53 protein-coding genes, 1 pseudogene and 1 riboswitch (2 of these 55 running past the window's edge) are annotated in these 56,141 nt (G+C 72.0%); of the genes and pseudogenes, 38 read left to right on the top strand and 16 right to left on the bottom strand.

Features of this window, described 5'->3' with window-relative positions; translation table 11 throughout:
* Window positions 1-245, bottom strand: the beginning of a protein-coding gene (locus OC439_RS22055) for an SAM-dependent methyltransferase (RefSeq protein ID WP_262015094.1). Its footprint begins 544 nt before the window's first position; only the first 245 of its 789 coding nucleotides appear in the window; its start codon is at window positions 243-245; its stop codon lies off the left edge, out of view.
* Between the two features lie 281 nt (window positions 246-526).
* Here OC439_RS22055 and OC439_RS22050 point away from each other — a divergent pair, with 281 nt between their 5' ends.
* The 6 genes from OC439_RS22050 to OC439_RS22025 all read left to right on the top strand — a co-directional run bounded on the left by OC439_RS22050 (window position 527) and on the right by OC439_RS22025 (window position 6,530).
* Window positions 527-2,536 (top strand): hypothetical protein, encoded by a 2,010-nt coding sequence (locus OC439_RS22050; RefSeq protein WP_262015093.1) that lies wholly within the window; start codon window positions 527-529, stop codon window positions 2,534-2,536.
* A gap of 33 nt (window positions 2,537-2,569) precedes the next feature.
* Window positions 2,570-2,965 carry a hypothetical protein gene (locus OC439_RS22045; RefSeq protein ID WP_262015092.1) on the top strand — a complete coding sequence of 132 codons (396 nt, stop codon included), beginning with the start codon at window positions 2,570-2,572 and terminating at the stop codon, window positions 2,963-2,965.
* Window positions 2,966-3,220: 255 nt separating this feature from the next.
* Window positions 3,221-3,907, top strand: a complete 687-nt coding sequence (locus OC439_RS22040) for an ABC transporter ATP-binding protein (RefSeq protein ID WP_262015091.1) — start codon at window positions 3,221-3,223, stop codon at window positions 3,905-3,907.
* Window positions 3,904-4,599, top strand: a complete 696-nt coding sequence (gene urtE / locus OC439_RS22035) for an urea ABC transporter ATP-binding subunit UrtE (protein ID WP_262015090.1) — start codon at window positions 3,904-3,906, stop codon at window positions 4,597-4,599. Before OC439_RS22040 ends, urtE begins: the two co-directional genes overlap by 4 nt.
* A gap of 185 nt (window positions 4,600-4,784) precedes the next feature.
* A complete protein-coding gene (locus tag OC439_RS22030) occupies window positions 4,785-5,852 on the top strand; it encodes a lytic polysaccharide monooxygenase (RefSeq protein ID WP_262015089.1) in 1,068 nt (355 codons plus the stop codon).
* 93 nt (window positions 5,853-5,945) lie between these two features.
* The gene (locus OC439_RS22025) at window positions 5,946-6,530 is read left to right on the top strand and encodes a hypothetical protein (RefSeq protein WP_262015088.1); all 585 of its coding nucleotides are present in this window, start codon (window positions 5,946-5,948) and stop codon (window positions 6,528-6,530) included.
* A 156-nt stretch (window positions 6,531-6,686) separates the two neighbouring features.
* Here OC439_RS22025 and OC439_RS22020 read toward each other — a convergent pair whose 3' ends face one another.
* Window positions 6,687-7,184 carry a hypothetical protein gene (locus OC439_RS22020; protein WP_262015087.1) on the bottom strand — a complete coding sequence of 166 codons (498 nt, stop codon included), beginning with the start codon at window positions 7,182-7,184 and terminating at the stop codon, window positions 6,687-6,689.
* Entirely contained in the window at window positions 7,177-8,508 is a 1,332-nt protein-coding gene (locus OC439_RS22015; RefSeq protein WP_262015086.1) for a molybdopterin-dependent oxidoreductase, read from the bottom strand. The genes OC439_RS22020 and OC439_RS22015 overlap by 8 nt, the downstream gene beginning before the upstream one ends.
* 186 nt (window positions 8,509-8,694) lie before the next feature.
* Between OC439_RS22015 and OC439_RS22010 the strand changes: the two genes are divergently transcribed.
* Complete coding sequence (locus OC439_RS22010; protein ID WP_262015085.1) at window positions 8,695-9,756, top strand: NAD-dependent epimerase/dehydratase family protein; 1,062 nt, start codon at window positions 8,695-8,697, stop codon at window positions 9,754-9,756.
* Between the two features lie 37 nt (window positions 9,757-9,793).
* Here OC439_RS22010 and OC439_RS22005 read toward each other — a convergent pair whose 3' ends face one another.
* Window positions 9,794-11,275, bottom strand: coding sequence for a hypothetical protein (locus tag OC439_RS22005; protein ID WP_262015084.1), 1,482 nt, complete (start codon window positions 11,273-11,275; stop codon window positions 9,794-9,796).
* A 145-nt stretch (window positions 11,276-11,420) separates the two neighbouring features.
* Between OC439_RS22005 and OC439_RS22000 the strand changes: the two genes are divergently transcribed.
* The 6 genes from OC439_RS22000 (at window position 11,421) to OC439_RS21975 (ending at window position 15,809) form a co-directional block, all read left to right on the top strand.
* A complete protein-coding gene (locus OC439_RS22000; RefSeq protein ID WP_262015083.1) occupies window positions 11,421-12,095 on the top strand; it encodes a glycosyltransferase family 2 protein in 675 nt (224 codons plus the stop codon).
* Window positions 12,092-12,766 (top strand): DUF2064 domain-containing protein, encoded by a 675-nt coding sequence (locus OC439_RS21995; RefSeq protein WP_262015082.1) that lies wholly within the window; start codon window positions 12,092-12,094, stop codon window positions 12,764-12,766. The genes OC439_RS22000 and OC439_RS21995 overlap by 4 nt, the downstream gene beginning before the upstream one ends.
* Window positions 12,763-13,410, top strand: coding sequence for a class I SAM-dependent methyltransferase (locus OC439_RS21990; RefSeq protein WP_262015081.1), 648 nt, complete (start codon window positions 12,763-12,765; stop codon window positions 13,408-13,410). The genes OC439_RS21995 and OC439_RS21990 overlap by 4 nt, the downstream gene beginning before the upstream one ends.
* 427 nt (window positions 13,411-13,837) lie before the next feature.
* Window positions 13,838-14,683: a DUF6671 family protein gene (locus OC439_RS21985; RefSeq protein ID WP_262015080.1), complete on the top strand. Its 846-nt coding sequence runs from the start codon at window positions 13,838-13,840 to the stop codon at window positions 14,681-14,683.
* A 140-nt stretch (window positions 14,684-14,823) separates the two neighbouring features.
* Entirely contained in the window at window positions 14,824-15,462 is a 639-nt protein-coding gene (locus tag OC439_RS21980) for a DUF2309 domain-containing protein (protein ID WP_262015079.1), read from the top strand.
* A complete protein-coding gene (locus tag OC439_RS21975) occupies window positions 15,459-15,809 on the top strand; it encodes a DUF190 domain-containing protein (RefSeq protein WP_030268168.1) in 351 nt (116 codons plus the stop codon). The genes OC439_RS21980 and OC439_RS21975 overlap by 4 nt, the downstream gene beginning before the upstream one ends.
* Window positions 15,810-15,961: 152 nt before the next feature.
* Here the strand turns inward: OC439_RS21975 and OC439_RS21970 are convergent, their stop codons facing one another.
* Window positions 15,962-16,561, bottom strand: coding sequence for a TetR/AcrR family transcriptional regulator (locus OC439_RS21970; protein WP_262015078.1), 600 nt, complete (start codon window positions 16,559-16,561; stop codon window positions 15,962-15,964).
* Window positions 16,562-16,690: 129 nt separating this feature from the next.
* Between OC439_RS21970 and OC439_RS21965 the strand changes: the two genes are divergently transcribed.
* The 3 genes from OC439_RS21965 to OC439_RS21955 all read left to right on the top strand — a co-directional run bounded on the left by OC439_RS21965 (window position 16,691) and on the right by OC439_RS21955 (window position 21,322).
* Window positions 16,691-17,887 carry an alkane 1-monooxygenase gene (locus OC439_RS21965; protein WP_262015077.1) on the top strand — a complete coding sequence of 399 codons (1,197 nt, stop codon included), beginning with the start codon at window positions 16,691-16,693 and terminating at the stop codon, window positions 17,885-17,887.
* A 151-nt stretch (window positions 17,888-18,038) separates the two neighbouring features.
* A complete protein-coding gene (locus OC439_RS21960) occupies window positions 18,039-19,364 on the top strand; it encodes a polysaccharide pyruvyl transferase family protein (protein ID WP_262015076.1) in 1,326 nt (441 codons plus the stop codon).
* Between the two features lie 254 nt (window positions 19,365-19,618).
* The gene (locus OC439_RS21955) at window positions 19,619-21,322 is read left to right on the top strand and encodes a tetratricopeptide repeat protein (RefSeq protein ID WP_262015075.1); all 1,704 of its coding nucleotides are present in this window, start codon (window positions 19,619-19,621) and stop codon (window positions 21,320-21,322) included.
* A 65-nt stretch (window positions 21,323-21,387) separates the two neighbouring features.
* Here OC439_RS21955 and OC439_RS21950 read toward each other — a convergent pair whose 3' ends face one another.
* On the bottom strand, window positions 21,388-21,828 hold the full coding sequence (locus OC439_RS21950; RefSeq protein WP_262015074.1) for a hypothetical protein: 441 nt from the start codon (window positions 21,826-21,828) through the stop codon (window positions 21,388-21,390).
* Between the two features lie 166 nt (window positions 21,829-21,994).
* Between OC439_RS21950 and OC439_RS21945 the strand changes: the two genes are divergently transcribed.
* From OC439_RS21945 to OC439_RS21935, 3 genes are all read left to right on the top strand, one after another.
* Window positions 21,995-23,587, top strand: a complete 1,593-nt coding sequence (locus OC439_RS21945; protein WP_262015073.1) for a beta-1,3-glucanase family protein — start codon at window positions 21,995-21,997, stop codon at window positions 23,585-23,587.
* Window positions 23,588-23,791: 204 nt separating this feature from the next.
* A riboswitch (cobalamin riboswitch) is annotated at window positions 23,792-24,011 on the top strand.
* 115 nt (window positions 24,012-24,126) lie between these two features.
* Window positions 24,127-26,376 (top strand): 5-methyltetrahydropteroyltriglutamate--homocysteine S-methyltransferase, encoded by a 2,250-nt coding sequence (gene metE, locus OC439_RS21940; protein WP_262015072.1) that lies wholly within the window; start codon window positions 24,127-24,129, stop codon window positions 26,374-26,376.
* A 122-nt stretch (window positions 26,377-26,498) separates the two neighbouring features.
* Window positions 26,499-28,133, top strand: a complete 1,635-nt coding sequence (locus OC439_RS21935; protein ID WP_262015071.1) for a cellulose binding domain-containing protein — start codon at window positions 26,499-26,501, stop codon at window positions 28,131-28,133.
* A gap of 28 nt (window positions 28,134-28,161) precedes the next feature.
* Here the strand turns inward: OC439_RS21935 and OC439_RS21930 are convergent, their stop codons facing one another.
* Window positions 28,162-29,520 carry an RICIN domain-containing protein gene (locus tag OC439_RS21930; protein ID WP_262015070.1) on the bottom strand — a complete coding sequence of 453 codons (1,359 nt, stop codon included), beginning with the start codon at window positions 29,518-29,520 and terminating at the stop codon, window positions 28,162-28,164.
* On the opposite strand from OC439_RS21930, the gene OC439_RS21925 reads away from it, so the two are divergent.
* From OC439_RS21925 to OC439_RS21895, 7 genes and pseudogenes are all read left to right on the top strand, one after another.
* The gene (locus tag OC439_RS21925) at window positions 29,519-29,668 is read left to right on the top strand and encodes a hypothetical protein (RefSeq protein ID WP_262015069.1); all 150 of its coding nucleotides are present in this window, start codon (window positions 29,519-29,521) and stop codon (window positions 29,666-29,668) included. The two genes, OC439_RS21930 and OC439_RS21925, sit on opposite strands and share 2 nt — an antisense overlap.
* A gap of 358 nt (window positions 29,669-30,026) precedes the next feature.
* The gene (locus OC439_RS21920) at window positions 30,027-31,049 is read left to right on the top strand and encodes a sigma-70 family RNA polymerase sigma factor (RefSeq protein WP_410054945.1); all 1,023 of its coding nucleotides are present in this window, start codon (window positions 30,027-30,029) and stop codon (window positions 31,047-31,049) included.
* A gap of 39 nt (window positions 31,050-31,088) precedes the next feature.
* Window positions 31,089-31,940: a nuclear transport factor 2 family protein gene (locus tag OC439_RS21915; protein ID WP_262015068.1), complete on the top strand. Its 852-nt coding sequence runs from the start codon at window positions 31,089-31,091 to the stop codon at window positions 31,938-31,940.
* A gap of 109 nt (window positions 31,941-32,049) precedes the next feature.
* Complete coding sequence (locus tag OC439_RS21910) at window positions 32,050-33,210, top strand: PhoX family protein (RefSeq protein WP_262015067.1); 1,161 nt, start codon at window positions 32,050-32,052, stop codon at window positions 33,208-33,210.
* Between the two features lie 208 nt (window positions 33,211-33,418).
* Window positions 33,419-33,649: a hypothetical protein gene (locus tag OC439_RS21905; protein ID WP_262015066.1), complete on the top strand. Its 231-nt coding sequence runs from the start codon at window positions 33,419-33,421 to the stop codon at window positions 33,647-33,649.
* Between the two features lie 65 nt (window positions 33,650-33,714).
* On the top strand, window positions 33,715-33,885 hold the full coding sequence (locus OC439_RS21900) for a hypothetical protein (protein WP_184686617.1): 171 nt from the start codon (window positions 33,715-33,717) through the stop codon (window positions 33,883-33,885).
* 97 nt (window positions 33,886-33,982) lie between these two features.
* Window positions 33,983-34,407: pseudogene (locus tag OC439_RS21895) on the top strand (hypothetical protein); the annotation flags it as partial.
* 12 nt (window positions 34,408-34,419) lie between these two features.
* Here OC439_RS21895 and OC439_RS21890 read toward each other — a convergent pair.
* Genes OC439_RS21890 through OC439_RS21865 form a run of 6 tightly spaced genes read right to left on the bottom strand, consistent with a single transcriptional unit; the run spans window position 34,420 to window position 42,290 of the window.
* Window positions 34,420-36,531, bottom strand: a complete 2,112-nt coding sequence (locus OC439_RS21890) for an alpha-glucuronidase (protein WP_262015065.1) — start codon at window positions 36,529-36,531, stop codon at window positions 34,420-34,422.
* Window positions 36,528-37,217, bottom strand: a complete 690-nt coding sequence (locus tag OC439_RS21885; protein WP_262015064.1) for a hypothetical protein — start codon at window positions 37,215-37,217, stop codon at window positions 36,528-36,530. Before OC439_RS21885 ends, OC439_RS21890 begins: the two co-directional genes overlap by 4 nt.
* Window positions 37,214-38,737, bottom strand: a complete 1,524-nt coding sequence (locus OC439_RS21880) for a GH39 family glycosyl hydrolase (RefSeq protein ID WP_262015063.1) — start codon at window positions 38,735-38,737, stop codon at window positions 37,214-37,216. The genes OC439_RS21885 and OC439_RS21880 overlap by 4 nt, the downstream gene beginning before the upstream one ends.
* Before the next feature lie 6 nt (window positions 38,738-38,743).
* Window positions 38,744-40,387 (bottom strand): extracellular solute-binding protein, encoded by a 1,644-nt coding sequence (locus OC439_RS21875; RefSeq protein ID WP_262015062.1) that lies wholly within the window; start codon window positions 40,385-40,387, stop codon window positions 38,744-38,746.
* Between the two features lie 38 nt (window positions 40,388-40,425).
* On the bottom strand, window positions 40,426-41,367 hold the full coding sequence (locus OC439_RS21870) for a carbohydrate ABC transporter permease (RefSeq protein ID WP_262015061.1): 942 nt from the start codon (window positions 41,365-41,367) through the stop codon (window positions 40,426-40,428).
* On the bottom strand, window positions 41,361-42,290 hold the full coding sequence (locus OC439_RS21865) for an ABC transporter permease (RefSeq protein ID WP_262015060.1): 930 nt from the start codon (window positions 42,288-42,290) through the stop codon (window positions 41,361-41,363). Before OC439_RS21865 ends, OC439_RS21870 begins: the two co-directional genes overlap by 7 nt.
* A 67-nt stretch (window positions 42,291-42,357) precedes the next feature.
* Between OC439_RS21865 and OC439_RS21860 the strand changes: the two genes are divergently transcribed.
* Window positions 42,358-43,386, top strand: a complete 1,029-nt coding sequence (locus tag OC439_RS21860) for an acetylxylan esterase (RefSeq protein ID WP_262015059.1) — start codon at window positions 42,358-42,360, stop codon at window positions 43,384-43,386.
* Window positions 43,387-43,506: 120 nt separating this feature from the next.
* Entirely contained in the window at window positions 43,507-44,037 is a 531-nt protein-coding gene (locus OC439_RS21855; RefSeq protein ID WP_262015058.1) for a hypothetical protein, read from the top strand.
* Between the two features lie 13 nt (window positions 44,038-44,050).
* On the opposite strand, the gene OC439_RS21850 is transcribed toward OC439_RS21855, so the two are convergent.
* On the bottom strand, window positions 44,051-44,407 hold the full coding sequence (locus OC439_RS21850) for a nuclear transport factor 2 family protein (protein WP_262015057.1): 357 nt from the start codon (window positions 44,405-44,407) through the stop codon (window positions 44,051-44,053).
* 108 nt (window positions 44,408-44,515) lie between these two features.
* Between OC439_RS21850 and OC439_RS21845 the strand changes: the two genes are divergently transcribed.
* The gene (locus tag OC439_RS21845) at window positions 44,516-45,556 is read left to right on the top strand and encodes a DUF4034 domain-containing protein (RefSeq protein ID WP_262015056.1); all 1,041 of its coding nucleotides are present in this window, start codon (window positions 44,516-44,518) and stop codon (window positions 45,554-45,556) included.
* Between the two features lie 147 nt (window positions 45,557-45,703).
* Window positions 45,704-46,840 (top strand): hypothetical protein, encoded by a 1,137-nt coding sequence (locus tag OC439_RS21840; RefSeq protein WP_262015055.1) that lies wholly within the window; start codon window positions 45,704-45,706, stop codon window positions 46,838-46,840.
* Between the two features lie 62 nt (window positions 46,841-46,902).
* On the opposite strand, the gene OC439_RS21835 is transcribed toward OC439_RS21840, so the two are convergent.
* Complete coding sequence (locus tag OC439_RS21835) at window positions 46,903-47,451, bottom strand: TetR/AcrR family transcriptional regulator (RefSeq protein ID WP_262015054.1); 549 nt, start codon at window positions 47,449-47,451, stop codon at window positions 46,903-46,905.
* Window positions 47,452-47,558: 107 nt separating this feature from the next.
* Here OC439_RS21835 and OC439_RS21830 point away from each other — a divergent pair, with 107 nt between their 5' ends.
* The 5 genes from OC439_RS21830 to OC439_RS21810 all read left to right on the top strand — a co-directional run bounded on the left by OC439_RS21830 (window position 47,559) and on the right by OC439_RS21810 (window position 50,845).
* Window positions 47,559-47,972: a nuclear transport factor 2 family protein gene (locus OC439_RS21830; protein ID WP_262015053.1), complete on the top strand. Its 414-nt coding sequence runs from the start codon at window positions 47,559-47,561 to the stop codon at window positions 47,970-47,972.
* Window positions 47,969-48,808, top strand: a complete 840-nt coding sequence (locus tag OC439_RS21825) for an ergot alkaloid biosynthesis protein (RefSeq protein WP_262015052.1) — start codon at window positions 47,969-47,971, stop codon at window positions 48,806-48,808. Before OC439_RS21830 ends, OC439_RS21825 begins: the two co-directional genes overlap by 4 nt.
* A 206-nt stretch (window positions 48,809-49,014) precedes the next feature.
* Complete coding sequence (locus OC439_RS21820; protein ID WP_262015051.1) at window positions 49,015-49,962, top strand: hypothetical protein; 948 nt, start codon at window positions 49,015-49,017, stop codon at window positions 49,960-49,962.
* Window positions 49,963-50,009: 47 nt separating this feature from the next.
* Window positions 50,010-50,159: a hypothetical protein gene (locus OC439_RS21815; protein ID WP_262015050.1), complete on the top strand. Its 150-nt coding sequence runs from the start codon at window positions 50,010-50,012 to the stop codon at window positions 50,157-50,159.
* Between the two features lie 59 nt (window positions 50,160-50,218).
* Entirely contained in the window at window positions 50,219-50,845 is a 627-nt protein-coding gene (locus OC439_RS21810) for a M23 family metallopeptidase (RefSeq protein ID WP_262015049.1), read from the top strand.
* A gap of 9 nt (window positions 50,846-50,854) precedes the next feature.
* Here OC439_RS21810 and OC439_RS21805 read toward each other — a convergent pair whose 3' ends face one another.
* Window positions 50,855-51,268, bottom strand: coding sequence for a DUF4260 domain-containing protein (locus tag OC439_RS21805; RefSeq protein ID WP_262015048.1), 414 nt, complete (start codon window positions 51,266-51,268; stop codon window positions 50,855-50,857).
* Between the two features lie 152 nt (window positions 51,269-51,420).
* Here OC439_RS21805 and OC439_RS21800 point away from each other — a divergent pair, with 152 nt between their 5' ends.
* The 3 genes from OC439_RS21800 to OC439_RS21790 form a co-directional block, all read left to right on the top strand.
* A complete protein-coding gene (locus OC439_RS21800) occupies window positions 51,421-51,960 on the top strand; it encodes a DUF1697 domain-containing protein (RefSeq protein WP_262015047.1) in 540 nt (179 codons plus the stop codon).
* A gap of 31 nt (window positions 51,961-51,991) precedes the next feature.
* Window positions 51,992-55,087: a BTAD domain-containing putative transcriptional regulator gene (locus OC439_RS21795; protein ID WP_262015046.1), complete on the top strand. Its 3,096-nt coding sequence runs from the start codon at window positions 51,992-51,994 to the stop codon at window positions 55,085-55,087.
* A gap of 117 nt (window positions 55,088-55,204) precedes the next feature.
* Window positions 55,205-56,141: the 5' portion of a bifunctional 3-(3-hydroxy-phenyl)propionate/3-hydroxycinnamic acid hydroxylase gene (locus OC439_RS21790; RefSeq protein ID WP_262015045.1), read on the top strand. Its footprint extends 767 nt past the window's final position; the window shows 937 of its 1,704 coding nt (coding positions 1-937); it begins with the start codon at window positions 55,205-55,207; the stop codon falls past the right edge of the window.

Genomic DNA, 56,141 nt, shown 5'->3' with positions numbered 1-56,141 from the left:
ACGTTGCCGACCGTGGGGATGCCGGAGCCGAGGTCGAGGAACTGCCGGATGCCCGCGTCGACCAGCGCGCGGACCGCGCGGCGCAGGAACGCGCGGTTGGCCCGCATGATGTGCCCGATGTCGGGCATGGCCTGCTCCATGCGGGCCGCCAGCGCGCGGTCCGCGGCGAAGTTGTGCGACCCGCCGAGGAAGTAGTCGTAGACCCGCGCAGGGCTGGGCGTGTCGAGATCGGGGGTGAGGTCCATGACACAAGTGTCCGCCGATACGCCTGTTCCGCGCTGCCCTGGCTGGGCGAACCGACCATCTGCACGGCGGCGCCGAAACCGCCGTACCCGCGCTTCACCGCCACCATTCCCGAGCCCGGAGAATCGCGCGTGATGTGCGGCCTTGACCGGGCAGCGGCCGCGCTCCACCAGCGACACCCGACGACGTTCTGGGCGTCCACGACGTGCGGAAAGCCGGAAACGCGGTTCTCCGAATGACGTTCGCTTCCGTAGGATCTCCGGCGATCAAAGGGGATGAGACGGTGGGCGACTTCCAGCAGTTCGTGACAGATGTGACCTCGCGTCTGTCCACCATGTCCAGGGGCGAGTTGTACCTCGTGGGCGACGGTCTCGACCGGGACTCGCTCTGGCTCACGTTCCTCGAGTCCTTCCCCGCCGGCACCAACCTGCGGTTCCGTGAGCGATCCGAGTACGACTGCTCGACCTGCCGCGGTTTCATCAAGCACTTCGGCAACGTCGTCGAGATACACGACGGGCGGGTCCGTACCGTCTGGTCCGGGGTGTCGGCATCCGACCCGGTCTTCTCCGTCGTCGCCGCCGCGCTGGACGAGTTCGTTCTTTCGCTGCCGTTGTCCACCATCTTCCGGTCCAGTCAGGCGCAGTACGGCACGAAGACCACCCGGACGCTGCGCGACGGTCAGGTCGAGGTGTGGCACCACCTGCACGGCCGGGTGGAGAAGCGGCATCGCATCGACGACGTCGGCGCGGCACAGGGCAACTTCGACGCCGCGGTGCAGGTCTTCCAGCGTGGCCTGGCCGAGCTGACCCGGAACGCTCTGGACACCGTCGTCGACCTGATCGACGACAACGCCCTCTACCGCGGCGCGGAGCATCGTCCGGCGGTGACCGAGTTCCGGTCGCTGCGGAACCGGTGGACGGAGGCGACCGACGGACGGGCCTTCGTCTTCGCCAACGCCATGAACCCGGCGGCACGCCTCCGCAACACGGTGATCGGCACCCTCGTCCAGGATCTCTCCGCGGGCGTCGACCTGGAGCAGGCGGTCCGGTCGTTCGAGACGAAGGTGGCACCGCAGAACTACCAGCGCCCCACCGCGTTGATCACCCCGGCCATGGTCAAGGCTGCCATGAAGACCATTGACGAGCTGGGCATCGAGGAGTCGTTGCAGCGACGGTTCGCCCGGCTGTCCGACGTGTCGGTCACCAACGTGCTGTGGGTCGACAACGACACACAGCCGCTGATGAAGGACGGCATCGAAGGGCTTCTCATGCAGGCCGCCACCACGAAGTCGGCAGGTGCGCGCCTTCGCGACGCGAAGCCGGAGGAGGTTCCCGTGGTCTCCTTCATGAAGGACATCCTGCCCGGCGCCACCACCATCGACCTGTGGGTCGCCAACAGCTACGAGCCGCACTTCGTCAGCCTCACGACCGGCCGGCACCCGGCTGCTCCGCGATTGTTCAAGTGGGACAACGATTTCGGCTGGTCGTACGGCGGCAACGTCACCGACTCGATCCGGGAGAAGGTCAAGCGGGCCGGCGGCAACGTCACCGGCAAGCTGCGGGTGAGCCTGTCCTGGTTCAACCACGACGACCTCGACCTGCACGTGTTCGAACCCAACGGCGACCACATCTGGTACCAGGAGAAGCGCAACAAGCTGGACGTCGACATGAATGCCAGTGGGCCCCTCTCCCGCGAGCCGGTGGAGAACGTCACCTGGGCCGACCGTGTCCCCGACGGCGAGTACCGGATCGAGGTGAACCAGTACCGCAAGCGGGACAGCACCCAGGTCGGCTTCGTGATCGAGACCGAGAGCAACGGAAAGATCGAGCATTACCGCCACGAGCGCGCGGTAGGCCACAAGGAGACCGTCGAGGTGGGCCGGATGACGGTTACCGACGGTGTGATCACCGCTTTCCGTCCGGGTAAGGACGTGCAGGCGGGCAACGCGGGCAAGGAGCTGTGGGGCATCACCACCGAACAGTTCGTGCCGGTGTCCACCATCATGTACTCGCCGAACTACTTCGACGACAACGAGGTCGGCAACCGGCACTACTTCTTCATCCTGAAGGGGTGCGTGAACGACCAGCCGACGCGGGGAATCTACAACGAGTTCCTCCGCGGCGACCTGCAACCGCACCGCAAGGTGTTCGAGGTTCTCGGCGACCGCACCAAGTGCGAGCCGTCTCCGGATCAGCTTTCCGGCCTCGGCTTCAGCTCCACGGTCCGCAACTCCGTGGTCGCCAAGGTGGCCATGACCGGCGGCCGGCGCCGCCTCATCAGCATCCAGTTCTGATTCCCCACCCCGACATCGGGGAGAGAGGCCACCGTGACCATTTTTGAGAAGGCCACGCGGGAGAAGTTCCGCTATCCGTCGGCCAAGGGACTGCTGACCACGGAACAGTTGTGGGAGCTTCCGCTGACCGCCAAGTCCGGTTTCAGCCTCGATGACGTGGCCAAGGCGGTCAACGCCGAACTCAAGGCCGTCGACACCGAGTCGTTCGTGGCCACCGAGGCCAATCCGGCCAAGGCGACCCTGGAAACCAAGCTGGAGGTCGTCAAGCACGTCATCGCCGTCCGCCTCGCGGAGGACCAGGCGGCGAAGGCGGCGGCGGCCAGGAAGCTGGAGAAGGAGAAGCTGCTGGCGGTCCTGGGCCGCAAGCAGGACGCGGTCCTGGAAAACCTGACCGAGGCAGAGCTGCTGGCACGAATCAACAACCTGTAGCCCGCCTGCGGTCGGCCTCCGCCAGCCGGCCCGCACATCGGCCGGACGCCCCGTCATCGGCATGGGCGTGCACGGGATCGGGGACACGACCCACAGGCTCACGGTGCGCGCTGAGATCGGCTTCAGCGCGCACCGTCTGCGTTTTCGCCGGCAGGGCTCGATCCCTCATGCCGAGCACACTGTTGCCCCCGCCGGTGGCGATCCTCTACGGTCGGCTGAAGCGGTGGGCGGTGCGGTCCGCATCCGACCGACACCGTGCCCGCCGGTGACATCCGGTTCCTGATCGGGCCGAACGGCGCCGGCAAGACCACAGTGGTCGACGCGATCACCGGTCTGGTGCGGGCCACCGGCTCGGTGCGCTTCGGCGACCAAGAGCTGCTGGGCCGCCCGGTGCACCGGATCAGCCGGCTCGGCATCGGCCGGACGTTCCAGACGTCGGCGGTCTTCGAGGAGCTGTCGGTCGTGCAGAACCTCGACATCGCCGCGGGCGCCCGCCGGAGCTGGGCCACCCTGGCCCGGCGCCGGCGGGGGATCCCCGACGAGGTGGCCGCCGCGCTGGAGACCATCGGGCTGACCGGCCGGGCCGACGAGCTCGCCGGCACGCTCGCGCACGGCCAGAAGCAGTGGCTGGAGATCGGCATGCTGCTGGTGCAGGACGCGCGGCTGCTGCTGCTCGACGAGCCGGTCGCCGGGATGAGCCACGAGGAGCGCGACGCCACGGGCGCCCTGCTGGAGACGGTGAGCCGGGACCGCACGGTGGTGGTGATCGAGCACGACATGGACTTCCTGCGTCGCTTCGCGCGCAGCGTCACAGTGCTGCACGCGGGGAAGGTGCTCAGCGAGGGCACTGTTGCGCAGGTCCAGGCGGACCCGCGCGTGCAGGAGGTCTACCTCGGCCACCCGGTCGACGCCGGGCCGGTCCCCAGCGGTCTGGCGGCATGATGCTGACCCTGCGCGGGGTGCACGCCGGATACGGGCGTTCCCGGGTGCTGCACGGCGTGGACCTCGCCGTTCCGCCCGACGGGGTGGCCGCGGTGCTCGGGCACAACGGCGCCGGCAAGAGCACACTGCTGCGGGTCGCGGCGGGCCTGCTGCGGCCGACCGCGGGCACCGTCGAGCTGGACGGCGAGGACGTCACCCGTCTCGCGCCGCACGAGCGGGTGGCGCGCGGCATGGCGTACGTCCCGCAGGGCCAGCAGTGCTTCCCGCACCTGACGGCGGCGGAGAACCTGCGTCTCGTCGCCGACGCCCGGCGCGACGGCGCGGTGGCGACGGCGGAGGTGCTGGACCTGTTCCCGGCGCTGCGTCCGCTGCTGCGGCGGCGCGCCGGGCTGCTCTCCGGTGGCCAGCGTCAGCAACTCGCCGTCGCCCGCGCGTTGATCACCCGGCCACGGCTACTCATGCTCGACGAACCGACCGAGGGCATCCAGCCGTCGGTGGTCGCCGAGATCCAGGAGCGGATCGTCGAGCTGACCCGGCAGTCCGGCTTCAGCGTGCTGCTCGTCGAGCAGCACCTCGGGTTCGCGCTGCGGGTGGCGAACCGCTACCACGTCCTCGAATCCGGCCGGGTCACCTCGCACGGCGACGGGGGAGTCGAGGCGGAGCGGGAGGTACGCGCGGCCCTCGCGGTCTGACCCGATACGTCGGTATCGATTTACATTGACAGCCGTCTTTACTAACATCGTGGCTGGGAGTCGCCAAGCGCTGCTGGGCAGCAGTGCCGTCCACCCCTGGGACGGCTTGAATCGATCGGCGTCACCTTCTCCGGGGTGGGCACCCAGCGAGGGCCACTGGGCGCCGGCGCATCCACTGGAGCATCATGAGAATCTCACGGACAGCACGCCGTCTGGGACTGGGCGCGGTCGCAGTTCTCGTCGCCTCGTTCACGATGGTCGTCGTCAATCACGCCGTTCCGGCCTCGGCGCACGGATCGGTCACCAACCCGCCGTCACGCAACTACGGATGTTACGAGCGCTGGGGTTCCGACCACCTCAACCCCACGATGGCCCAGACCGACCCGATGTGCTGGCAGGCGTGGCAGGCCAACCCGAACACGATGTGGAACTGGAACGGCCTGTACCGCGAGAACGTCGGCGGCAACCACCAGGCCGCCGTGCCGGACGGGCAGCTGTGCAGCGGCGGTCGCACCCAGAACGGCCTGTACGCCTCGCTCGACGCGGTCGGCGCGTGGACCGCGAAGCCGATGCCGAACAACTTCACGCTGACGCTGACCGACGGCGCCAAGCACGGTGCCGACTACATGTTGATCTACATCACCAAGCAGGGCTTCGACCCGACCACCCAGCCCCTCACCTGGAACAGCCTCGAACTGGTGCTGCGCACCGGCAGCTACCCGACCACCGGGCTCTACGAGGCGCAGGTGAACGCGGGCAACCGCACCGGGCGGCACGTCGTCTACACCATCTGGCAGGCATCCCACCTCGACCAGCCGTACTACCTCTGCAGTGACGTGATCTTCGGCGGTGGTGGCACCCCGCCGCCGACGACCCCGCCGCCCACCACGCCGCCGCCCACCACTCCGCCGCCGACGACTCCGCCGCCCACCACGCCGCCGCCGGCGGGCAACGGTGCCTGCACCGCCACCTTCCGCAAGACCAGCGAGTGGTCCGGTGGCTTCGGCGCCGACGTCACCGTCCGGGCCGGCAACGCCGCCATCTCCGGATGGACTGTGGCGTGGACCTGGCCCAACGGCCAGAGCATCACCAACGCCTGGAACGCGACGGTCACCTCGAGCGGTTCGTCGGTTACCGCGTCGAACGTCGCCTACAACGGTTCGCTGAGCGCCAACGCCACCACCAGCTTCGGCTTCAACGCCTCCTGGAACGGCACCAACTCCACACCCACCCTCACCTGCACCGCTCGGTAACAGCGCATCTGCGGTGGGGTGGCGCGGCACGCGCCACCCCACCGTCGGCGCCCTCCGCCACCATCAGGAACCGCGATGAGGTGAGGAACGACAATGACTTCCCGGGTAGGCGTCGGCGGCTGGTACCGGAGCCGCGTCGTGTGGATCGAGGTGTGCCTGCTGGCCGCGTCGATCGGTGTGGCCGCCGTGGTCACCTCGACCACCCCGAGGACGGACCCGGCAGCTCTCCGCCAAGAGATCCTGACCCGGATGCGCACGACCCTCGAGCAGGCGGACCCGAAAGATCATCAGCACGCCGGGCACACCGCCCCAGAGGTGCCAGCCGGAGAGCAGGCCGCGCCGGCGGTCGTCTGCGGAGTCCATGTCTACGGTTACGAGCCCACCGGGGCCGCCACACTGGCCGACGTCCGGACGGTCTACGGCTTCCACCTCTGCGGCGTCGCCGAACAGAAGCGCCATTGGGACGGGGCGGTCAAACTCGTCGGCCCGGTGATCATGGACATGACCACCCGGCCTCCCGGCATTCAGGTGGTCGAGGCGACCGCCGACGTCAGGTTCGTCGACCGGCTACGGGAGATGTTCCCCGACAAGTACGAGGAACTGGCACTCAGGGAAGCGCTTCCTCCACCGGAGATGGCCGACCTGCGGCGTCGGTACGACGCCGCCGCCGGCCTCTGACCACGCCGAGCGGCCGATACCCGCTGCGCGGCGCCGCAGGCGGCGAGGGCGAGAACGACAGCGGTCAAGGCGCCCGCACCGGGCAGGGAAGCGCTACGAGGACCGGACATGAGCGGATGTCGGACCGGCCCCTGGTCGAGCAGGACCACCTGATTCTCACGTCTCCGCCGGTGGTCGACGGGCTGCTCGTCCTGGAGTCCGGCGTCGCTGCGGACGCAGCGTGCCACGACGGTGCCGCAGCGCGTAGAGCGCCGCGCTGACCGCGAAGATCGCTGCGCTGGCCAGCAGCCAGCGGGCCAGCAGCGGCTGCGGGGTCAGGCCGGTCGCCGCCGTGTACGTGTCGCCGCCGAGCCCGAGGATGCCGGGAAGATAGACGAGCAGGAGCAGTCCGGAGGCGAGCGCGGGCACCCGCACGTGATTCAGCGCCGATCGGCGCCCGCCCACCGCGGCGCGCAGCGCCCGGTCGACCAGCGCGTAGAACGGGAACAGGAGCAGGTCGTGGGCGATGACCGCGCCGACGAACCAGAGCAGCATCCGGCCGGCGGCCGGTTCTCCGGCCAGCCGCAGAGCTATCCAGCCGGTCACCGCGAAGCAGCCCAGCAGGAGCAGCAGGTGCCAGGGCGCGGCGCCGTAGCCACGCCGGAACTCAGTCATCGGGCTGGTCCTCGAAGGTGATGTCGCGGACCCACTTCGTGCAGTGCACGCCCGGCAGCGCCGGCACGATGATGCGGGCGGGGTAGCCGTGGTCGGCCGAGAGGTCCACGCCGTTGACTCTCAGGGCGAGCAGCGAGTCGGGGTGGCGGACCTGGTCGGCCTGTAGCCGGGCCTGACGGAACAGGCCGCCCCGTTCCAGCGACTCGACCCGCGCCACGGCGCTGCCGGCTGCGCCGACCAGCGCCGCGAGGTCCCGTAGCCGCACCCCCGTCCAGGTCTGCGTCGTCGACCAGCCCTCCACGCAGGCGATCGGCAGGTCGGCGGTGTGCTGCGTCATCGCGAGCAGGCCGTCGCGGTCCACCTCCACCGTGCGGCTGCCGGCGCGCACCGTCAGCCGCCACTGAGCACCGGTGTCGTCGGGTCGGACACCGGCCGCGGCGGCGGTCCGGTTGACCGGGAAACCGCTGGGTCCGTCGTCGTGCTGCCGGCCCCGCGGTAGCAGCAGCGCGGTACGGCGCAGCACCCCGTCCAGGCTCTGCCCGACGGTCAGCGCCGCCAGCAGCAACGTGCCGCCCCCGGTCAGGGCGAGGACGCCACGCCGGCTCATCGTCGCCGGGCCGGGCCGGCGGGCCACCAGCCCGTCCGGATCCGGCGGCTCCGGCACGGTCTCCTCCGTGGTCGTACGCATGAAGCGCGGGCCGCGCAGCGCGGAGATCGTACGAGGAAGCTTGATCAGCACGTGCGCGACGAGGGCGGCGGTGAAGATCCAGGCGCCGTACCAGTGCGCGGTGTAGAAGTCGAATCCGAACAGGTAGGCGTACTGGATGTTGAGCAGGCCGGTGGCCGTCTCGAAGAGGATTCCGCCCACCAGGAGCAGCAGGGAGAGCAGTTCGAGCACCTGGGCCACGGACCGGGCCGGCGGCCAGTCGAACAGCTTGGGTACCACTGACCAGAGTTTCGCCACGACCACCGGTACCAACACGATGCCGAGCGTCACGTGCAGTCCCTGGGTGAGTCGGAACAGCCAGGCGGGACGGGTCGGCCAGTCGAAGACGGGAGGGTGCAGCCAGCCCACGTCGCTGGGAAATGCCTGGCCGAGCCGGGGGCCGTACGCGATCCAGTCCAGTAAACCGGTGATGATCACCAACGGGAGCGTGGCGAGCAGGACGACGCCGAACACGGACGTCAGCCAGGGACCACGCACCGGACTGCGCCACGCGTCGGCGGCGGCGTCGGCTCCGGGCGGGCGATGCCGGTCCAACGTACGCCACAGCCGCGCCGGGTAGGCGGCAGGTGGTTCGTCGGACGGCGGGTCGGCTGGCACGGTTCCTCCAGTCGGCGAGGCCGTCGGACCGGACGCGACGGGCTTCGTGCAGGACGCTAACCGGCAACGGCGCCCTCGGGCGGGCTTTGCCGCATTACCGAAGGCTTACCGGCCGTCCCCTTACGAAGTGCTGACGTCGGAGCCGAACGAGCCCCGGCGGCTTCTCCGCTGACCTAGCGTGACGCAATGCGGGTACTCGTCACCGGCGCCGCCGGGTTCATCGGATCGCAGGTCGCGGACCTGCTCGTCGCGCAGGGCCATCAGGTGGTGTGCCTGGACGCGCTGTTGCCCCAGGCGCACGGGAGTGAGCCGCCCGAGTGGTTCCGCCGCCATGAACCGGTCGTCGGCGACATCCGCGATGCGCACCTGCTCGACGATCTGCTGGCGGGCGTCGACGCCGTGTGTCACCAGGCGGCGATGGTCGGGCACGGGCTGGACCCGTCGGATGCGCCCGACTACGTCAGCCACAACGACTACGGCACGGCGGTGCTGCTGGCAGCGATGCACCGGGCCGGCGTGTCTCGCCTGGTGCTGGCCAGTTCCATGGTCGTCTACGGCGAAGGGCGATACACGTGCGCCCGGCACGGCGTCGTCCGGCCGGCCCCACGCCGCGCCGCCGATGTCGCCGTCGGCCGGTACGACCCCACCTGCCCGGTCTGCGCCGGCGCACTCGCCAGCGCGCTCGTGCCGGAGGACGCCCCGCTCGAACCGCGCAGCACCTACGCGGCCAGCAAACTGGCCCAGGAGAACCTGGCCGCCGCGTGGAGCCGGCAGACCGGGGCGGGGGTCTGGGCACTGCGCTACCACAACGTGTACGGCCCCCGGATGCCCCGCGACACGCCGTACGCCGGAGTCGCGTCGATCTTCCGGTCGGCGCTGGCCCACGGCCGGCCGCCGCGCCTCTACGAGGACGGCTTGCAGCAGCGCGACTTCGTGCACGTCTCCGACGTGGCGCGCGCCAACGTGCTGGCGCTGACCGCTCCGGCTCCGGACGGCCTGGTGCCGGTGAACGTCTGCTCCGGCCGGCCGCACACCGTCGGTGATCTCGCCACCGCCTTGGCGGCGGCGATGGACGGTCCGGCGCCGGTGGTCGTCGGCGGTGCCCGGCCGGCCGACGTGCGGCACGTGGTCGCCGATCCTCGCCGCGCACGCGACCTGCTCGGATACACCGCACAGGTCAGCTTCGCCGACGGGGTGGCCGCCTTCGCCACGGATCCGCTGCGGGAACGCGCCGCCGTGTCGGTCTGAGCGGCCCGCCCCGGCCCGCCACCGGCGGCAGGGCGGCTCACGAGACGGTGAACACGAGGTGATTGACGGCGAGGGCGGTGAGCGCCTGCCCGGCCAGCCACCAGCGGTGCGTCGCGGCGGGTAGGTGCGCCACGGCGACGAGCAGCCAGACCGTGAACGGTAGCCAGATCCGCTCGACCTCCGCCTTGCTCATGCCCGACAGGTCGGCGGCGAGCACCGCCAGCACCGCGGCGGCCGGCAGCAGAACGGTCGGCCCCAGTGTCCCGACCCGTCGCGTGAGCGCGCCGAGCCGCCGGTTCCGCACCGCGACGTGGGTCAGCGGGGCACCGCCAGGTGCTGGTCTGCCGGTGCCGGGCGTCCAAGCGACCGGTGCCGGGGAACCGTCCCACCCTCGCCAGGCCCGGCGGGCCGCGTGCAGAGTGCGACGCAGTGCCGGTCCGACGACCGGACCGGCAGAGAGCAGCAGCGCCGCCAGGTTCGCCCAGACCCAGTAGGCGTACGGACGGTCGGCCGCCCAGCCCTGGTAGTAGCGCTCGACCACCCGGTCGTACCCCTGCCACCAGTGGAAACCCGCGACGGTGAACACCGTCGCCACAGTGGTCACCCCGGCCGCACCGGCGAGCAGCGCGGCAACCCGGCCTCCTGGACGCAGCGCGAGCACGACGAGAGCCAGGGGCGCGACGAGTACGAAGCCGTAGGACAGGTACAGCGCGAAGCCGAGCAGCACGCCGCCCGCCAACGCGGTCGCGGTTCCCCGCACGGCCAGCAGCGCGAGGCCGGCGGCTATCACCCCGGTGAAGAGACCGTCGGCGGAGGCACCCACCCAGACCGCTCCGGGCAGCAGCACCAGGAACGGCAACGACGCGCGGGCGGCCCCTCCGGCGCCCAGTGCCCGCAGGGCGATCGGCACGGACACCACGACGCTCGCCCCGACCAGGACGCAGGCCATCGCCGCCGCCGTGCCACCGCCCAGGCCGACCCGGTCGAGCGCGACGAACACCAGCAGGGCACCTGGTGGATGGCCGGCCGTGTGGGTGGACCACGAGTCCGGCTGGAAGTCCAGGATGCGGTCCGCGAAACCGGCCAGCATCCGCCCGACATCGGTGACCCGGGGTACCTCGTGCAGATACTCCGCCTGCGGGGTGAGCCGTGTCGTCAGCCCCGCCGACCAGCCGTCCACCAGCGCCAGGGCGAGCGTCCAGCCGACCGCCGCCAGGTAGCCGACGGACAGCAGAGGGCCCCACCGGGCGGTGCGGGCCCACTGCGTTCCGGGGCCGACCACCGCGGCGGCGATCGCCAACGCGGCCGGCGTGCCCCAGCCCAGGTGCGGTCTCCAGGTGGCATAGAGCGGCGCGGCGTCGGCGTGCAGGCCCACCCCGGCCCGGTTGAGCATCGCGCCCACCGCGACGGCGGTGACCAGCAGCGTCGCCTCGACGCCCAGCACCAGCAGGTCCCCCCGGTGTCGATCCGGGAGGCGGTGGTGGACGGACGAGCGGGAAACGGTGGCACCGGGTCTCATGTCGACCGGACGGTACGGCTCGGTTCCTCCGCTGTCAGCCGCTTCGCCGGTACGTCACCGGACGGTAAGAAGCGTCGGCTCGGTAAGTGTTCCGTAAGGTTGAATCGAGCGCGCACCGTCGTCGGGCGGCCCTAGCGTCGGCGGTATGCCGACACAGATCGACGTGGTGCTGCCGTGCCTGGACGAGGCCGCTGCTCTGCCCGCCGTGCTGACCGCGTTGCCGCCCGGGTACCGGGCGATCGTCGTTGACAACGGGTCGCGCGACGGCTCACCCGAGGTGGCCGCCCGGCACGGGGCCCGGGTGGTGCACGAACCACGGCGCGGGTACGGAGCGGCCGTGCACACCGGGGTCGAGGCCGCCGACACGGAACTGGTCTGCGTGCTGGACGCCGACGGCTCGTTCGCTCCCCGGGAGTTACCCGCTCTGGTCGCCCTCGTCGAAGACGGGGTCGCTGATCTGGCCGTCGGCCGTCGCCGACCGATCGGCGCCGGGGTGTGGCCCTGGCACGCCCGGGCGGGCACGGCGCTGGTCGCCGCGCTGCTGCGGCACCGGGGCATGCCGCTGCGCGACCTCAGCCCGATCCGGGTGGCGCGCCGGGAGGCGCTGCTCGCCCTCGGGGTCACCGACCGGGCCTTCGGCTATCCGCTGGAGCTGTTGATCCGAGCCGCCGCGGCGGGCTGGCGCATCCACGAGGTGGACGTCACCTACGCACCGCGCGCTGCCGGCACCCGTTCCAAGGTCTCCGGCTCGGTGCGGGGCACCCTGCGGGCCACCCGAGACTTCGCCGCCGTGTTGCGTACCGTCCGGAAGTCCCGGTGACCGTCGTACTGGTGATGGCCAAGGCGCCCGTGCCCGGTCTGGTGAAGACCCGGCTGTGCCCGCCGGTGACTCCCGTCCAGGCCGCCCGGCTGGCCGCCGCCGCGCTGCTCGACACCCTGGACGCCGTCCGGGGGACACCAGGGGTGACGCCGGTTCTGGCGTTGGCCGGACATCTCGCGGAAGCCGTGGACGGCGTGGAGCTGATTGCCGCCCTCGCCGGTTGGTCGGTCCTGCCGCAGCGCGGCACGGACCTCGCCGACCGGCTCGCGCACGCCCACCTCGACGTCGCCGAGACGTTCCCCGGCCGCTGGGTGCTGCAGATCGGGATGGACACCCCGCAACTGACCCCGGCGTCGCTGGCCTCCGCCGTGCGCCGGCTCGAAGATGCCGACGCGGCGCTCGGCTTCGCCCACGACGGCGGCTGGTGGGCGCTCGGGCTGCACGACCCCCGGCAGGCCGTGATGCTACGGGCGGTGCCGATGTCGACGCCGGTGACGGGCCGATCGACATGGTCCGCGCTGACCGGACGCGGGTTACGCCCCGTGCCGCTGCCCGTGCTGCGGGACGTGGACGACTGGTCCGACGCGCACGCCGTGGCGTCGGCGGTCCCGGACGGCCGGTTCGCCCGCCAGGTCGAGGCCGTGCGTCGCGACATGGTGGTACGCGCGTGAACGGGGACGGATTCGCCTCCGCGCTACGCGACCCCGCCGGAGACGTGCACTGGCTGGTGCCTGCGGATGGGCCCAGCCGCCGCCTGCCGGTGGAGCGGTGGCATCGGCAGGCCACCGCCGCGGAGGCGACGGTGGTGGCCCGCTGTGCCGGTCCCACCCTCGACCTGGGGTGCGGTCCGGGCCGGATGTCGGTGGCATTGACCAGGGCCGGGCTGAGCGCTGTGGGGGTGGACGTGTCGCCGCGGGCGGTGGCGCTGACCCGGGCGCGCGGCGCGGTCGCCGTGCACGCCGACCTGTTCGGCCCGCTGCCGGCCGAGGGACGGTGGGCACACACGGTACTGCTCGACGGGAACATCGGCATCGGGGGCGACCCGGTCGCGCTGCTGCGGCGGTGCGGCTCGCTGCTGTGTTCGTCCGGCACGGTGCTGGCCGAGCTGGAACCGCCCGGCGCCGGTGCCTGGCAGGGGCAGGCCCACGTGGAGACCGGACGACACCGGGGGACCCCCTTCCGCTGGGCGTGGCTGGACCCGGATGCGATGTCAGGTGTCGCTGCGGCGGCGGGACTGCGGGTCGGCGAGGTGTTCCGGTCGGGTGGTCGCTGGTTCGCCGAGCTGACCCGGATGGACCGTTCCGCAGCGCCATGACCTCCACCTGGGTGAACACCGGCCGTCCGGGTGGCCGGGCTGAGGCCGGCCCGGACGGCCGGCGAGCGTGCCGTTCCCCGGCCGTTGCCCGGTCCGGCCGGCTGCCGTACGCGGCCCCGGCTCGCCCTCACGATCCGTGAGGGGCAACCATGCCCTTGAACCGCCTGCTGACCCTCGGGGTCGGTGCCTGTACCGCAGTCCCGGTCGGCGCGGTCCCGGCCTCGGCGTCCCACCACCGCACCGGCGGCGGCCTGGTGCTCGTCGGCGGTGCGCTAGCCGACGACAACCGGGAGATCTACGAGGACGTCGTGCGGTTGGCCGGTGGCCCCGGCCGGGCCCGGATCGATGACACCACAGCCCGGGCGACCGCTCCGATGCGTAACCGAATTCCGGAATTCTACTTCCTGTCCCGGGTAGGATCGGTGGTGTGGAGGCGTCGCCGTTCCATGGCGTGGTGGCCTGCCTGGCCACCATGCACGGCAAACAGTGGGCGCTGCGTCCGCTGTTGCGCCGACGGCTCGGGATGAGCGTGCGGGTGGCGCCGGTGGACACCGACGCGCTCGGTACGTTCACCGGCGAGGTGCGGCGGGTCGGCTCGGCGCGGGAGACCGTGGTGCGCAAGGCCCGGCTCGGGATGGCCGCGACCGGGTCCGTGGTCGGGCTGGCCAGCGAAGGGGCGTTCGGCCCGCACCCGGCGGCTCCCTGGACTCCTGCCGACGTGGAGTACGTGGCGCTCGTCGACGACCGGTCGGGTCTGACCCTGGTGGAGAGCGCCCTGAGCGTCGAGACCAACCATGGCCAGGTGGTCACCGACGGTCGGGACCGCGGCGCCGTGCTCGCGTTCCTGCGCCGGGCCGGGTTCCCGCACCACGCGGTCGTCGTCCGGCCCGCGGCCGGGCCCGGTCGGCCGGTCAAGGGACTCTGCCGGCTCGCCGACGTCCTCGTCGCCGTCCGGCGGGCCGCCCTCGACTCCGCCGACGGAACCGCCGTGCTCGGCGCGGACCTACGGGCCCACGTCAATCCGACCCGGATGCGGGTCATCGCCGCCGCCGCCGACCGGTTGGCCCGGCGTCTCGCCACGCCCTGTCCCGCCTGTGCGGCGCCGGGATTCGGCCTGGTCGGCGCCGAGCCGGGACTGCCCTGCCGCGACTGCGGCACGCCCACCGCCCACGACGCGCGGCTGGTCTCGGGATGCGGCAGGTGCGCGTACCGCTCGCGCCGGCCCGTGGGCGGCGCCGCGGACCCCGGTGTGTGCCCGGTGTGCAACCCCTGACGAGGTCTCGCCCCACTCAGTGCGACCGCATCGACGCGTTGTTCGGTGGCCGCAGGCGGCAGGCCCGGCGGGCCGGCGGTGGCAGCACGGGCCGCACCTCGTTGAGGAGGCGGTCCGCGTCGTGCCAGATCATGCCGTGGATGCCGCAGCGGCCGGAGCGGACGGCCGGCCGGCCGGGCCCCCGCCACCTGCCCGGCCGCGCGTCGGACTGGGCCCAGGTGCGGCCGGAGTGGGCGTTGGCCGGCAACGCCGCGTTCATCGCCGCGCCGCGCGAGCTGACCGCCGGGCGCGACCTCGGCTGCCGCACGTTCCTGCACTCCTACGACTGGACCGCGGACCCGGACGCGGTCGCGCTGGAGACCATCATGACGGGCCCGCTCGTCGTGGCGTCCTGGATCAACCTCCAGTACTACTTCTCCACGGTGGATCCGCACCGTCTCGGCGCCGGCACCAAGACCGTGCACACCGTCCTCGGCGACGCGCTCGGCGTCCTCTCCGGATCCGGTGGCGATCTGCGTGCCGGGCTGCCGCTGCAGTCCGTCGACGACGGGACACGGCCGGCGCACGACCCGCTGCGGCTGCTCGCCGTGGTCCACGCCCCGCACCACCTCGTCGACACCGTGCTCGGCCGCAACCCGGCCCTGCGTCAGCTGATCGACGGCGGCTGGATGTCCCTGACCGTCATCGACCCCCGTACCGGCGAATGGAGTGACCCGGGCGGATCCCGGCGCACCACGCCGCTCCCGGCCCCTGACCCAGAGAAGGAGTACAGCGGATGAACGAGCTCGGACTGACGCGCATGGTCAAGGTGGAGGTGGTGACCCGCGCCGACGACGTCGACGCCGTCCGGACGCTGCTGCACGCCTCCGGTGTGAGCGGTTGGACCAGCCTCAGCGGGGTCTCCGGCTTCGGCCACCACGGCACCCACGAGGGCCGGCTGCTCTTCAACGACCGGGCCGGACTCGTCATGGTGATCGCCGTGCTGCCGCTCGAGCGGGCCGAGCCGGTCGTCGTCGGCCTGCGCGACATCCTGGCCCACCGGCCCGGCGTCATGTTCGTCAGTGAGGCATGGGTGAGCCGGCCCGAGTACTTCGGCGCCGATCGACCGGCGGGCCCGGTGACCTGAAGGAGGCGTGTCGCGTCCGGGCGGGGTGGCGACCGCCGGCCACCCCGCCCCGCCGTGGCGGCCGGACTCGGCCGAGGAGGCCCTCGGGCAGGTCCGGTCGTCCGCCGCTGTACGCACCCGGCCGCCGCCCGCATCCCAGCTGGTGCGCTCGTTCACGCGCGCGGCGGGTCCAGGAAGCGTTGCGCCAGGTCGGCCAGGGTGCCGGCGGTGTGGTCGACCGGCGCGGTCGGCAGCACGATGTGGCTGACGACCAGTCGTGCGAGGGATTCGGCGCCGACGGTGACATCATCGGGCGGCACCCGGGGCAGGTGCGTGTCCGCCCACTCCCTCAGCACCGTGACGGCGGCGGCCAGGGCCACGTCGGCGCGGGTGGTCAGGTAGGGGAGCAGGGCGTCGGTGCCTCGGGCACTGTTGAGGACGGCTTTGACCAGCGGATCGGTCCCGGCCTGCGTCAACACGAACGTGACCGCGGCATGGACGGCGGCTCGCACGTCGCTGCCGTGGGCGGACAACGCCTCCCGCACACCGTCCATGAACCGGTCGATCTCGCGGTGGGCGATGGCTTCGCCCAGTCCGGCCTTGTTGGTGAACTCGTTGTAGAGCGTCTGTCTGCTCACGCCCACGCGGGCCGCCACGTCGGCCATTCGTACCGCGTCCCAGCCGCTGTCGATCGCCAGGTCGCGGCCGGCCGTGATGACCGCGTCACGCAGGTGCCGGCGGGCGGTGTGGCGATAAGGCGGAGGGGCGGCCATGGTGCGCCGAGTCTATCGACTGGACACACACGCCTTCAGTGTCCACTGAATTGACGCAGCGACGGATATTGTCAAGCGCGGTTATCCGTGTGACAGTCGACGCAGCGCTCGACACTCCGGAGGCGGTACATGCAGACCTCGACCGATGCCCCAGCAGTCGCCGCCGGTTGGCGTGACGGCAAGAAGCACCTGTGGCCACTGGCTCTCCTCGTGCCGGTGCTGCCGTTTCTGGCGTACGCGTGGTGGAGGGCCGGCGCCGGACCCGCTGCCTGGTGGCTCACCCCGGCGGTGGTCTTCGGACTCATTCCGATCATCGACGTGCTGCTCGGTGACGACGGAGAGAACCCGCCCGACGACATCGCCCGGCGGTTGCAGGAGGTCCGTTACTACCGCTGGATCACGTTCCTGTTCCTGCCGGTGCAGTACGCCGCCCTGCTGCTCGGAGCATGGGTCTGGACGCGTGGCGGCCTCGGTGTCGCCGGCGCCGCCGGCCTGGTCGCCACCATCGGGATCGTCAACGGACTGGCCATCAACACCGCACACGAGCTCGGCCACAAGCGCGAGACGGTCGAGCGGTGGTTGTCGAAGATCGCGCTCGCGCCGACCGGGTACGGTCACTTCTACGTCGAGCACAACCGCGGACACCATGTCCGTGTCGCCACACCGGAGGACCCGGCCAGCGCCAGGCTGGGGGAGAGCTTCTACTCGTTCTGGCCACGTACGGTCTGGGGCAGCCTCATCTCGGCGTGGCGGCTGGAGACCGGCCGCTTCCGGCTGCGCCACAGGAGCCCGTGGACGCTGCGTAACAACCTGCTCAACGCCGGGCTCATGACCGTCGTACTCTTCGCCCTGCTGATCGCGGTGTTCGGGTGGCGGCTCGTGCCCTTCCTGTTCCTGCAGGCGATCGTCGGCTTCTCGCTGCTGGAAGCGGTCAACTATCTCGAGCACTACGGATTGTGCCGCCGGCGCACCGCCACCGGCCGCTTCGAGAAGGTCGACCCACGGCACAGCTGGAACAGTGACCGCGTCGTCACCAACGTGTTCCTCTTCCAGCTGCAACGCCACAGCGACCACCACGCCAACCCGCTGCGCCGCTACCAGACGCTGCGCAGCTTCGACGTCTCGCCGCGACTGCCCGGAGGCTACGCCTCGATGGTGTTGCTCGCTCTCGTCCCGCCGCTGTGGTACCGGGTGATGAACCCACGGGTTCTGGCGCACTACGGCGGCGACCTGAACCTCGCCAATCGCCACCCCCGCGCCGAGGCCCGGCTGCGTCGCCGCTACGGCCGGCCCGCCGCGGACACCACAGCGGTTCCCGCCGCCTGACCCGGCCCGGGACGTGTGGGGCTGACGGCACCTCTCTGTGTCAAGGCGTAGGATCTCTGTTCCTGCACGGAACGGGGCCGTGCCCGGCCGATCGCGCCGCTTCGGCCTCGCCGGGCGCCGCGGCGTCCGGGACGAAGGGTGGACACCCCGGATGCACCAGCGGATCCTGCTGCGAGCCCGCAAGGGCCCGTTCGACGTCGTCACCGCCGAGGAGACCTACGAGCGGGACTGGATCGGCAAGAACAGCGGCAACCTGGTCTTCAGCCACGCCGCGCACAAGCTGCTGGCCACCTCGACGGCGGAGATCACCCCGTCGCGGTTCCGGGCGGACCCGCGCGATGCCGACGAGATCAACGAGAAGTACGACGTCTTCGTGATCCCGCTGGCGAACGCGTTCCGCCACGACTACGCGAACCGGTTGACGTCGATGGCCCGGCTGATCGAGCGGCTCAAGATCCCGGTGGTGGTGCTCGGGGTCGGGGCGCAGACCGACGTGGACGGCGGCCTGGAGTCCCTGCGCCCGATCGACGAGCCGGTGAAGGCGTTCTGCCGGGCGGTGCTGGACCGGTCGCACAGCATCGGCGTACGCGGCGAGATCAGCGAGAACTACCTGCGTGCGCTGGGCTTCTCCGCCGTCGAGCAGATCGGCTGCCCGTCGATGTTCCTGCACGGCGACAGCCTGCGGGTCGAGAAGGCGAAGGCGGCCCTGAGCACCCAGGACCGGCTCGCGTTCGTCATCTCGCCGTACGTCCGCGCGTTGGCCCCGCTCGTCCGCCACCACCACCAGCGCTACCCGAACCTGCGCTACATCGCGCAGGGCCTGTACACCCTGGGCACCCTGCTCTACGGCGACGCACCGAACTTGCGCGGCAAGACCGACGACATGCCGATCCACACCTCACATCCGCTCTTCGTCGAGGACAAGGTGCGGATGTTCATGGACCCGTGGCCCTGGATGGAGTATCTCTCCGGATTCGACTTCGCCTTCGGCACCCGGATCCACGGCACCATCACGGCGCTGATCTCCGGCACTCCCGGGTATCTCCTCGCACACGACTCGCGCACCCTGGAACTGGCCCGCTACTTCGACATCCCGCACCGGTTGATGCGCGACGTGCCGGCCGACGTCGACGCCGCCCAGCTCTACGAGGAAGCCGACTACACGGCCCTGAACGAGGGCCACAAGGAGCGGTTCGCGCGGATCACCGCGTTCCTCGCCAGGCACGATCTCGGCCTGTCGTTCGCCGACGGGGACAGCGCCACCCGCTTCGACGAGCAGGTCCGCCGAACCGTCTACCCGCCGGCGGTCCGGCCGGCCTCCGCCTACACCGCCGAGGAACTGCTTGCGCGCATGCAGTGGCTGCGGGACGAGAACCAGGCGCTGCAGCAGAAGCTCAAGGCACGCCGCGCGCAGCCATTGCGCGACCAGGTCAAGCAGGCGGTGGGCGGCCGGGTCCGCCGGATGCTGTCGCGCTGACCGTCGTACGCCTGCGCAGGCTTCGCCGGCCGCGAATCGCGAGAACCCTTCTTATTCCCATCGACCGGCATTACGCTCTGGGCCAGCCCTGAGGTGCATCACATCGGAGGTTCCTATGAGGACGATGACCATCCGTCGCACGACTGCACTCCGTCTGGTGTCCGGCGCACGCCGGCTGTGGATCGAGTGGTGCTGGTAACTGCCGGCCCGGCGGGCGCTCCCGGGCGCCCGCCCCTGCGGCGCCGGGCCCTGCGGTGACGGACGGCGCGGAGCGCTACGACTGCCACCGCGACCACGGACCGTACGCCGGGGTCTCGGCCTTCCTCGGTCGCGTCGCCGCCGACCGGCCCCGCCTGGCGGCCCGGCACGCGGTCGAACTGCACGCGATCGTTCCCCGGCTCGATCCGGCGGCCCGGCCGGCCGCCGAGGAGGAGCCGATCCGCTTCCACCCGGCCCGTCGTACCGCCTGTCTGGCCTACGGCGCGGCGGAGCTGGTGGCAGCCTGGGCCGGCACGCTCCGGCGGCCCGTGACCGTCCGGTTCGATCACGTCGCCAGCGCCGACGAGACGACAGCCGAACTGCTGGGCGCGCTGGCCCGCCGGCTCGGGCCTTCCCCGGTGCGCCTCGACCTGCGCGACGACGGTGCCCCCGACCCGGCGCCCGACGAGCGCACCCCGCAGGCGTTGCGGCGGGCCTTGGGCGACAGCCTGGCCAGCGGCTACTACCACCACGCGGCCCGGGTCGCCCGGCGCGGGCGGGCGGCGGTCACCCCCGACGGCGACCTGCGGCACTGGTGGGCGTTCACCACCGGCCTGGCCACCGCCCTGGCGGCCCTGAACCGGGCCGCCGAGGCGCTCGACCTCTACGACGAGGCGCGGGCCGCCACCGACGATCCGAAGATCACGATGTCGGCGGCGTACGCCACCGCCATGCTGCACGCCCGGCACCTACCGGCGGCCGACCAGGACCCGGCGCTGGCCCGGCAGTGGCTGGAGCGGGCACTGTACCTCGCCACCGAGCTGGCCGACCCACGCCAGCGGCTGTTGTCGACGGTCTTTTACGAGCAGGGCCTGGCGCTGCTGGACAGCCGGGCCGGCCGTCCCGACCGGGCGCTGCGGCTCGTGGACGACGGGCTGGCCCGGCTGACGGCCGCGCTCGGTCCCGGTGAACGCCCGCAGGACCTGGCCCGGCTGCGCCACAACCGGGCGCAGGTGTACCTCGCGCTGGGCGACCCGGCGCGGGCGCTGGCCGACCTGGACACCGTGATCGCCCACGACCCCGGCAACTGCGAGTACTACGTGGACCGCGCCGCCCTCTACCGGGCGGCGGGCCGGACCCGAGCCGCGATCAGGGACTACGACGCCGCCATCCGGCTGGGACCGCACCTGCCCGAGGCGTACTACAACCGGGCCGCGCTCCAGCAGGAGCGGGGCCGCCCCGAGCGGGCGCGCGCCGACCTGGAGCGGGTGCTCGCCATCGAACCGGGGCACCTCGACGCCCGGATCGCCCTGGTCAACCTGCACGTGGAGCGCGGCGCGCTGGACGCCGCCGAGGCGGGCGCGCGGGCCGGGCTGGCCGGCGCTCCGCAGGAGCCCGCGCTGCTGTGCACCCTGGGCCTGGTCCTCGCCGAGCGTGGCCGGGCCGCCGAGGCCGACGAACTGCTCACCCGGGCCCTGAGCGGGGACCCCGAGCTGGTGGAGGCGTGGACGAACCGGGCCGCCGCCCGGTTCGAGCGCGGCGACGTGGCCGCCGCGCTCGCCGACCTGGACCGGGCGGTGGCGCTGTCGGAGGCTCCCGTGCCGCGCTACAACCGGGGTACGGCCCTGGCCCGGCTGGGCCGGTGGGACGAGGCGGCCCGCGACTTCGCCCAGGCGCTCGCCCAGCCCGGCCTGGACCGGACCCTACGGCGGGATCTGCGGGCGGAACTCGCCCGGTGCCGCCGGGCGCTGGCCGTCTGACCCGGCCCGGCCGGGGAGCCGGCGCTCGTCGTGCGCCGGCCCCGGTCCGGGGGAGGGGAGTGGGCTCAGCAGCCCTGGCGGCGGCTGTAGATCTGGTGGCGCTGACCGGCCCATCCGATGTAGCCGACCGCCTCGACGCAGTAGTTCGCCGTGCCGGTGACGGCGACCGGGCCGGCGTAATAGCTGAAGTCACCGGAATTGGTGTCCGCGCCGCCCGACCGGGTGCAGTGCGCGCCCTCGCCCGACCGCTCCGCGCAGCGGTAGATCTGCACGAAGGTGGGCGCCGACTTCCCGTACGCCGCGCCGCGGTGGTAGAAGCAGGCGCTGTTGGTGCCGCCGTTGCTGCTGTTGTAGTAGATCACCAGTTCACCGAGCCCGGACGACTGCACCTGGCTGTAGGTGATGGTTCCCGAGCAGGAGCCGGCCGCGTGGGCGGCGGGAGCACCGACAGTCAGGCCGGCCGCGACGGTCACCAGCGCGGTCAGCGCCGAAAGCATGCGTCTCATGAACTACCCAATCCACAGTCGACTGTTCCGGAGTGGATCTTAATCAACCGGTGACCTTCACGGTGGCCCCGATCCATCGGCAACCACCTATTGACAAACAATATTGACAATTGGACCCTGCTGAGAGAGCGCTCTCCCGTCCCCCTGTCTCCAGCGAGGTGTCGCCATGCGTCTCCGAAGAAGGCTGCTCGCCGCCGCGTCCGTCCTGCTCGCCGGGCTCACCGGCGCCGTCGTCGCCACGCCCGCCCAGGCGGTCGGACCGGCGTTGCTACCGGTCACCGTCACCAACACCACCGGCCGCAGCGACCCGGTCTACCTCTACGTCATCGGCGTCCAGCTGTCCTCCGGCCGGCTCGGCTACGTCACCTCCGGCGGTGCCTTCGTGCCGTGGACCGGCGGGCAGATCCCGCCGTCGCCCGCGCCGGACGTCTCCATACCGGGCCCCGGCAACGGCGGCAGCACCACGATCCAGTTCCCCCGCGGCTTCTCCGGCCGGGCCTACTTCTCCCTCGGGCAGAAGCTGACGTTCTTCCTCACCCCGGACGGACTGGTGCAGCCCGCGCCCTGGGCGGCCGGTGACGCGAACCGCGACATCCTGTTCGACTGGAGCGAGTTCACCTACAACGACTCCGGGCTGTGGCTCAACAGCTCCCAGGTCGACATGTTCGCCATCCCGCACGCGGTCACCGTGACCGGCGCCAACGGCGTCACCAAGCGCACCGGCGACGTGGTGGCCAACGGACGCAACGCGGTCATCGACGGGATCCGGGCGCAGCCGGGCTGGGCCGGCACCGTCCACACCCGCTCCGACGGGACCGTGCTGCGCGTCCTGGCTCCGGGCAAGGCGGCCGGGGCCGGCCTGCTCAGCGCCACGTACCTGGACTCGTACATCGCGTCCGCGTGGAACGCGTACACCACGAAGACCCTGACCGTGGCGCCCTTCGCCGACCAGCCGGCCATCCGGTACTACGGCCGTACCTCGGGCAACACCATGACCTTCACCAACGGCAGCGGCCAGGTCGTCGCCTCCTTCAACCGGCCCTCCTCGGCCAGCGTCTGGGGCTGCGACGGCGACCTGCCCGCGCCGAACGACCAGGTGGTCGGCCCGATCTCGCGTACGCTCTGCGCCGCCCTCAACCGCGGCACACTCGGCACCATCGACACCCAGCCCAGCACGAACGCCGCCGACTTCTACCGCAGCAACCCCACCAACCAGTACGCCCGACTGATCCACGCCAACATGACCGACGGCCGGGCGTACGCGTTCGCCTTCGACGACGTCGGCGGATTCGAGTCGCTGGTGCACGACGGCGACCCCCGTTCGGCCGGACTGATCCTCAGCCCGTTCACCGGCGGTGGCGGCGGCACCCCGGCCACCGGGGTGCCAGTGGTCAGCAACTGGAACAACAAGTGCATCGACGTGCCGAGCTCCAACTTCGTCGACCGCGCGCCGCTGCAGATGTGGAACTGCAACAACACCAACGCGCAGAAGTGGACGTTCAGCGGCACGGCGCTCAAGAGCCAGAACAACAAGTGCATGGACATCGACGCCGGGTCCACCGCGAACGGGGCGACGGTGCAGCTCTACACCTGCAACGGCACCGGCGCGCAGCAGTTCACCCTGAACGCGGCCGGAGACCTGGTCAACCTCCAGGCTGGCAAGTGCGTCGACATCAAGGACTGGAACGGCAACGACGGCGCGAGGCTCCAGCTCTGGGACTGCGGGGGCACGGCCAACCAGAAGTGGCGCAAGGGCTGACCGGCCCTGCGACGGGGGCGGGGGCCGACCGCGAGTCGCTCCCGCCACCCGCCAGCGCGACGGACGACGCGCGTCAAGCACCGGGCGAGCCGGCGGAGGCCGTTGTCCCAACGGGACGCCGGCCTCCGCGACCGGGCTTGGGCCCCGCGACGGCTCGCCGTCCCGCAGGACGGACGCGCCGACCACGTCGGCTCACCGCCCCATACGATAGACAACGGTGCTGGTTCGCCGCGCCCGTGACGGGTGTGGCGTCGTAAGAGGGAACCCGGTGTGAGTCCGGGACTGCCCCGCAGCGGTGAGTGGGAACGACAGCCGTCATCGAAGCACTGGACCGTGAGGTCTGGGAAGCGACGGCCAGTAGGTGACCGGGTGGATCCGGTCGCGCCCGCGAGTCCGAAGACCTGCCCGCACCGCGCGCACCGTCCGGTGTGCGCCGCCGACGGTCGCTCGGGACGGCCGGTGCGGAAGCCGGTACGCCGCCTGTACCCCTTCCCTCCCCGCCCCGATCGGCCTCGTGTGCTTCGAGGGAAGGGATCTCCATGAGTACCGCATTCGGTCAGAGCACCGTGCTGGGCTATCCGCGTATCGGGGGCAACCGGCAACTCAAGAAGGCCGTCGAGGCCTACTGGGCGGGCCGGATCGACGCCGAGGAGTTGGCGGCGACCTCTGCCGCGCTACGGGCGAAGGTCTGGCGGACGCTGCGCGACGCGCGCCTGGACGCGATCCCGTCCAACACGTTCTCCTACTATGACCACGTGCTGGACACGGCCGTCGCCGTCGGCGCGATCCCGCACCGGTTCGCCCGTCTCGGCCTCGGCGATCTCGGCACCTACTTCGCCATGGCCCGGGGCGTCGATGCCGAGCCGGCGCTCGAACTGACGAAGTGGTTCGACACCAACTACCACTATCTGGTTCCCGAGATCGGCTCCGACACCGCCTTCGCGGCGAATCCCGACAAGGCGCTGCGCGAGTACCGTGAGGCCCGCGAGCTGGGAATCGACAGCCGGCCGGTGCTGGTCGGGCCGGCCACATTCCTGCTGCTGGCCAAGCCCACCGAGGCGCGCGGCGAACCGTTCGACCGGTTGACCGACCTGGTCGACGTGTACGCCGACATCCTGCGATCCCTCGCCGCGGCGGGCGTGCGATGGGTGCAGCTGGATGAACCCGCCTACGTCGCCGACCGGAGCGCCGCCGAGATCGACGCGCTGCGGGAGGCGTACACCCGGCTCGGCGCGGTGGAACAGCGGCCGGCGATCTTCGTCGCCACCTATTTCGGCGAGCTCGGTGACGCGCTGCCCGCCCTGCTCGACACGCCGGTCGAAGCGGTCGGCGTGGATCTGGTGGCCGGGCCCGGCAACCTGCGGCGGCTGGCCGGTGCGGGACCGCTGCGCGGCAAGACGATCGTGGCCGGCCTCGTCGACGGCCGCAACGTCTGGCGTACCGACCTGCGCGCCGCCGTGGCGGCTGGTGCCGCCGTCACCGCCCTCGCCGACCACGTCGCCGTGTCCACCTCGTGCTCGCTGCTGCACGTGCCGGAGGACCTGTCCGCCGAGGCCGCTCTCGACCCGGCGTTGGTTCAGCGGCTCGCCTTCGCCCGGCAGAAGGTCGATGAGGTCGTTCGGCTCGGCCGCGCGCTGCGCAACGGCACCACGTCCCTGCCCGAGCCGCTGCCGCCCACCCCCGCCGCATGGCGCGACGACACCGTACGCGGCCGGCTCGCCGCACTGCGCGCCACAGATCGGCAGCGCGGCGCGTACCCGGAGCGAGCGGCGGCACAGCAGGCCCGGCTGAATCTGCCGCCCTTGCCGACCACGACCATCGGATCGTTCCCGCAGACCGAGGAGCTGCGCCGCGCGCGTGCCGAGCATCGAGCCGGCCGCCTCGACGACACCGCCTACACCCGGCGTATGCGCGCCGAGGTCGAGCACGTCGTCCGGCTTCAGGAGCGGCTGGGTCTGGACGTGCTCGTGCACGGCGAGCCGGAACGAAACGACATGGTCCAGTACTTCGGCGAGCAGCTGGACGGGTTCGCCGCCACCGAACACGGCTGGGTCCAGTCCTACGGCTCCCGATACGTGCGTCCGCCCGTCATCTACGGCGACGTGGCACGCAGGGCGCCGATGACCGTCAACTGGTCCACCTACGCGCAGTCGCTGACCGACCGGCCGGTCAAGGGCATGCTCACCGGCCCGGTCACGATCCTGGCCTGGTCGTTCGTCCGCAGCGACCAGCCACTGGCAGACACCGCGGACCAGGTCGCGCTCGCGCTGCGCGACGAGTGCCGTGATCTCGAGGCAGCCGGTGTCCGGGTCATCCAGGTCGACGAGCCGGCGCTGCGTGAGACGCTGCCACTGCGCAGGGCGGACCAGAAGGCGTACCTGGACTGGGCAGTCGGGGCGTTCCGCCTGGCCACCTGCGGAGTCGCCGACGACACCCAGATCCACACCCACCTGTGCTACTCGGAGTTCGGGGAGGTGATCACGTCCATCGACGCCCTCGACGCCGACGTCACAAGCATCGAGGCATCCCGCTCCCGGATGGAGGTCCTCGACGACCTCGCCGCGATCGGATACCGCCGGGGTGTGGGGCCCGGCGTCTGGGACATCCACTCACCCCGGGTGCCGTCCCACGACGAGGTCGTCGGCGCGCTGCGCCGGGCCGTGGCCGCGGTGCCGGCCGAGCGGCTGTGGGTGAACCCCGACTGCGGCCTCAAGACGCGCGGCTATCCCGAGGTCGAGGCGTCCCTCCAGCACCTGGTCGCCGCCGCGGTCGAGCTGCGCGGACGCTGAGTCGGCGGGCCGGGCGGAACGCCGCGCCGTTCCGCCCGGCCCGGACCCGGTTCAGCCCTTGACAGACCGTGCCCCGAGCGCCGAGGCTGCATGAAGTGATGTGTGTCGATGTGCGGGGGGGCATGATGCGACGCAGGATCTTCGCGCTGGCTACAGCCGCCGCGGTCGTCGTCGGCGGGGCCACGACGATGGTGCTGCGGCCGGCCTACGCCGCGACGGCATGCACGGTGGACTACACGATCACCCGGGAGTGGTCCAGCGGCTTCTGGGCCGAGCTCACCGTCACCAACCTGGGCTCTCCCGTCACCGACTGGTGGCTGCGGTTCCGGCAGGCGGGCGGTCAAACGATCACCATGGGCCTCGATCGGCTGCCGGACGGATACACGCTCGGCAGTGGCGAGATGTACCCGATGACCACGCTCCGTCCGCCGGCAGGCTCCACGCTGCCGACCGGCGCCTCGGTGACTGTGCGGTTCGGCGGCAACTACCAGGGTGCCGACCCCGAACCGACCGACTGGGTGTTGAACGGCCAGTCGTGCGACGCGGACGTCGCCGACCCGACCGGCTCGTCGCCGCCGCCGGCCTCGGGGAGCCCGCGGCCCAGCCCACTGCCGGGCGGGCCGTCGGTGGCGCTCACCTCGCCCCTGCCCAACGACTTCTTCGCCGCGCCGGGCGTCATCCCGATCCGTGCGGAGGCCGCGGCGGCGCCCGGCCGGCGAATCGAGCGGGTCGAGTTCCGCGAGCGCGGCACGCTGCTCGCCGTGGACACCACCGCGCCGTACGCGTTCGACTGGCGTGGCGTGCCGCCGAACAGCGGCACCCGGCTCACCGCCACCGCCTACGACAGCAGCGGCGCCCAGGCCACCGCCGAGGTCCGCGGCATCCGGGTACTCCCGCCGCAGGCACCCGGCGCCGCACCCGCGCTGAAGGCGTTCGGCAACCGCATCCTCACCGTCACCGCGGATCCGAGGCCGTACCGGCCACGCGGAATCATCCGGTCGGCCGCGCCCGGCGAGTGCGCATGGGGACCGATCCGCTGGGACGGCCCGGTCGACGACGCGTCAGTGGGCGCGCTGCGGGCCCGCGGCGTCAACGCGGTGCGGGTCGTGCTGAGCGACGCCTGCTACGTCTACACCGGCAGCCCCACGGACAGGCAGAACCGGGTCGGCTACCTCGACGAGGCGGCCCGGTACGTCGACCGGCTCGTCCGGGCCGGCATCACACCCGTCGTGTCGCTGCGCCAGAGCGACATCCTCGTCACCCGCTCCTTCTGGAACGCGGCGGCGGAGGTGTTCGGCGACGACAACGCGGTGGTCTTCGACGCCTCGCCGTACGACTTCCCGGCGGCCGGCGGAACCGACCCCGCGGCGGTCTGGACCTGCTGGCGCGACGGCGGCCCCGCGTGCCTGGGCACCGGCCTGCCGGCCTTCGGCGTGCAGGAGCAGATCCGCCTGCTTCGCGTCCACGGCTCGTTCAACCTGGTCCTCGCCGCCGGGATCGACGGCGGCAACGACCTGCGGCGGTGGCTGGAATACCGCCCGGCCGACCCGGACGGCCGCAGCGTGGCCGCCGCCTGGCGCGTCGACGACCGCTCGGCCTGCGCCACGCCGGCCTGCTGGCAGTCTACCCTGCTCCCGGTAGCCGCCCAGGTACCGCTGATCGCCACCGACGTCAGCGCCGGCCCGGGAGCGCCGACGTTCGTGCCGCGGACGGTCACCTGGCTCGATCGGCACGGCATCGGCCACCTGCGCCGGTGACCGGCCTCATCGGCAGTCGGTGAGCTGGTCAGACCGTCGTACGCGACCACTGCTGGTTGGCGCCGGTGTTGCACGTGTACTGCTTGAGGACCACACCGTCAGCTGTCGATGCGGCCGGTACGTCCACGCACTTGCCGCTGTGCCGTGCCCGGAGCTGGAAGTAGCTGCCGCCTGTGACCATCTGGAACTGCTGGTTGGTGCCGCTGCCACAGGTGTACTGGATCAGTTCGGCGCCGTCGGCGGTGGACGCGCTCACCACGTCGAGGCACTTCCCGCTGTTGCGGGAGATGAGTCGCCAGTAGCCGCTGCCGGCGTCCTGGAACTGCCACTGCTGCCACGCATTGCCGTTGTACGTGTACTGGCCGACGCGCGCGCCGTTGTCGGTGTTCGGTTGCTGGACGTCCATGGCCTTGCCGCTGTGTCGCACGGTGATCCGGTAGAACGTGCCAGTCGGCGGGGGCGTCGTGGGGCCACCCCCGATGGTGTCGCCCCACGCGTACCGGATCTGGTCGGCGCCGGAGTTGTTGCGGACGGTCAGGTTGAGGTCGGTGCCGCTACCGCTGAGCGAGTACATCGAGTACCAGTCGTAGCCGATGGTGCCGGGCTTGCCGCCGAGCGCGGGCCAGTAGGTGCCGCCCATCCGGTTATCGCGCATGACCTGGGCCATGGCGCGGATGTGGCGCACGAAGTTGTCGGTGCTGTTCGCGTCGGCGTAGTTGCGGCCGTCGTTCATGGGGGCGCCGAACTCGGTGGCGACCGCCCGCGACGCGCAGTTGCCGAGGCGGGTCTGGATGTGGCTCCGGAAGGCGTCGTAGGTCATCTCGCCGTAGAAGAAGGCGTAGTGGTGGAACGACAGCAGCGTCGAGGCGAACCGTGTGTCGTTGCAGATGTCCCGCAGGTCCTGACTGAACCCGGTGCCCCCGATGAGCACCCGGCTGGGCACCGCCGAGTAGTGGTAGCTGAGCCAGTCGGCCGCGACGTTGCGCCACTCCGTCGAGCTGTAACCGTGCGGCTCGTTCATCGGCTCGAAGTAGACGTTGGGGTTCGAGCCGTACGTGTTTGTCACAGTGGACCACATCGTGTTCCACGCGGCGAGGTTCGTGATCCTGCCGCCGGAGGCGGCACCGTCCTCCCAGTAGGCGAGGATGACCTTGAACCCGCGGGCGGTGGCGGCGTCGATGGCGCCTCGGTAGGCCTCCCACCACGCCGTCCCTACCGTGTGGGTGTTGATGGGCAGCCGGACGGTGTTGACCCCCATGGTGGAGGCCATGTCGTCATAGAGGGCGTTGGCCTTGGCCCGCACCGTCGCGTTGCTGTCGGAGGAGCTCAGGCCCTGCACGACGAGGGGACCGGTGCTGAAGTTGTCACCCAGCACGGCCCAGTTCATGCCTCGGAACTGGTTCGTGGCGGCGATGGCCGGCGACGAGATGACGACGCCGCCGGCCATTGCCGTCGTCGCGGCCACCAGCGCGATCAGCAGCCGGCGAAACGACCGGGCGCTCCGCGACCACCTGGTCCGCGTCAAGAAGTGGTGAGTCACCGATCTGGCCTCTCTGGGTTCGGACATCAGGCTGATCGTTAGCGCTAACATCGCTGAATCGCACTCAAGCCAGGACTTCGCGGTCTTGGCGTCGTCGACGTTGCAATCCGGGCAGCTCCGGCGCGTAATGGTGAGGCGGGCGGATGTGCTCTGGTTGTGACGTGCGTGTTGCGGACAAGTGTTAGCGGTCTCATCTGGAGAGTCAAGGCATCGACCAAGGTCGTTCAATCGGGCACCGGCCCACCGGCCTCCGCCGGGGGCAGAGAACAGGCACGCAGGACGGTGCCCGGCACTAGATTGAGGCGGTGAGCCGGGGCGAACCATCGGTGGAGGCCGGTCCGTCGGGCGAGGACCTGACGGCAACGCTGCTGGCTGCGGCGCGTGCGGGCGACGGCGCGGCCTTCAGTCGTCTGGTCGCGCCGCTGCGGGACGAGCTGCGTGCGCACTGCTACCGGATGCTCGGTTCCTTCCACGACGCGGAGGACGCGGTCCAGGACACCATGGACCGGGCGTGGCGGGCTGTCGACCGGTTCGAGGGGCATTCGATCCGGCCATGGCTCTACCGGATCGCCACCAACCGGGCGCTGTCTCTCCTCCACTCGCGCGGGCGGCGTGAACTGCCCACCGATTTCACCGCCCAGGGCGTGCCCCGGGCCGAGGTGAGCTGGCTCGAACCGTACCCGGACCGCCTCGCGGCCCCGTCCGTTCAGCCGGACCCGGAGGCCCACGTGATCGCGAGGGAGGCCATGGAACTCGCGTTCGTCGCCGCGTTGCAGCATCTGCCACCGCGACAACGTGCCGTTCTGCTGCTGCGCGACGTTCTCGGGTACTCCGCCGAGGAGACCGCCGCGATGCTGGTCTCCACCGTCGCCGCGGTCAACAGCGCGATGCAGCGCGCCCGCCGGATCGTCGCCGGGCTGACGCCGCCGGACAGTCAGCAGCGGATCCTCGCCGACCTGGGCGACGCGGGGCAGCGGGAGGTGGCCAGGCGGTACGCCGAGGCGTGGGAGTCCGGCGACGTCGAGACGATCGTGGCGATGCTGACGGAGGACGCGCGGTACTCGATGCCGCCGCTGACCATCTGGTACGAGGGCCATGCGCAGATCCGCGGTTTCCTGGCTGAGGTGACCGCGGGGCGAAGGTGGCGGTTCCGGCCGGCGAGCGCCAACGGGCAGCTCGCTTTCGGGACGTACCTGTGGGACGACTCGGCTGCCGCCTACCTGCCGGCGGGGCTGGACCTGCTCGTGCTGCGGGGGCGCCGGGTGGCCGAGGTCGTCTCGTTCCTCGACGCGCGCCTGCCCGCCTTCGACCTGCCGGATCGGCTGCCGGAAAGTTCGCGCGGACGCGATGAGTTCGCGGTCCGGTCGGGGTTGTAGTCCTGACGGGTTTCACCAGCCACGAAGGGCAGAGCCGACATGCCGAGCAACGAAGAACAGATCCGCGCCCTGGTCGAGCGCTGGGCCGCCGCGGTTCACGACGGGAACCTCGCCGGCGTCCTGGCCGACCATGCCGAGGACCTGGTGATGTTCGACGTGCCGCCGCCGTACGAGGGCGTACGCGGGCTGGACGCCTACCGGGAGATCTGGCCGCCCTTCTTCAGGTGGCAGGCACAGGGCGCGTCGTTCGAGGTCGAGTCGCTGGACGTCGTCGCAGGCGAGGACGTGGCCTTCGCGTACGCGCTCGTGCGCTGCGGCACGGCGGCCGACTTCGCCGCACGTCCGGCGAACCGCCTGCGGGTGACGTTCGGCCTGCGGAGGCGGGAGGGCCGGTGGGTCGTCACCCACGAACACCACTCCTTCCCGCTCGCCGATCCCGCCGCCGAGGCGGCTCCGGACGCGGCCGTCGCCGAGGCGGAGGTACGCGGGCTCCACCGGCGCTGGTTCGACGGCACCGCGGCCAAGGATCTCGGTGCCCTGATGGAGGCCGTCGCCGACGACGTGGTCTCGTACGAGCACGACCAGCCGCTGCGACACGTCGGCGTGAACGCGGTCCGCGAGATCTGCGCGGCGGGCCTGGCGGCGTCGGGTGACGGATCAGTCGCCTGGGACGTGCCCGACCTGACGATCGTGGTCGACGGCGACCTCGCCGTCGCGTGGGGCCTCAACCACGTCTCGGTACGCCCGAGCGGTGGTCCGTCGATCGAGAGCTGGTCCCGGGGCACCCGGGTCTTCCAGCGACGCGACGGGGCCTGGCTGATGACCCACCAGCACCTCTCCTACCCGTACGACCCCTCGACCGGGACGGCGCGGACGGATCTGCGCCCGTAGCGGCGCGAGCACGACGTCGCACACCGAATCGTCCATCGACGTTCATCCAACAGATCGGCGCGCGTAAGCTCCGCACGGTCGGATCTGGGGAACCTACCGAGGAGGTTCCATGGATCGTCGAACGATGTTGCGGGCCACTGTTGTCGGTGCGGGCGCTGTCGCCCTGCCGTTCACGGCATGGTCGGCCGCGTACGGAGCCCCGGCGCAGAACGCGGCGGGGCCCTACGGTGGGCTCCAGCCCGCCGACGCCAACGGCATCCAGTTGCCGGTCGGCTTCACCAGCTCGATCGTCGCGCGATCCCGTCGGACGGTGCCGGGAACGTCGTACACCTGGCACGACGCTCCGGACGGTGGCGCCGTGTTCCCGAACGGCACCGGCTGGATCTACGTGTCGAACTCGGAGGTGTCAGCCGGGGCGGGCGGCGGTGCCTCACGCCTCGTCTTCGACTCCAGCGGTGCCGTGATCGGGGCGTCGCGGATCCTCGCCGGCACCGACAACAACTGCGCCGGCGGGAAGACACCGTGGAACACCTGGCTCTCCTGCGAGGAGGTGTCCCTGGGCCGGGTCTTCGAGACGTACCCTCTCGGCGGGACCGCCGTGGCGCGTCCCGCGATGGGCCGGTTCAAGCACGAGGCGGCCGCGGCCGACCCGGTCCGCAGGGTCGTCTACCTGACCGAGGACGAGACCGACGGCAAGTTCTACCGGTTCGTGCCGGCCACCTGGGGCGACCTGTCCGCCGGAGCCCTCCAGGTCTTCCGCGCCGGTACGGCGACCTCCGGCACGTTCACCTGGGCCACGGTGCCCGATCCGGACGGCTCGCCCACCCCGACCCGGCAGCAGGTGTCCGGCGCGAAGACGTTCAACGGCGGCGAGGGCTGTCACTACGCGGACGACACCGTCTGGTTCACCACGAAGGGCGACAACCGCGTCTGGCAGGTCAACCTGGCTGCCGGCACGTACGAGCTCGCCTACGACGACAACCTGGTCAGTCCGGGCACCGCTCAGCTGACCGGGGTCGACAACATCACCGGGTCCACTGCAGGTGACCTGTACGTCGCCGAGGACGGCGGCAACATGGAGATCTGCATGATCACGCCCGACGACAAGATCTCCGTCTTCCTGCGGATCACCGGGCAGAGCGGTTCGGAGATCACCGGGCCGGCGTTCACCCCGGCGGGGGACCGGCTGTACTTCTCCTCGCAGCGCGGCACGACCGGCTCGTCGTCCGGCGGCATCACCTACTGCGTCACCGGGCCGTTCCGCCGATGACCGGCTCCCGGCCGCGGCCGGCCACCACGGGGCCGGCGTACGGCTGGGTCGGCGCTCCGGTCAGCGCCCCGCGCCACCGGCGGCCGAGGTCGTTCGAGCCGTTCTTTCCACTGTCCTACGGGACAGCCGCGCTGGCCAACGTCCCGGGGACCTCGTCCTTCTGGGGGAGCGGCACCGTGTCCGCGGGCTGTGGCGAGGTCATGATCCAATGAAGCACATGATTCTCCAGCGCATCGCGGCCGGTCTCCTGTTGCTGATCGGGCTGCTGGCGATGGCGGCCACCCACACCTTCCCGTTCCTCGACGATCTCTCCGAACTGGCCGAGACGGCGGTCGCGATCGGGGGCGCGGCGTGCCTGCTGGTAGGGGTCTGGCTGTGGTGGCGCAAGCCGGCGGACCGGTCGTCCGCGCCGTCGACCGGCGACGGTGGGAGCCCGTGACGGAGGCGGCAGAGGGCCGGCGCGCTCGGCGGGCGGTCCCGGCTCAGGCGTCGGATACTGAGCCGATGACCAACCCCGACCTCGATCCCGAGCTGTACCCGCCGATCGACCCCCGTGAGGACGTGCCGGACGACCCCGGCGAACTCCTCCCGGACACGCCCGGCGAACTGCCCGAGGCGCCGGTCGAGCCGATGCCCGACGACGGGGAGCCCGGGGGCGTACCCGAACCGGCCTGACCGGCCGGCGCCGGGACACCCAGGAAATTGACGACGATGGATAATTCTGTGGTGACCGGCGCGCGGACCGCAGGGGAGACCGGATGAGAATCGTCGGCTGCTGATCGGGCGCGGCCCGGCCCGGATCGAGGACACCTGGCAGTACCTCTACCAGGGGTCGTACTGGCGGCGCGGGCCGGTCACGATGAGCGCCGTCGCCGCCGTGGACACCGCGCTGTGGGACATCAAGGGCAAGGTCGCCGGGCTGCCGGTCTACCAGCTGCTCGGCGGCCGGTCCCGCGAGGGCGTGACAGTTTACGGGCACGCGAACGGCGAGACGGTCGACGAGGTTACATGCGGCACACCGAGCAGACGGACGAGGTGTTCCCGCACGGCTACCACTACGACGGCGGGTACCTGCATCCGGCCGAGACTCCGGGGGTCGGGGTGGACATCGACGAGCAGGCCGCGGCCCGCTACCCGTACGCGCCGGCCTGCCTGCCGGTGAACCGGCTGGCGGACGGCACCGTGCACCCCTGGTGAGCGCGCGCCGGTTCAGTTGATGCGGCGACCGTGCGCGTCCGGCACCCCGGACTTGCGGAAGAAGTAGGTGTTGATCTGGTCCCGCCACTCGACGGCGCTGCGGAACTGTTCTTCGAGGCGCTCGGCCACCCGGTCGTGGACGGCCCGGTCGACCACTCCGGCGAGGAGCCGCCACCGTTCCCGCATCGCCGACACCTCCTCGACCCCGGCGAAGTGCGTGTCGTAGATGTGCTGGATCACGGTACGGCCGCTGTGCAGCACGTGCCGGTACGGGACGTGATGGAAGAACAGCAGCAGCTCGTCGGGGCAGCGCTCGCGTGACTCGTACACCTCCGACCACGGCGGCGGGTACTGGCCGGTGAAGCCGGTCCCGGTCGCCCGGGTCCGGTCCACCCCGACGCCGTCGCGGTCGGCGAAGTGGTAGGTGCCCCACGCGGTGTACTCGTAGCCGTCCACGTCCGGGCCGTAGTGGTGGCCGGGCCGCACCATGAAGCCGACGCCGAGCGGGGCGGTGTAGCGCTCGTAGGTGCGCCAGGAATCGTCCATGATCGCGTGCATCGTCCGCCGTACCGCTTCCGGGTCGCCGGTGGTGACCGGCAGCCAGGTCAGGTCGATCCACTCGTCGAGGATCGCGCCGGGATCCAGCAGCGGGTCCCAGGCGAGCCGGCCGAAGGCGTACAGGTTCGCCTGGGCCAGCGGGTGCCCGGTCCAGAACGGGTCGTCGCCCACGTTGGACACGGCGACCAGGCCGCCGCCGGTGCCCGCCCGGCCGGCCGCGATGTCGGCGATCGTGCCGCCGGGCTCGCCCCGGGGCCGGAACCGCAGCACCTCGCTCCACCAGGGTGCGAGGTAGCAGACGTGCCGCTGCTGGCCGGTGTACTCCTGCGTCGCCTGCACCTCCACCGCCAGCCGGGTCGCAGGCATCGCGGCGAGCACCGGGGAGACCGGTTCGCGTGTCTGGAAGTCGATCGGGCCGAACTTCACCTGGAGGATCACGTTGTCGGCGAACCGTCCGTCCAGCGGCGCGAAGTGGTCGTGGGCGGCTCGGGCCCGGTCGGTCGACCGGTCCCGCCAGTCCTGGTGGTGGTCGTAGACGAATGCCCGCCAGCGCACCACGCCGCCGTGCGGGGCGAGTGCCTCGGCGAGCAGGTTCGCGCCGTCGGCGTGGTCGCGCCCGTACGCGAACGGGCCGGGCCGGCCCTCGGAGTCGGCCTTCACCAGATAGCCGCCGAAGTCGGGGATCCGCCGGTAGACCTGCCGGGTGACGGCGGCCCACCAGGCCCGTACCCGCTCGTCCAGCGGATCGGCGGTGGGCAGGCCGCCGAGGACCACCGGGGCGGCGAAGGTCACCGACAGGTGCACCCGGATGCCGTACGGGCGCAGCACCTCGGCGGTCTCCGCGATGTCGCCGAGCCGGTCGGTCAGCAGTAGTGCCTCGGTGTCGTGCACGTTGACGTTGTTCACGCAGATCGCGTTGACGCCGCAGGCGGCGAGCAGGCGGGCGTAGTCGCGGAGCCGGTCGGTCTCGCGCCGGGCGGCGCCGTCGCGCCAGAACAGGGAGCCGCCGGCGTAGCCCCGCTCGACCTGGCCCGACACCGGGTGTACGGCCACGTTGTCCCAGTGGTCGAGCATCCGCCGGTCCAGTGCCGGTCGGTGCCGCCGCGCCGGGAGGTCGTCGTCGAAGGCCGCCGCGCCGAGCCGGACCACGTGGAACATCCCGTAGAGCAGGCCGGCCGGCGCGTCGGCCAGGACCACTGTCACGCCGTCCACCCGCGTCAGCAGGTATCCCTCGTCGCCGAGGGAGCCGTCGCCGGTGCCGTTCACCGCCGGTGTCGCGCCGAGCCGGGCCGTCTCGGCTGCCGCGTTCGGCACCGGGCCGGCCCCGCGCAGGGCCAGCACCAGGTCGGCGTCGACCTGCCACGGTGGACCGTGCCAGAGCCGTCCGCCGTACCGGCCGCAGGCCCGGCTCACCTCGTCGAGGACGGTGTCGACCAGGGGTCCGTCGCCGTGCACCAGCACGCCGCGGGAGCCGAGTTCGCGGAACGCCGCTGGCGGGAGCCAGGCGGCGTGCCAGGCGGACTCGCCGGCGTCGGCGGACGCCCGGCCGGTGACCGGAACGCTCATGCGGTGAACTCCGCCCGGATCTCGTCGATCATGGGGTTGCCGATCCGCAGCAGTGCCAGCACCAGGAGCGCGGCGAGCAGGGCGAGTACCGCCTCGGAGAACACCGCGGTGACGCAGGCGGCGGCGGCCAGCAGCGCGACGTTGCCGACTGTGACGCCGGGCTTGCGTGCCACGTAGTAGAGGGCGAGCCGGAGCACGTCGCGGGTGCGGAAGGTGAACAGGGAGACGATCACCAGTGCGTTGACCCCGACCAGGATCACCCCCGCCCCGACCACCACCAGCGGCACGGCCCACCAGCCGGGGACGGCGGCGGCGGGCAGGTTCGCCAGGTTGACAGCGATGACTGCGAGCCACAGCAGCGTCGGCGCCCAGACGCGCAGCACGCCCGGCAGGTTGGTCCGGTAGGCCCGGCGGAACGTGGCGGCGGGACGGAGATCGGTCAGGTCGGGGCGCTGGTGCCGCAGCGTGTGCAGCGCGGCCGAGACGGCCGGACCGAGTGGCAGCGCGGCGGCGGCGACCAGCGGGAGGTTGCTGCTGTCGCGGTCGAGCAGCACGAGCACGGCCAGGCCGGGCAGGACGCTCACCAGGAGCAGCAGTTCCACCACGAGCAGGGTGTGAACCGTCGCGGCGGCCCGCGACAACGGCCCGTCGCCGAACTCCCGCAGCCCGCCGGTCGCGCCGGTCACTGTCGGTCCCCGGGCGGGTCGAGCAGGCTGTCGTCCCACCACGGCGGGGTCTCGTCCACCACCGGCGTCAGTTCGGCGAGGGTCACCTCGTGCCGGGTGAGGACGAGGTCGAGGTCGGCCCGCCCGGCCGCGACCGGCAGGGCGCGATGGGTACGGGCCGGCTCGGCGGCCTCCCGCAACGCGTCGAGCTGCCGGGGCCGTGGCGAGTGCGGGCTGCCCATCTCCCGCCAGGCCGCCCAGACGTTGCCGGCGTCCTCGCCCACCGACGAGCGGAGCAGGAACGCCGACACGGTGCCCGGCGGGCCGATCGGAACCGACAGCGACAGGGTGTGCCGCTCGGGTGCCGGTTCCCGGCCGGTGACGTCGACAGGGGCCCAGGCCAGCACCGCGACCCGGCCGTCGGGGTGCCGGGTGACGAGGTGGTCCGGTCCGCGTGCGAGCACCTCGTCGCCGAGCCGGGCCATGAACGCGTACAGGTGGTAGGTGGGTTTCTTGATCTGCCGGTGGGTGAGCAGGCCGAAGCCGCCGTGCAGCGGCGCGGTCGGCACCCCCTCCTCCTCGAACACGTCGCTGAAGGTCCAGTAGGAGAAGGAGTCGACCAGGTCCCCGCCGCCGGCCAGCACCGGGGCGAGGTAGGCGGCGTGGAAGGCCGTGTCGTGGATCGGGTTGTCCGGCCGGTAGGAGGAGTTGAACTCGGTGATGTGCACCGGGAGGTCGGCCAGCGCGGTGCCGGCCAGGTGCCGGCGGGGCGCGGCGAACTGTTCCAGCAGGTCCGCGGCCGGGGCGAGGGTCTGCCGGGTGCCGAATGGCAGGTGCCGGGCCGGGCCGGAGGTGTAGGCGTGCCGGCTGACGAAGTCGACAGGCACGTCACGGTCGGTGACGAACTCGGCGAACGGCTTCAGCCACTCGTCGGCGCCGGGGGAGAGGGCCGGGCCGCCGACCTGCAGCGCCGCGTCGACGTCCTTGACGGCGTGCGCCGACACCTCGTACAGGCGGTGGTAGGCGTCCTGGTCGGCGCCGGACCAGAACGCCGTCAGGTTGGGCTCGTTCCACACCTCGACGGGCCAGCCGCGCACCTCGTCGAGGCCGTACCTGTCGACCAGGTGGGCCACCGTGGCGCGGACCAGGTCACCCCATTCGGTGTACGACCGGGGAGGTGTCACGTTGCCCCGCCACCAGAACACCGTCTGGTCGCCGGAGGCGAGTGCCGAGGGCATGAACCCCAGCTCCACGAAGGGCCGGATGCCCATCGCGAGGTAGGCGTCGACGACCTGGTCGACGTAGGTGAAGGCGTGCCGCACCCGGCGTTCGCCCTGGTAGTCGTAGGGGCGGTGCACGCCGACGCCGTCGCTGAGCAGCCCGTGCCCGCGGATGTGCCGGAAGCCGATGTCCCGCTGCACCAGCGCCAGCGAGTCCTGATAGTCGCGTCGCAGGGCCAGGTCGAACCGGCCGGTGCCCACGCAGGTACGCCAGGCGTCGGTCAGCCGGCCGACGGGCCGCTCGGGGACGGTGCCGCGCATCGCCGGTCAGCCGTGGCTCTTGCGGTACCGCTCGTACGCCTTGTTGACCAGGTCGATGTAGGCCTGCGCGTTCTTGCCCTTCAGCTCCGAGACGTAGGCGTCCCACTCGCTCAGCGGCCGCTGGCCGAGGGCGAACTTCAGCGTGTTCTGCGTGACGTGGTCCTTCAGCGCGGTCGCCCACAGCGTCGTCTGCTCGCGCTCCTCGTCGCTGAGCGGCGCGGGCGGCGGAGTCACCCAGGGCGCGGCCTTGCGGGCGTTCATCTCCTTCTGGAACTCCAGTTCCTCGGGCGAGAAGAACGACTGCACCAGGTCGAGCTTGCCGCCGTAGGCGAAGACGCCGTTGTAGAAGCCGAAGTCCTTCTGCAGATGCTTGCTGCCCTTGGGGTTGAGCCCGATGACGTTGACGTCCGGGGCGAGGCTGCGCTTGCCCGAGGCGTCCTTGGTGTACGTGGTGCCCTCGACGCCCCACTTGGCGAACTCCTGGCCGGCGTCGGAGTACCAGAGCCAGTCGACGAACTGCATCATGGCCACGAAGTTCTTGCCGTCGCGGGCCTTGCTGGAGATCATCACGCCGTTCTCCAGCCGGCTCGCCGCGTTGACCGGGCCGGCCGGCCCGATCGGGAAGAGGATCTTGCCGAGCCGGGCGTTCGGGTTGATCTTCGCGATGTCCGGGCGGTAGTCGTTCACCAGGGTCTGCGCGTTCGAGCTGATCACGAAGGACTTGCCGCTGGCGAGCTTCTGCCGGGCCTGGTCGTCGGTCTGGGTGAACGTCTCCGGGTCGAGCAACCCCTCGGCGACCAGCTTGTGGAGATACTCCACCACCTGCCGGTAGCCGTCCGAGGCGCCGGTGAAGACGTACTTCCCGGCACCGGCGTCCCAGCTCGTCGGCTGGTAGTTCCAGCCGGCGCCCGGCAGGCCGTGCGCCAGGGCGAGCATGTTCAGCAGGTTGCCGGCCGGGTTGGGCTTGCCGAACCGGTCGGAGAACGGGATGACGTCCGGGTGGGCCGCCTTCATCGCCTTGAGCATGGCGTACACCTCGTCCCAGGTGGTCGGGGACAGGATCTTCAACTGCTCCAGCACGTCGGTGCGGACCGCGAGGGTGTAGTCCTGCCAGGGCTTCTCGTGCAGCCCGGGCAGCAGGTAGAACTTGCCGTCCTCCTGCCGGAGCGTGTCCATCTCCGGCTGGAGCTTCCACCGCTCGATCTTGTCCTTGAAGTTCGGCATCAGGTCGAGGTAGTCGCTGACCGGCAGGATGGCGCCGGAGGAGACGTACGAGTTCTCCTGCGGGTGGTAGGTCTTCGGGATGATCATCGGGGCGTCGCCGGAGCCGACCAGCACGCTGCGCTTCTGCTCGTAGTCGCTCAGCGGCACGGCGACCGGGTCCAGCTTGACGTTCGTCCGCCCGGCCAGCTCGGTCCAGAACAGCCACTCCGGCTTGAGCGGGTAGTTCGGGTGGTTGTTGTAGAGGATCGAGAACGTGACCGGCTCGGTGGCCTTGAACTGGTCACCGATGCCGTACTTCTCCATCGCGCCCGCACGGTTGCGGTCGAGGTCCTTCTTGTCCGGGGTGTCGTCGCCGCAACCCGCCAGGGCGACGACGGCGGCCGCGCCGCTGGCGAGCAGTACCTGGCGCCGGGACAGCTGGGCCATGGATTCTTCCTTCCGGTGGTGGGGTGTGGTGCGGGCGGCTATCCCTTCACGGCGCCGAGCATGATCCCGGAGACGAAGTACCGCTGGATGAAGGGATAGACCGCGAGGATCGGCAGGATCGTCAGCACGATGGTCACGGACTGGATGGTGGCGGCGGACTGGACGACGTCGCCCGCGCTGCCGAGGCCGCCGCCGGTCTGCGTGGCGTCCGTCGCGCCCGCGATGAGGTTGCGCAGATAGACGGTCACCGGGAGCAGGTCCTGGCGGTCCATGTAGAGGAACGCGGCGAACCAGGAGTTCCAGAACGAGACGGCGTAGAACAGCACCATCGTGGCGACCATCGCCTTCGACAGAGGCAGGACGATCCGCAGCAGCGTGCCGTACGTGTTCAGCCCGTCGACGGCGGCGGCCTCCTCCAGCTCGACCGGCAGGCTCTCGAAGAACGCCTTCATCACCAGCAGGTTGAACACGTTTATGGCGTTGGGCAGGGCGATCGCCCACACGGTGTTCTTCAGCCCGAGGCTGGTGACCAGGACGTAGTTGGGGATCAGGCCGCCGGTGAAGAACATGGTGAACACGGCGATCCCGACCAGCGCGGTCCGGCCCCGCAGGTGCCGCTTCGACAGGACGTACGCGTAGCAGGTGGTCAGCACGACGGAGATGAGCGTGGCGACCACGGTGTAGAAGACGGTGTTGCGGTAGCTGATCCAGAACGTCGGGTCCGACGTCACCACGCGGTACGCGGTGAGGTTGAACCCCCGCGGCACGAGGTTCACCTCGCCCGCGACGATGTACGCGTTGTCGCTGAGCGAGCGGGCCACGATGGTGAGGAACGGATACAGGGTCACCACCACGACGCCGGTCAGCACGACGGCGTTGACGACCTGGAAGACGCGGTAGCCCCGGGTGGGCCGGGGGCCACGCGGCCGGGCCACCGGTTCCCGGGTGCGGGCCGGGGTGCGGGCCTGCGTGCTCACCATAGGCTCGTCCCCACCGTGCGCCTGGAGATCGCGTTCGCCGACAGCACCAGCGTCAGCCCGATCACGGACTCGAACAGGCCGATCGCGGCGGCGTAGCTGAGGTTCCCGGAGACGATGCCCACCCGGTACAGGTAGGTCGAGATCACGTCCGCCGTCGGGTAGGTGAGCGGGTTGTACAGCAGCAGGATCTTCTCGAAGCCGACTGCCATGAAGGTGCCGATGTTGAGGATCAGCAGGGTGACCATCGTCGGCCGGATCCCCGGCAGCGTGACGTGCCAGGTCTGCCGCCACCGGTTGGCGCCGTCGATGCGGGCCGCCTCGTACAGGTCACCGTCGACCGTGGTGAGCGCGGCGAGGTAGAGGATGGTGCCCCAGCCGACGGTCTGCCAGACCTCGGAGGAGACGTAGATCGTCCGGAACCATCCGGCCTGCTGCATGAACGGGATCGGCTCACCGCCCACGGCGCGCACCATCTGGTTCACCGTGCCGTCCACCGACAGCAACTGGAGGACCATGGCGGCCACGATCACGATCGACAGGAAGTGCGGCAGGTAGGACACCGACTGGACGAACCGCTTGAGGGCGCGGTTGCGCACCTCGTTGAGCAGCAGCGCCAGCACGATCGGCAGCGGGAAGCAGAACAGCAGGGTCAGCGCGCCCAGCACGAGCGTGTTGGTGAACACGCTCCAGAAGGTCGGGTCGGTGAAGAACAGCCGGAAGTACCGCAGGCCGGTCCAGTACTCGCCGAAGATGCTGCCGCCCGGCTGGAAGCGCCGGAACGCGATCACGTTGCCGAGCATCGGCAGGTAGCGGAACGTCAGGAAGAACAGCAGCGGCAGGACGGCGAGCGAGTAGAGCTGCCAGTCCCGGCGCAGGGCCCGCCGCCAGGGCGTACGACGACTGCGCGGGATCGGGGCTGCCAAACTCGTCCTCCCGCCTGACCGTCGGCTGGAACTTTCCGGTAATACGTCGTAAGCCTTTCGGAAATTTATGGGTATCGTTATCAGCGTGTCAAGAGCGTCGATTGATATCTCCCTCGAGCAGCTCCGCCGCTACGCACCGGCCGTTGCCGAGCCCGCCGACTTCGACCGGTTCTGGCGGGCCACCCTCACCGCCGCCGCGGCCACCCCGGTGCTCGTCGACGTCCGTCCCGAACCCACCGACCTGCGGCTGGTCGACGTATGGGACGTGACGTTCGCCGGGTACGCAGGCGAGCCGGTCCGGGCCTGGTACACCCGGCCCGCGGGCGTACCGGCGCCGCTGCCGGCAGTGGTGGAGTACCCCGGCTACGGACGCGGCCGGGGCCTGCCGGGCGAGCGGCTCACCTGGCCGGTGGCCGGTTACGCCCACCTGCTGGTGGACAACCGGGGACAGGCCGGCCTCTACAGCCGCGGCGACACCCCGGACCCGCACGACGCGCCCGGCGGGCCCGGCCCCGCCACGCGGGGGATCCTGTCCCCGGACGACTACCACTACCGCCGCCTCATCACCGACGCGGTCCGCGCGATCGACGCCGTCCGCGTCCTGCCCGGGGTGGACCCGGCCCGCGTCGCCGCGGTGGGCAACAGCCAGGGCGGTGGGCTCGCACTCGCGGCGGCGGGCCTCGTCGACGACCTCGCCGCGCTTCTGGTCACCGCCCCGTTCCTGTGCGACATCCAGCGCGCCATCGAACTGACCGAGGCGTCCCCGTACGGCGAGATCGCCAGCTACCTGGCGGTGCACCGCGAGGCCGAGGAACCGGTCCGGCGCACGCTGTCGTACGTCGACGGCGTCACCTTCGCCCGGCGGGCCACCGCCCCGGCGCACTTCGGGATCGGCCTGCGGGACGAGGTCTGCCCACCGAGCACCGGTTTCGCCGCCTACAACCAGTACGCCGCCGCCAGCGGATCGATCGTGCCGCTACGGGAGATGCACACGTACCCGTTCAACGGCCACGAGGGCGGGGAGGCCGTCCACGTCCGGCGGCAGCTGCGCTGGCTCGACACGGTGCTCCGTACCGCCGGGACGACGGCCGGCTGACGACCTCACCGGATGCCCCCAGCGCAGCGCCTGGACCCGGGCCGGCGTCCCGGAGCAGGCGTCGTGACGCCCGCGCGGGCACCGTCCGGAGCGACTGTCGTCCGCCCCTAGACTGCGCCGATGGATGCTGAATTCGCGGCGAACGCCGCGGCCACCGCCGCGATCTTCGGAGTCTTCGGGATGGCCTGGTTCGGCTGGGCGCAGGAGGCGCCGCCCAAGGCGTGGCGTCCGTGGCTCGGCGTCGGCTCGGTGTTGTCCCTGGCCGCGGCGATCGCCGGCGGCGTCGTCACCGTACGCACCTGGGACGAGGGCAGCTCCGTGGACGACAGGACGGGGCCGGTCTTCGGTGTGATCGTCCTGATCGAGGTGGTCCTCTGCGCCGCCGGCGCGATCTGGCTCCGGCGGACCGGCCGCGCGTCCCTGGTTCCGGCCTGGATCGCCCTGATCGTCGGCCTGCACTTCTTCCCCCTGGCGCCGCTGCTGGGGTATCCGGCCCTCGCGATCTGGGCGGCGCTCGTCACCCTGGTCGCGGTCGTCAGCGTTGCCGTCGCCCGGCGGTACGACCTCACCCCCAGCGCCGTCGTCGGTGCCGGCACCGGCGTGACCCTCCTGATCGGAGCGGCGACCGCACTGGTGCACGCCGGAGCCTGAGCGGTCCGAGCGCTCACTGGACCGGGACGAAGGTGGCGGCCAGCACCCGCCAGTTGCCGTCCTCACGCACCCACAGCCGGGTGTAGCGCAACCGCGCGGACACGACGGCCCCGCCCTGGACCCCATCCACCGCAGCGACCGTGCGGGTCACCCCGGTCGCACCGTCGTCCTGGACGTCGAGCGACTCCTCCACCAGGTCGGTGATCCGCAGGGCGCCCGAGCGGTAGCTCTCCAGATCGTCCTCCTTGGTGAAGACCGTGCCGTCCGGTCCGGCACCCACGACCCGGGGGTGCAGAAGCGCGTCGAGGGACTCGACATCGGCGGCACGCTGAGCGGCTTGGAGCCGCCGTTCCGCAGCACGGAGATCCATCCACCGATCCTCTCCGGCGCCCCGGACCGCGACAAGCAGGTTAGCTCGCGGCAGAACGGCAACGCTGCGGCCCCCACCCCGGTTCGCTGACATCTACCATCCCTGATCATGATCTCGACCGTGTGGCGGATTCTCACCCGCCAGATCGACCCCAACCCGGCGCAGGACGACGCCGTGCTGCGCGAGGCGTGCACGCAGGCGCGGTACGGCTCCGACATCGGACCGGCCCGGAAGGCGCTGATCGCCACCCGCAACGACTACGACCGCCGGGCCCGGTACGTCGGTGTGCTCGCCGAATCGACAGCTCGTGGGCTGGGATCGCGGATCGACCGTACGACCGGCCGGGTCGACACCACGGAAGCGTGGACCGACCGCTGGGTGTCGCGCGCGCCCGCGGATCCGGACGCCCAGCTCGTCCGTGCCGGTTCGCTGATGGCACGGGCGTGGGAGGTGCGCGGCGGCGACTGGGCCTCCAACGTACGTCGGGAGCAGTGGGTCGAGTTCAGCCGCCTGCTGGACCTGGCCCGGCAGGTGAACGATCTCGCGATGCGGCTCGCACCGGACGACCCCACGCCGTGGGCGCACCGGCTGCGCCTCATGATCGACGAGAGTGCGCCACTGGAGGACGTCGAGGAGACGTGGCGTGAGCTGACCAAGCGGGATCCCTGGCATCACCAGGGCCACGTGCTCCGGCTGACCTACCACTGCCGGAAGTGGAGCGGCTCGCACGAGGCGATGTTCGACTTCGCCCGCTCGGTCGCCGCCACGGCGCCTACCGGCTCACCACTGCTCGTGCTGCCGGTTCGGGCCGCCGCGGAGTGGGCGCTGTGGGAGCAGGATCGCGAACCCCACGGCGGTACCGCCGACGAGATCGGCGAGCGGTGGCGACAGGATCCGGTCATGCAGGCGGATCTCGACAACGCGCTGAACCGGTGGTTCCACCAGCCGGCGACCCGGCACGCCCACTGGCTCGACGACGCGAACTTCCTGGCGTACGGGCTGGTGCGCACCGGCCGCGACGCGGAGGCCGCGCCGGTGTTCGCGTCGATCGGCCGGTACGTGACAGGCGTTCCGTGGGCCTGGTGGGGCGACGAGCGGCACGACGCCGTCTTCCTCCGAGCCCGTCGCCGCGCCCGCCGCGCCGCCTGACCACGGGCGACGCCGTCGCGGCCGCAGTCGACTCCCGATCGGAGAAGCCGTTCTTACCGCTCTCTTACGGGACCGCGCTCGGGCGCATGCGCAGCGTCGCGGAACGCGATGCTGAGGTCCGACCACCGATCGGGGAAGAGGGCCACCATGGGATCACTGGCACGGTACGGGCTGTCGATAGTGACAGTCTCCACTCTGGCGGCGGGTGTGCTGCTCCCACCGGTCGCACCGGTCGCGGCCGCCACGCCTTCGACGTGGACGGCGACGATCCCCGCGCTGATCCACGAGAGCCGGCTGACCGACGTGGTTGCCACCGGCCCGAACAACGCCTGGTCCGTCGGCTACCAGGCGTCGACATACACGGGGTACTCGATCGACCAGCCGTACGCCCTGCTGCGGTGGAACGGGCGGACGTGGACGGAACGGCGCCTGCCGCACCAGGCGTATCTGCTGTACAAGGTGGACGCGGCGGGCGCCCGGGACGTCTGGACGGTGGGCTCCCGGCGCCTCGGCGAGTCGTACGCCGGGCACTTCGACGGCGTGACCTGGACGGCGCACGCGCCGTGGCCCGCCCCGGCGGGGACCTCGGAGCTGCTGGACGTGGCCGCCACCGGCGGCGGACGGGCCGTGTTCGTCGGCCACGACGGCGGCCGGCCGCTGGTCGTCGAGGGCGGCACCGGTCAGTTCGGCCGGGTCGCGGTGCCGGGGACGGAGGGAGTCAACGGTGTCCTGCGGGCGGTCTCGCGAACTCCGGACGGTGGCGTGTTCGCCGCCGGGGAGCGGTACGTCGCCGATGCGCCCTACCCGGAGCCGATGATCGCGCAGCGCGTCGGCGGGTCGTGGCGGGTGGCGCCGCTGCCGTCGATCCCGAGCGCCCGGCTGACCGGCGTGTGGGCCCGCTCGTCGACCGACGCCTGGGCGGTCGGCACCCAGGACTACGACTCCGCCCCCAAGCCGGTCATCCTGCACTGGGACGGCCGGACGTGGCAGCGGGTGGCCGGGCCGGCGCCGGCCGGCTGGGTCTACGCGGTCGCCGGTGACGCGAACGGCAACGTCTGGATCAGCGGCACGAACCCGATCCCGCCGTACGTCGAGTACCCGGGCACGCTGCTGCTGCGCTACACCGGCGGGCGATGGAGCGTCGCGTACGGGCCGAAGGTCGAGGGCAACGATCCGAGCCTGGACGCCCTGGCGAACATCCCGGGGACCTCGTCGTTCTGGGGGAGCGGCACGGTGTCGACAGCCGGGCTCCGCCTCACCGCCGTGATCGAGCGGACCAGGTGAGGGTGGGGGGCGTGAGCGCGGCACCGCTCACGCCCCGCCACCCTGGCACCCGCCGGGAAGAACTACCGCCCGGGGGCCAGCACCGAACGGGTCAGCGCCGCCAGCCCGGCATCCCAGCGCTCGTCGGGCCAGTCGCGGAGATGCTCGACGAGGTCGCTGCGCACCGCAGCCAGCAGGGCGTGGGCGAGGAACTCCGCCGACTCGGGGCCCCGGGCCTCGGACACGATGGCGGTCAGCGTCGCGTGCCACTCCTCGTACGACTCGTTGCGATAGGGGCTTCCGCTTCCCGCGTTCTCCAAGGCCAGCGTGAGGACCCGGTTGGCCCGCTTGAACCGGACCAGCTCCCGCAGCAGGTGCAGGGCCCGGTCCGCCGGCGGATCGCCGGGCAGGCTCGCCGCGAGTGACGCCTGGAGCTGTTCGCCGCGTGCGCCGTAGAGGGCTTGGATGAGGCCCAGCCGGTCGCCGAAGTGGCGGAACAGCGTGCCCTTGCCCACGCCGGCGGCAGCGGCGACGTCGTCCATGGAGATCCGGTCGGGATCGGTCGCCGCCTCGAACAGCCGGTCGGCCGCGGCGAGCACCGCCTCCCGATTCCGCGCCGCGTCAGCACGCACTCCTGCCCCCTATCGCAAACGGACCGTCAGTCCGCTATGGTGAAGCGGACCGGCCGTCCGCTTATCGTAGATCACCGCGGGCGGCCCGCCGACAGGAAGGAACAGCAGTGCCGAGTACCGCCACCGATGTGTTCCACCAGGCTCTGGATCTTCTGCTCGTCAAGGACATGCCGGGCTTCATCGCCCTGTTCGCCGACGACGCCGTCATGGAGTTCCCCTTCGCGCCGCCCGGGCGGCCCAGCCGGGTGGCCGGCCGCGCCGAGCTGCACGACTACCTCATCGACTACCCGCGGACCCTGGACATCCGCGAGATCGCCGACGTCACCGTGCACCAGACCGCCGACCCGGAGGTGATCGTCGCCGAGTTCACCGCCACCGGCGTCGTCGTCGCCACCGGCGAGCCGTACCGGCTGCGCTACATCGCCGTCCTCACCATCAGGGCCGGGCGGATCGTGCGCTACCGCGACTACTGGAACCCCCTGGCCGTGCGGGAACTGTTCGGCGAGGGGGTACGGGCATGATCCTCGTCGTCGGAGGCACGGGAACGACGGGCCGACTCGTCGCCGCGAGACTCGCCGCCGCCGGCCGCCGGACCCGCGTCGCCAGCCGCCGGGCGTCCGCCGAGGGCGTCCGCTTCGACTGGTACGACCGCAGCACGCACGACACGGCGCTGGACGGTGTGACAGGGCTCTACCTGATCGCGCCCCTCGGCGACGCCGACCCGGCGCCGACCATGCTGCCGTTCCTGGACCTGGCCCGGCGCGCCCGGGTACAACGGGCCGTCCTGCTCAGCTCCTCGGCGATCGAGGCGGGCACCCCGGGACTGGGCGAGGTGCAGGCCCATCTCGGCGAGATGATCCCCGAGTGGGCGGTGTTGCGACCCTCCTGGTTCATGGAGAACTTCGTCGGCGAGCACCCGCATGCCGCGAGCGCCCGGGACCGGGGCGAGATCGTCAGCGCCACCGGCGACGCCCGCGTGGGCTTCGTCGATCCGGCCGACATCGCCGAGGTGGCGGTGCGTGCCTTCACCGACCCGGCGCCCCACGACACCGAGCACGTCATCACCGGTCCCGAGCGACTGAGCTACGCCGACGTCGCCGCCACGCTCACCGACCTCCTCGGCCGCCCGGTCCGGCACCGCGCGGTCGACGAGGACGCGCTCACCGCGTACCACGAGGCTCACGGCCTCGCGCCCGACTACGCCCGCTTCCTCGCGGGCCTGGACACGGCCGTCGCCGCGGGCTCGGAGGACCGGGTCACGACGACCGTCGCGGACGTGACCGGCCGGCCACCCCGGACGTTCCGGGACTTCTGCCGCGACCGGCTGGCCGGGGCATCTCGGGCCGTGGACGTCTGAGATCGGCCCCGGCCGCCGTCAGGCGGGGCTGGAGGGCTCGGTCCTGCTCGCCCGTTGCTCGCCGACATCGAAGCAGGCCGCGAACTCGCGCTCACCACTGACGTCGACGGCGCCTGACCGTCTCGTCGACGGGTCGCGCGCTGACGTGCAGCCGGACAGCTCGGCGTCGATCCGGTGTTGTCGGAGGCCGTGGCTATCCTTTCGCGGTGTCGTACGCCGATCTCACTTCCGCGCAGTGGAACGACCTCTCCGACAGCGCTGTCGGCCGGCTGGCGCAGGACATCGCCGGCCGGCACGAGCTGACAGTGGCCGGTGTGGAGAACAGGGCGTACGCGGGCCGGTCGCACCGCACGGCCCTGTTCGACCGCGGCGGGATGCGGTTCGCGCTCGTCCCCGGCGGCCGCCCGGCGCTCGGCTACGACGCGGCCCGGTTCCGTCCCGCCGCACACCAGACCGCCGAGTACGCCGACAGCGCCGCCGAGTTCGGCCTCCCGTCGCTGACCGAGTACGTCGACTCGATGACGTCGCCCGTCCGCGACGTCGACATGCCCGCGATGCTGATCGCGGTGGACGCCTTCGACCCGTGCGAGGTGCCACTGGCGCCGGACGACCCGCGCGTGCGCGAGCTGGTCGCGGCGGCCGGGGGCCGGTTCGGCGGGGTGCGCACCTTCCGGTCCGGTGACGGGCTGACCGTGGAGTTCGACCGGACGACCGGGAAGGTGGTGCGCGCCCGGGCGATCCGCGAGGTCTCGTACGACGACGCGATGGCCGGGCTGGCCGACCTCGGCCTGCGCACGACCACTCCGGACGAGTGGGAGTGGGCGTGTGGCGCCGGTGCGGCGACGCTGTTCCGCTGGGGCGACGACTGCCCCGGCGACGGCTACCCGTACGACCACAGGACCGGCCCGCACCGGCAGGAGAACCTCTGGGGTCTGGCGATCGGGCAGGATCCCTACCGGCACGAGGCGACGACCGAGCGCACCGTCGTGTGCGGTGGGGACGGCGGCGGTGCCACCTGCGGCGGCAGCGGCTTCTTCCTGGGCTGGCTCACCCTGGCGACCGCGTACCGCGACGAGGATTTCGGCCGGTGGGCCGCCTCCGACGACGGGTACGCCGACGAGATCCTGACCCGGCCCGTCATCGAGCTGGGCTGAGGCCCGGATGGACGCCAGGACCGGCGAACCCTTCCGCACGGTGGGCGATGACTGATCGTCCGCTGCTGTTCCTGGACGTCGACGGGACGCTCCTGCCCTTCGGCGGCTCCGCCGGGCCGCCGGCGGACGGCGTCAACCCGCTGCTGGCCGGTCTGGACGCGGACCACCGACTCGTCGCGCGGTGGCTGAACGAATAGACCTCGTCACGCCCGAGCCGGTCAGGCTGTCCACAGCACCGCCTGTCATGCTCGAAACGATGACCACCGAGCGCCCACGCGGCTCCCGTCTCCCGCGCGTCCTGCTGATCGTCGGCGTCCTCGGGTCGCTCGCCGCCGTCGCGGCGATCGTGGTGCCGCTGGTGCGGCCACCCGGCCCGCGACCGGACTTCCAGCTCCCGGTGGCGTGCGGCGAGACGTGGCGGCTGTCCACCTATCCGGGGCACGACGACTACGACGTCGACCTCTTCCCGACCTCCGGGGAGGCGTGGGGGAGGCCGGTGCTCGCCTCCGCCGACGGCACCGTCACGGTCGCGGGGATCAACGGCTCGCTGGGTGGCCGCACCCCGCAGGATCCGGACGGGCCGCGCGGACGCGGCGGCGGCTACTGGGTCAAGATCGATCACGGTGGCAAGTGGGAGACGCAGTACCTGCACCTGCTCGAACCGCCGTCGGTGCAGGCCGGTCAGCGGGTGGCCCGGGGCGACCAGCTCGGGCGGGTCGGCAGCACCGGGAACTCCGGGGCCCCGCATCTGCACTACGAGCAGCGCCGCGGCTGGGAGAAGGTGGAGGCCCACTTCGACGGCGTGCCCTCCGGGATCACGTCCGACGACCGCGAGTACTCGGTGCGGCTGACGAGCGCGAACTGCGCGCCGTCGCGCCAGTGACCGGGGCGGTCAGCGTCCGTCGGTGGTGGTCCGGGCGCGGCGGGCCTTTCCGATCAGGCCGAGGTGGGTGTGCTCGAACCCTTCGCCCGTCTTGAGGCCGTACCCCAGCGCGCGGTCGACGGCGATGTGGAACGCCCACGCGACGGCCAGGACGCCGAGCCAGTCGATCCGGTCGCCGGACGCGGCCGCCGCCACGGCCACCGCGCCGAGCGCCGCCGGCAGCGCGTACGAGTGCGCCAGGTTGTAGCAGACGGCGCCGACGCGCGGCCCGCGCAGGTAGCCGAGCATGGACAGGTCGAAGACGAGGAAGAGGGCGAGCAGCGACCACCACGGGTATCCGGCCGCGACGGTCACGACGACGGCGAGGACAGCGACGACGGCGGCCTCGACGCGCTGTGTCGTGACGGGGTTCAGCTGCGGCATCTCCCACCTCGATGTCGGTGCCGGGGACCGGCGCGGAGGCGGCCGGCTCGCGCCGTCGGCCTGCCCGGACAGCGTACGCAGGCGACTGGGGCCGGTGCGTCGAGGTCACGGACGTACCACGGTGACGCCACGGCCGGTTACCATCCCGAGTCATGGCGAGATACGTCGCTCTGCTGCGCGCGGTGAACATCGGTGGCGCCAGTTCCATGGCGATGGCGGAGCTGAAGGAGGTCTTCGTCTCCTGCGGCTTCGACCAGGTGGCGACCTACATCCAGAGCGGCAACGTGGTGTTCGGCTGCCCGGAGACCGACGAGGCCGTGATCCTGGCCGAGATCGGCCGGGGCATCACGCGGCGGTGGGGCCGGGACGTGCCGGTGCTGCTGCGCAGCCTGGCCGAGCTGGACGCGATGATCGCCGCGAATCCCTATGTCGACGCGCAGACCGATCTGACGAAGCTGCTGGTGACGATGCTCAGCAGCGACCCCGGCGCGGACAAGCAGGCGGCGCTCGCGTCCCCGCCCGGCGAGACCGGGACGCTGACGCTCGTCGGCCGGGACGTGTTCGTGCACGTGCCCGACGGGTACGGGCGCAGCAAGCTCGGCAACGCCTTCGTGGAGAAGAAGACGGGTGTGGTCGGCACGACCCGCAACTGGCGCTCGGTGCTGAAGTTGCGTGAGATGGCGGCGGCCTGACCCGGCGCCGGGCACGAGGGGCGTCGTCGAGGTGACTGTGCAGTTCCGGGTGCTGGGTCCGCCGGAGGTCGTCCGGAACGGCCGGGTGGTGCCCCTCGGCGGCCCGAAGCAGCAGGCACTGCTGGCCCTGTTCCTGCTGCGCCCGAACCGGTTCGTCGCCACCGACTGGCTTGTCGACGCGCTCTGGGACGGAAGACCGCCGGCCAGCGCCCAGACCACGCTGCGCACCTACGTCGCCGGGCTGCGCCGGGCCGTGGAACCGCAACGCTCCCACCGCGAGCCGGCGCGCGTCCTGCGCAGCCACCCCCGGGGGTACGAGCTGCGGGTGGACGCCGACGCGGTGGACGCGGCCCGGTTCGGCGCCCTGGTGGACCGGGCGGCGGACGCGCTCGCGGCCGGGCGGCCGGAGTCCGCCGAGCGGACGTACACCGAGGCGCTGGCGTTGTGGCGCGGTGAGCCGCTGGCGGGCGTGGCCGACCTGACCACGGTGCGCCCGGAGGCAGCCCGGCTGGCCGAGCTGCGGGTGAGCGCCGAGGAGGGGCGGTTGACAGCGGCCGTCACCGCGGGCCGGCACGCGACGCTGCTGCCGGAGCTGCGCCGGTTCGTGTCGGCGCATCCGCTGCGCGAGGGCGCCCGGGCGCAGTTGATGCTGACGCTGTACCGGTCGGGGCGGCAGACCGAGGCGCTCGCCGTCTTCGACGAGGGCCGCCGGATCCTGGCCGGCGAGTACGGGATCGACCCGGGGGAGCAGATCCGGGCGGCGCACCGGCTGATCCTGGAGCAGGCCGTACCGCAGGACGCCGGCAGCCCCGCGGACACCGGCGGCCCGGCGGCCGGGACCACCTCGGAGCGCGACGTCGAGGCGCTCGTGGGGCGGGACGCGGAGCTGGACCGCCTGCGGGAGGCGCTGGACGCGGCGACCGGGCAGGGCGGGCGGGTGCTGACGCTGGTGGGGGAGGCCGGCATCGGCAAGACCAGCCTCGCCGCGGCGCTCGGCGCCCGCGCCGCCGCGAACGGCGTCCCGGTGGTCTGGGGTCGCTGCCCGGACGTCGGGCAGGCGCCGCCGTTCTGGCTGTGGAGCCAGGTGGTACGCGCGCTCGTGGCGCTGCCGCACACCCGCGCCGCCGGCTCGGCGAGCCGGCTGGACGGGTTCGCCACGGGCGCGCCGAGCGGACCGGCGGACGGTCGCGGCCTGGACCCCACGGCGCGGTTCCAGGTGTACGAGGCGGTGGCGGACCTGGTGCACGCGGCGGCCCGGGAGCGCGGGCTGCTCGTCGTCCTCGACGACCTGCACGCCGCCGACCCGGATTCGCTGCTGTTGCTGCGGTTCCTCGCCACCGCCCTGCCGGCGTCGCGGGCGCTGGTGGTCGCCACGCTGCGACCGTACGACGACGATCCGGCCCTGGTGGCGACTGTGGCCGAACTGGCGCGCGGACGCGGCTTCGGCCAGGTCCGGCTCGCCGGGCTGGACGCCGCGGCGGTCGCCGACCTGGTCCGGGACCGCACCGGCGTGGCGCCGCCGCAGCCGCAGGTGACCCGGCTCGTGACCCGCACCGGCGGGAATCCGTTCTTCCTCACCGAGATGCTGCGGTCCCGGGCCGACGCGGGCGCCGACGCGGAGCTGCCGCCGAGCATCCGCGACACGGTACGGCTGCGGCTGGCCGGGCTGCCCGCTGCCACCCGGCGCTGCCTCGACCTGCTCAGCGTCGCCGGACACGATCTGGACCTGGCAGTGCTGGCGGCGGCGCTGGACGGCACGGCCGAGGCGGTCGCCGAGGACCTCGCACCCGCGTACCCGGCCGCGCTGGTGGTCGAGACCGGGCCGGGCGCGCTCGCGTTCCGTCATCCGCTGATCGCCGAGGTCACCTACGCCGAGCTGGTCCCGCCGCGCCGGGCCGCGCTGCACGCCCGGCTGGCCGCCGCGTACGAGCGGACCGCGGGCACCGCACCGGCGGAACTGGCCCACCACTACGGCGAGGCGATCGGGCTCGGCCACGGCGAGGACCACCTGCGGTGGTCACTGCGCGCCGCCGACGACGCCACCCGCCGGGTCGCCTACGAGGACGCGCTCGGCCACCTGGAACGCGCCGCGTTCCGGCTCGCCCCCGCCGCACGGGTGTTGCCCGACGTGGCGCACACCGAGCTGACCGTCCAGTTGCACCGCGCTTCCCTGCTCCAGATGACAGTGGGCGTCGGCAGCGACGCCGTCGACCGGGTCTGCGCCCGGGCCCGGGAGCTGCTGACGCTCGTCGGGCCGGACGCGGACATCCGCCACGCGCTCTGGGCGCTCGGTGAGCTGGCCGCCAACCGGGCCGAGTTCGCGATCTGCGCCGACCTCGCCGGGCGGCTCGTCCGGGCGCCCGACGACGGCAGCGGGCTGATCGCCGTCGCCGGGGAGTACCTGCTGGGCGCGGTCGGCTACTTCACCGGCCGGCAGGCCGACGGCGAGCGGCGGCTCACCGCCGGCATCGAGCGGCTGCGTACCGTCGACCGGGCGCTGCTGCGCCGCGAGGTGGGCCGGCGTCCGGTGCTGGCCTGCCACAACTTCCGGGCGCTCGTACGCTCGATGCGCGGCGACCCGGCCGGCGCGTGGGCGGACATCGCCGCCGCCGAGGCCCTCGCCGAGGAACTCGACGACCCGTACGGCCGCGCCAACGCGGCGCTCTACGCGGCCTGGCTGGCGATGCAGGAACACGATGTGGCAGCGGCCGACGCGGCGGGCCGGCGGTGCCGGGACATCGGCCGGGACACCGGCCTGCCGCACATGACCGCGACCGGCGCGTACTTCCTGGAGTGGGCCGCGGCGCGCGGCGGCGACCACGGCCGGCTCGACGCGATGCGCGCCGCCGCCGACGAGTTCTACCGGCCCGGACTGCGGTCCACCCGGACCATCACGCTGTGCGCGATGGCCGAGGCGTACCTGACCGCCGGTCGTCCGGAGACCGCGGCGACGCTTGCCGGTGAGGCGCTGGCGGTGGCGGACCGGGTCGGCGAGCGCGTCTTCGTCGCGGAGCTGCACCGGATCCGCGGCGCGGCCCGGCGCGACCGCGCCGAGTGGGACCTCGGCGCGCGGATCGCCGCCGACCAGGGCGCGGGCCTGCTGCTGCCCCGGTTCGCCGCGTTCTGACCGGTGTGGGGGCCCGCCTCCACGCCGTCTCCACACCCCTTCCACAGCGGACTGGTGCCCTGACCGGTGCCGGACGGCGGAGAACCGTCCGGGACCACGTTCCGAAGGGGCACCACGATGGAAACAGTTCAGCCGCCGGCTCACCAGGAGGTCCAGGAGGTCGAGGTCGCCGTCATCGGCTGCGGGCCGGTAGGCGCGCTCACCGCCAACCTGCTCGGCGCCCGCGGCGTCACCACGCTGGTCGTGGAGCGCAGCGCCACGCCGCACGGCCAGCCGCGTGCCTTCTCCTGCGACGACGAGGCGTTGCGCATCTACCAGCAGGCGGGCCTGCTCGACGAGATACGCGACGAGACGATCGCGCCGCCGCTCGTCGAGTACGTCAACGGCGCGGGCCGGGTCTTCGCCCGGATGAAGCTGTCCGAGACGGACTTCGGGTACGGGCACGCGCCGCTGCGCTTCTTCGACCAGCCGCGACTGGAACACACGCTGCGCACCGGGCTGGACCGCTTCCCGCACGTCCGGCTCGCGCTCGGCACCGAGCTGGTCGGCCTGACCCAGGACGAGGACGGCGTGACGGTGCTGCTGTCCGACGTGGTCACCGGGCAGCGGCGGGCGGTCCGCGCCCGGTACGTGCTCGGCTGCGACGGCGCCCGCAGCGCCACCCGCGCCGCCGTCCGGATCCCGCTGTCCGGGGCGAGCTACGCCGAGCCGTGGCTGGCCGTCTCCGGCGACGTGCCGCCCGACGCGGTACGGGTGCCGGACACCACGTTCGTCTGCGACTGGCGGCGCCCGGCCTTCGTGTCCCCCGGCGCGGCCGGCAGCTACCGGATGGAGTTCATGCTGCGCCCGGGCGAGACCGAGGACGAGGTGCGGCGGCCGGAGAGCATCGCCGCGCTCGTCTCGCCGTACGTCGACCCGGACCGGTTCGCCGTCACCCGGGCGGTGGTCTACACCTTCCACCACCTCGTCGCGCAGCGGTGGCGGGAGGGACGGGTGTTCCTGGTCGGCGACGCCGCGCACCAGATGCCGCCGTTCATGGGCCAGGGCCTGTGCA

Origin of the sequence: Micromonospora sp. Mcm103 (assembly GCF_024519755.1) — a bacterium.
Classification (GTDB): Bacteria; Actinomycetota; Actinomycetes; order Mycobacteriales; family Micromonosporaceae; genus Micromonospora; species Micromonospora aurantiaca.
Note: the sequence above shows the minus strand (reverse complement) of the source record. Positions and strands in the feature narration are given on the sequence as shown.

Excerpts from the sequence above, each read along its gene's own strand:
- urtE (WP_262015090.1), top strand. The coding sequence starts at position 3,904 with ATGATGCTGACCCTGCGCGGGGTGCACGCCGGATACGGGCGTTCCCGG.
- OC439_RS22030 (WP_262015089.1), top strand. The coding sequence starts at position 4,785 with ATGAGAATCTCACGGACAGCACGCCGTCTGGGACTGGGCGCGGTCGCA.
- OC439_RS22025 (WP_262015088.1), top strand. The coding sequence starts at position 5,946 with ATGACTTCCCGGGTAGGCGTCGGCGGCTGGTACCGGAGCCGCGTCGTG.
- OC439_RS22020 (WP_262015087.1), bottom strand. The coding sequence starts at position 7,184 with ATGACTGAGTTCCGGCGTGGCTACGGCGCCGCGCCCTGGCACCTGCTG.
- OC439_RS22010 (WP_262015085.1), top strand. The coding sequence starts at position 8,695 with ATGCGGGTACTCGTCACCGGCGCCGCCGGGTTCATCGGATCGCAGGTC.
- OC439_RS22005 (WP_262015084.1), bottom strand. The coding sequence starts at position 11,275 with ATGAGACCCGGTGCCACCGTTTCCCGCTCGTCCGTCCACCACCGCCTC.
- OC439_RS22000 (WP_262015083.1), top strand. The coding sequence starts at position 11,421 with ATGCCGACACAGATCGACGTGGTGCTGCCGTGCCTGGACGAGGCCGCT.
- OC439_RS21980 (WP_262015079.1), top strand. The coding sequence starts at position 14,824 with ATGCCGCAGCGGCCGGAGCGGACGGCCGGCCGGCCGGGCCCCCGCCAC.
- OC439_RS21975 (WP_030268168.1), top strand. The coding sequence starts at position 15,459 with ATGAACGAGCTCGGACTGACGCGCATGGTCAAGGTGGAGGTGGTGACC.
- OC439_RS21970 (WP_262015078.1), bottom strand. The coding sequence starts at position 16,561 with ATGGCCGCCCCTCCGCCTTATCGCCACACCGCCCGCCGGCACCTGCGT.
- OC439_RS21965 (WP_262015077.1), top strand. The coding sequence starts at position 16,691 with ATGCAGACCTCGACCGATGCCCCAGCAGTCGCCGCCGGTTGGCGTGAC.
- OC439_RS21960 (WP_262015076.1), top strand. The coding sequence starts at position 18,039 with ATGCACCAGCGGATCCTGCTGCGAGCCCGCAAGGGCCCGTTCGACGTC.
- OC439_RS21950 (WP_262015074.1), bottom strand. The coding sequence starts at position 21,828 with ATGAGACGCATGCTTTCGGCGCTGACCGCGCTGGTGACCGTCGCGGCC.
- OC439_RS21945 (WP_262015073.1), top strand. The coding sequence starts at position 21,995 with ATGCGTCTCCGAAGAAGGCTGCTCGCCGCCGCGTCCGTCCTGCTCGCC.
- metE (WP_262015072.1), top strand. The coding sequence starts at position 24,127 with ATGAGTACCGCATTCGGTCAGAGCACCGTGCTGGGCTATCCGCGTATC.
- OC439_RS21935 (WP_262015071.1), top strand. The coding sequence starts at position 26,499 with ATGATGCGACGCAGGATCTTCGCGCTGGCTACAGCCGCCGCGGTCGTC.
- OC439_RS21925 (WP_262015069.1), top strand. The coding sequence starts at position 29,519 with ATGCCTCGGAACTGGTTCGTGGCGGCGATGGCCGGCGACGAGATGACG.
- OC439_RS21930 (WP_262015070.1), bottom strand. The coding sequence starts at position 29,520 with ATGAACTGGGCCGTGCTGGGTGACAACTTCAGCACCGGTCCCCTCGTC.
- OC439_RS21915 (WP_262015068.1), top strand. The coding sequence starts at position 31,089 with ATGCCGAGCAACGAAGAACAGATCCGCGCCCTGGTCGAGCGCTGGGCC.
- OC439_RS21910 (WP_262015067.1), top strand. The coding sequence starts at position 32,050 with ATGGATCGTCGAACGATGTTGCGGGCCACTGTTGTCGGTGCGGGCGCT.
- OC439_RS21905 (WP_262015066.1), top strand. The coding sequence starts at position 33,419 with ATGAAGCACATGATTCTCCAGCGCATCGCGGCCGGTCTCCTGTTGCTG.
- OC439_RS21900 (WP_184686617.1), top strand. The coding sequence starts at position 33,715 with ATGACCAACCCCGACCTCGATCCCGAGCTGTACCCGCCGATCGACCCC.
- OC439_RS21890 (WP_262015065.1), bottom strand. The coding sequence starts at position 36,531 with ATGAGCGTTCCGGTCACCGGCCGGGCGTCCGCCGACGCCGGCGAGTCC.
- OC439_RS21880 (WP_262015063.1), bottom strand. The coding sequence starts at position 38,737 with ATGCGCGGCACCGTCCCCGAGCGGCCCGTCGGCCGGCTGACCGACGCC.
- OC439_RS21875 (WP_262015062.1), bottom strand. The coding sequence starts at position 40,387 with ATGGCCCAGCTGTCCCGGCGCCAGGTACTGCTCGCCAGCGGCGCGGCC.
- OC439_RS21870 (WP_262015061.1), bottom strand. The coding sequence starts at position 41,367 with ATGGTGAGCACGCAGGCCCGCACCCCGGCCCGCACCCGGGAACCGGTG.
- OC439_RS21860 (WP_262015059.1), top strand. The coding sequence starts at position 42,358 with ATGGGTATCGTTATCAGCGTGTCAAGAGCGTCGATTGATATCTCCCTC.
- OC439_RS21855 (WP_262015058.1), top strand. The coding sequence starts at position 43,507 with ATGGATGCTGAATTCGCGGCGAACGCCGCGGCCACCGCCGCGATCTTC.
- OC439_RS21850 (WP_262015057.1), bottom strand. The coding sequence starts at position 44,407 with ATGGATCTCCGTGCTGCGGAACGGCGGCTCCAAGCCGCTCAGCGTGCC.
- OC439_RS21845 (WP_262015056.1), top strand. The coding sequence starts at position 44,516 with ATGATCTCGACCGTGTGGCGGATTCTCACCCGCCAGATCGACCCCAAC.
- OC439_RS21840 (WP_262015055.1), top strand. The coding sequence starts at position 45,704 with ATGGGATCACTGGCACGGTACGGGCTGTCGATAGTGACAGTCTCCACT.
- OC439_RS21825 (WP_262015052.1), top strand. The coding sequence starts at position 47,969 with ATGATCCTCGTCGTCGGAGGCACGGGAACGACGGGCCGACTCGTCGCC.
- OC439_RS21815 (WP_262015050.1), top strand. The coding sequence starts at position 50,010 with ATGACTGATCGTCCGCTGCTGTTCCTGGACGTCGACGGGACGCTCCTG.
- OC439_RS21810 (WP_262015049.1), top strand. The coding sequence starts at position 50,219 with ATGACCACCGAGCGCCCACGCGGCTCCCGTCTCCCGCGCGTCCTGCTG.
- OC439_RS21805 (WP_262015048.1), bottom strand. The coding sequence starts at position 51,268 with ATGCCGCAGCTGAACCCCGTCACGACACAGCGCGTCGAGGCCGCCGTC.
- OC439_RS21800 (WP_262015047.1), top strand. The coding sequence starts at position 51,421 with ATGGCGAGATACGTCGCTCTGCTGCGCGCGGTGAACATCGGTGGCGCC.